General features: G+C 43.8%; 53 protein-coding genes and 2 pseudogenes (2 of these 55 only partly in view). 22 read left to right on the top strand and 33 right to left on the bottom strand.

Annotated features, from left to right (window positions below):
• The 7 genes from gspN to GYK50_RS03000 all read right to left on the bottom strand — a co-directional run.
• Positions 1 to 243: the 5' end (the start) of a type II secretion system protein N gene (gene gspN / locus GYK50_RS03030; RefSeq protein ID WP_212564248.1), read on the bottom strand. 594 nt of this gene lie to the left of the window's left edge; the window shows 243 of its 837 coding nt (coding positions 1-243); its start codon is at positions 241 to 243; its stop codon lies off the left edge, out of view.
• 242 nt (positions 244 to 485) lie between these two features.
• A complete protein-coding gene (locus GYK50_RS03025) occupies positions 486 to 809 on the bottom strand; it encodes an H-NS histone family protein (protein WP_186473828.1) in 324 nt (107 codons plus the stop codon).
• Between the two features lie 454 nt (positions 810 to 1263).
• The gene (locus GYK50_RS03020) at positions 1264 to 1701 is read right to left on the bottom strand and encodes a BLUF domain-containing protein (RefSeq protein ID WP_093070607.1); all 438 of its coding nucleotides are present in this window, start codon (positions 1699 to 1701) and stop codon (positions 1264 to 1266) included.
• A 57-nt stretch (positions 1702 to 1758) separates the two neighbouring features.
• A complete protein-coding gene (locus GYK50_RS03015) occupies positions 1759 to 2277 on the bottom strand; it encodes a BLUF domain-containing protein (RefSeq protein WP_212564247.1) in 519 nt (172 codons plus the stop codon).
• Between the two features lie 75 nt (positions 2278 to 2352).
• Positions 2353 to 3027 carry a hypothetical protein gene (locus GYK50_RS03010; RefSeq protein ID WP_212564246.1) on the bottom strand — a complete coding sequence of 225 codons (675 nt, stop codon included), beginning with the start codon at positions 3025 to 3027 and terminating at the stop codon, positions 2353 to 2355.
• Between the two features lie 813 nt (positions 3028 to 3840).
• Positions 3841 to 4455 (bottom strand): single-stranded DNA-binding protein, encoded by a 615-nt coding sequence (gene ssb, locus GYK50_RS03005; RefSeq protein ID WP_212564245.1) that lies wholly within the window; start codon positions 4453 to 4455, stop codon positions 3841 to 3843.
• Between the two features lie 86 nt (positions 4456 to 4541).
• Positions 4542 to 5906, bottom strand: coding sequence for an MFS transporter (locus tag GYK50_RS03000; protein WP_212564244.1), 1365 nt, complete (start codon positions 5904 to 5906; stop codon positions 4542 to 4544).
• 671 nt (positions 5907 to 6577) lie between these two features.
• Here GYK50_RS03000 and uvrA point away from each other — a divergent pair.
• Both uvrA and GYK50_RS02990 read left to right on the top strand, forming a co-directional pair.
• Positions 6578 to 9484 carry an excinuclease ABC subunit UvrA gene (uvrA, locus tag GYK50_RS02995; RefSeq protein ID WP_212564243.1) on the top strand — a complete coding sequence of 969 codons (2907 nt, stop codon included), beginning with the start codon at positions 6578 to 6580 and terminating at the stop codon, positions 9482 to 9484.
• Positions 9485 to 9585: 101 nt separating this feature from the next.
• Positions 9586 to 11454 (top strand): annotated as a pseudogene (locus tag GYK50_RS02990) (P-loop NTPase fold protein); the annotation flags it as partial.
• Between the two features lie 49 nt (positions 11455 to 11503).
• Here GYK50_RS02990 and GYK50_RS02985 read toward each other — a convergent pair.
• Positions 11504 to 11785: a DUF503 domain-containing protein gene (locus GYK50_RS02985; RefSeq protein WP_201589318.1), complete on the bottom strand. Its 282-nt coding sequence runs from the start codon at positions 11783 to 11785 to the stop codon at positions 11504 to 11506.
• A gap of 117 nt (positions 11786 to 11902) precedes the next feature.
• Between GYK50_RS02985 and GYK50_RS02980 the strand changes: the two genes are divergently transcribed.
• The 4 genes from GYK50_RS02980 (at position 11903) to GYK50_RS12805 (ending at position 15034) form a co-directional block, all read left to right on the top strand.
• Complete coding sequence (locus GYK50_RS02980) at positions 11903 to 12691, top strand: threonine/serine exporter family protein (protein WP_212564493.1); 789 nt, start codon at positions 11903 to 11905, stop codon at positions 12689 to 12691.
• Positions 12692 to 13144, top strand: coding sequence for a threonine/serine exporter family protein (locus GYK50_RS02975; RefSeq protein WP_201557381.1), 453 nt, complete (start codon positions 12692 to 12694; stop codon positions 13142 to 13144).
• A 177-nt stretch (positions 13145 to 13321) separates the two neighbouring features.
• Positions 13322 to 14677 (top strand): glutathione-disulfide reductase, encoded by a 1356-nt coding sequence (gorA, locus tag GYK50_RS02970; RefSeq protein WP_212564241.1) that lies wholly within the window; start codon positions 13322 to 13324, stop codon positions 14675 to 14677.
• 228 nt (positions 14678 to 14905) lie between these two features.
• Positions 14906 to 15034, top strand: coding sequence for a hypothetical protein (locus GYK50_RS12805; RefSeq protein WP_265088257.1), 129 nt, complete (start codon positions 14906 to 14908; stop codon positions 15032 to 15034).
• A 3-nt stretch (positions 15035 to 15037) separates the two neighbouring features.
• Here GYK50_RS12805 and GYK50_RS02960 read toward each other — a convergent pair whose 3' ends face one another.
• Positions 15038 to 15649, bottom strand: a complete 612-nt coding sequence (locus GYK50_RS02960) for a GNAT family N-acetyltransferase (RefSeq protein WP_212564239.1) — start codon at positions 15647 to 15649, stop codon at positions 15038 to 15040.
• Positions 15650 to 15734: 85 nt separating this feature from the next.
• A complete protein-coding gene (locus GYK50_RS02955) occupies positions 15735 to 17384 on the bottom strand; it encodes an FAD-dependent oxidoreductase (RefSeq protein ID WP_186473778.1) in 1650 nt (549 codons plus the stop codon).
• Between the two features lie 242 nt (positions 17385 to 17626).
• On the opposite strand from GYK50_RS02955, the gene truD reads away from it, so the two are divergent.
• The gene (gene truD / locus GYK50_RS02950; protein WP_186473776.1) at positions 17627 to 18910 is read left to right on the top strand and encodes a tRNA pseudouridine(13) synthase TruD; all 1284 of its coding nucleotides are present in this window, start codon (positions 17627 to 17629) and stop codon (positions 18908 to 18910) included.
• Positions 18911 to 18938: 28 nt separating this feature from the next.
• Here the strand turns inward: truD and GYK50_RS02945 are convergent, their stop codons facing one another.
• Together GYK50_RS02945 and GYK50_RS02940 are read right to left on the bottom strand one after the other, a co-directional pair.
• A complete protein-coding gene (locus GYK50_RS02945) occupies positions 18939 to 20399 on the bottom strand; it encodes a GGDEF domain-containing protein (RefSeq protein WP_186473774.1) in 1461 nt (486 codons plus the stop codon).
• Between the two features lie 292 nt (positions 20400 to 20691).
• Complete coding sequence (locus tag GYK50_RS02940; RefSeq protein WP_058024628.1) at positions 20692 to 21573, bottom strand: PHP domain-containing protein; 882 nt, start codon at positions 21571 to 21573, stop codon at positions 20692 to 20694.
• A 305-nt stretch (positions 21574 to 21878) separates the two neighbouring features.
• On the opposite strand from GYK50_RS02940, the gene ispZ reads away from it, so the two are divergent.
• From ispZ to GYK50_RS02910, 6 genes are all read left to right on the top strand, one after another.
• On the top strand, positions 21879 to 22430 hold the full coding sequence (ispZ, locus tag GYK50_RS02935) for a septation protein IspZ (RefSeq protein WP_071003109.1): 552 nt from the start codon (positions 21879 to 21881) through the stop codon (positions 22428 to 22430).
• Positions 22431 to 22564: 134 nt separating this feature from the next.
• Positions 22565 to 22882 (top strand): YciI family protein, encoded by a 318-nt coding sequence (locus tag GYK50_RS02930; RefSeq protein ID WP_071003108.1) that lies wholly within the window; start codon positions 22565 to 22567, stop codon positions 22880 to 22882.
• A 17-nt stretch (positions 22883 to 22899) separates the two neighbouring features.
• The gene (locus GYK50_RS02925; RefSeq protein ID WP_227674132.1) at positions 22900 to 23310 is read left to right on the top strand and encodes an SH3 domain-containing protein; all 411 of its coding nucleotides are present in this window, start codon (positions 22900 to 22902) and stop codon (positions 23308 to 23310) included.
• Positions 23311 to 23439: 129 nt separating this feature from the next.
• Positions 23440 to 25512 carry an FAD-dependent 5-carboxymethylaminomethyl-2-thiouridine(34) oxidoreductase MnmC1 gene (mnmC1, locus tag GYK50_RS02920; protein ID WP_212564238.1) on the top strand — a complete coding sequence of 691 codons (2073 nt, stop codon included), beginning with the start codon at positions 23440 to 23442 and terminating at the stop codon, positions 25510 to 25512.
• A gap of 106 nt (positions 25513 to 25618) precedes the next feature.
• Positions 25619 to 26053 carry a secondary thiamine-phosphate synthase enzyme YjbQ gene (locus tag GYK50_RS02915; protein WP_212564237.1) on the top strand — a complete coding sequence of 145 codons (435 nt, stop codon included), beginning with the start codon at positions 25619 to 25621 and terminating at the stop codon, positions 26051 to 26053.
• A gap of 58 nt (positions 26054 to 26111) precedes the next feature.
• Positions 26112 to 26744 (top strand): hypothetical protein, encoded by a 633-nt coding sequence (locus GYK50_RS02910; protein ID WP_284719643.1) that lies wholly within the window; start codon positions 26112 to 26114, stop codon positions 26742 to 26744.
• Positions 26745 to 26886: 142 nt separating this feature from the next.
• Here GYK50_RS02910 and GYK50_RS02905 read toward each other — a convergent pair whose 3' ends face one another.
• From GYK50_RS02905 to ffh, 7 genes are all read right to left on the bottom strand, one after another.
• Positions 26887 to 27561: a DUF4112 domain-containing protein gene (locus tag GYK50_RS02905; protein ID WP_212564236.1), complete on the bottom strand. Its 675-nt coding sequence runs from the start codon at positions 27559 to 27561 to the stop codon at positions 26887 to 26889.
• On the bottom strand, positions 27554 to 28471 hold the full coding sequence (ubiA, locus tag GYK50_RS02900; RefSeq protein WP_212564235.1) for a 4-hydroxybenzoate octaprenyltransferase: 918 nt from the start codon (positions 28469 to 28471) through the stop codon (positions 27554 to 27556). Before ubiA ends, GYK50_RS02905 begins: the two co-directional genes overlap by 8 nt.
• A 194-nt stretch (positions 28472 to 28665) precedes the next feature.
• Positions 28666 to 28815: a hypothetical protein gene (locus tag GYK50_RS12800; protein ID WP_339605558.1), complete on the bottom strand. Its 150-nt coding sequence runs from the start codon at positions 28813 to 28815 to the stop codon at positions 28666 to 28668.
• A gap of 117 nt (positions 28816 to 28932) precedes the next feature.
• Positions 28933 to 29832: a class I SAM-dependent methyltransferase gene (locus GYK50_RS02890; protein ID WP_212564234.1), complete on the bottom strand. Its 900-nt coding sequence runs from the start codon at positions 29830 to 29832 to the stop codon at positions 28933 to 28935.
• 67 nt (positions 29833 to 29899) lie between these two features.
• The gene (locus tag GYK50_RS02885) at positions 29900 to 30742 is read right to left on the bottom strand and encodes an undecaprenyl-diphosphate phosphatase (protein WP_212564233.1); all 843 of its coding nucleotides are present in this window, start codon (positions 30740 to 30742) and stop codon (positions 29900 to 29902) included.
• Positions 30743 to 30827: 85 nt separating this feature from the next.
• Positions 30828 to 31529, bottom strand: a complete 702-nt coding sequence (tsaB, locus tag GYK50_RS02880; protein ID WP_212564492.1) for a tRNA (adenosine(37)-N6)-threonylcarbamoyltransferase complex dimerization subunit type 1 TsaB — start codon at positions 31527 to 31529, stop codon at positions 30828 to 30830.
• A gap of 268 nt (positions 31530 to 31797) precedes the next feature.
• On the bottom strand, positions 31798 to 33345 hold the full coding sequence (gene ffh, locus GYK50_RS02875; protein ID WP_212564232.1) for a signal recognition particle protein: 1548 nt from the start codon (positions 33343 to 33345) through the stop codon (positions 31798 to 31800).
• Between the two features lie 412 nt (positions 33346 to 33757).
• Between ffh and GYK50_RS02870 the strand changes: the two genes are divergently transcribed.
• The gene (locus GYK50_RS02870; protein WP_197496673.1) at positions 33758 to 34549 is read left to right on the top strand and encodes a cytochrome C assembly family protein; all 792 of its coding nucleotides are present in this window, start codon (positions 33758 to 33760) and stop codon (positions 34547 to 34549) included.
• A gap of 76 nt (positions 34550 to 34625) precedes the next feature.
• Here GYK50_RS02870 and purU read toward each other — a convergent pair whose 3' ends face one another.
• On the bottom strand, positions 34626 to 35555 hold the full coding sequence (gene purU, locus GYK50_RS02865) for a formyltetrahydrofolate deformylase (protein WP_083328935.1): 930 nt from the start codon (positions 35553 to 35555) through the stop codon (positions 34626 to 34628).
• Positions 35556 to 35758: 203 nt separating this feature from the next.
• Entirely contained in the window at positions 35759 to 38008 is a 2250-nt protein-coding gene (locus tag GYK50_RS02860) for a hypothetical protein (RefSeq protein WP_212564231.1), read from the bottom strand.
• A 483-nt stretch (positions 38009 to 38491) separates the two neighbouring features.
• Here GYK50_RS02860 and rpmB point away from each other — a divergent pair, with 483 nt between their 5' ends.
• Entirely contained in the window at positions 38492 to 38728 is a 237-nt protein-coding gene (rpmB, locus tag GYK50_RS02855) for a 50S ribosomal protein L28 (protein WP_057761372.1), read from the top strand.
• Positions 38729 to 38855: 127 nt separating this feature from the next.
• Positions 38856 to 39011, top strand: coding sequence for a 50S ribosomal protein L33 (rpmG, locus tag GYK50_RS02850; protein ID WP_010201403.1), 156 nt, complete (start codon positions 38856 to 38858; stop codon positions 39009 to 39011).
• Positions 39012 to 39119: 108 nt separating this feature from the next.
• Here rpmG and GYK50_RS02845 read toward each other — a convergent pair whose 3' ends face one another.
• The 11 genes and pseudogenes from GYK50_RS02845 to ispH all read right to left on the bottom strand — a co-directional run bounded on the left by GYK50_RS02845 (position 39120) and on the right by ispH (position 49244).
• A complete protein-coding gene (locus tag GYK50_RS02845) occupies positions 39120 to 39431 on the bottom strand; it encodes a hypothetical protein (protein ID WP_212564230.1) in 312 nt (103 codons plus the stop codon).
• Between the two features lie 219 nt (positions 39432 to 39650).
• Positions 39651 to 39962 carry a hypothetical protein gene (locus GYK50_RS02840; protein WP_212564229.1) on the bottom strand — a complete coding sequence of 104 codons (312 nt, stop codon included), beginning with the start codon at positions 39960 to 39962 and terminating at the stop codon, positions 39651 to 39653.
• Positions 39963 to 40081: 119 nt separating this feature from the next.
• A complete protein-coding gene (locus GYK50_RS02835; RefSeq protein ID WP_212564491.1) occupies positions 40082 to 40411 on the bottom strand; it encodes a hypothetical protein in 330 nt (109 codons plus the stop codon).
• A 156-nt stretch (positions 40412 to 40567) separates the two neighbouring features.
• Complete coding sequence (gene rpe, locus GYK50_RS02830; protein ID WP_071003083.1) at positions 40568 to 41257, bottom strand: ribulose-phosphate 3-epimerase; 690 nt, start codon at positions 41255 to 41257, stop codon at positions 40568 to 40570.
• Between the two features lie 113 nt (positions 41258 to 41370).
• Positions 41371 to 41652, bottom strand: a pseudogene (locus GYK50_RS02825) (TIGR03643 family protein).
• A gap of 226 nt (positions 41653 to 41878) precedes the next feature.
• A complete protein-coding gene (gene fghA, locus GYK50_RS02820; RefSeq protein WP_212564228.1) occupies positions 41879 to 42769 on the bottom strand; it encodes an S-formylglutathione hydrolase in 891 nt (296 codons plus the stop codon).
• A gap of 98 nt (positions 42770 to 42867) precedes the next feature.
• Entirely contained in the window at positions 42868 to 44349 is a 1482-nt protein-coding gene (locus GYK50_RS02815; RefSeq protein ID WP_212564227.1) for a C13 family peptidase, read from the bottom strand.
• Between the two features lie 317 nt (positions 44350 to 44666).
• Entirely contained in the window at positions 44667 to 46628 is a 1962-nt protein-coding gene (gene htpG / locus GYK50_RS02810) for a molecular chaperone HtpG (RefSeq protein ID WP_212564226.1), read from the bottom strand.
• A 462-nt stretch (positions 46629 to 47090) separates the two neighbouring features.
• Entirely contained in the window at positions 47091 to 47906 is an 816-nt protein-coding gene (locus tag GYK50_RS02805) for a thioesterase family protein (RefSeq protein WP_212564225.1), read from the bottom strand.
• 63 nt (positions 47907 to 47969) lie between these two features.
• Complete coding sequence (locus tag GYK50_RS02800) at positions 47970 to 48218, bottom strand: hypothetical protein (RefSeq protein WP_212564224.1); 249 nt, start codon at positions 48216 to 48218, stop codon at positions 47970 to 47972.
• Between the two features lie 69 nt (positions 48219 to 48287).
• Complete coding sequence (ispH, locus tag GYK50_RS02795) at positions 48288 to 49244, bottom strand: 4-hydroxy-3-methylbut-2-enyl diphosphate reductase (protein WP_058024602.1); 957 nt, start codon at positions 49242 to 49244, stop codon at positions 48288 to 48290.
• Positions 49245 to 49597: 353 nt separating this feature from the next.
• Between ispH and gmk the strand changes: the two genes are divergently transcribed.
• The 6 genes from gmk to GYK50_RS02765 all read left to right on the top strand — a co-directional run bounded on the left by gmk (position 49598) and on the right by GYK50_RS02765 (position 57458).
• Positions 49598 to 50224 carry a guanylate kinase gene (gene gmk / locus GYK50_RS02790; protein WP_212564223.1) on the top strand — a complete coding sequence of 209 codons (627 nt, stop codon included), beginning with the start codon at positions 49598 to 49600 and terminating at the stop codon, positions 50222 to 50224.
• A gap of 174 nt (positions 50225 to 50398) precedes the next feature.
• Positions 50399 to 50659: a DNA-directed RNA polymerase subunit omega gene (rpoZ, locus tag GYK50_RS02785; RefSeq protein WP_071003070.1), complete on the top strand. Its 261-nt coding sequence runs from the start codon at positions 50399 to 50401 to the stop codon at positions 50657 to 50659.
• A gap of 354 nt (positions 50660 to 51013) precedes the next feature.
• Positions 51014 to 53212: a RelA/SpoT family protein gene (locus tag GYK50_RS02780; RefSeq protein WP_071003068.1), complete on the top strand. Its 2199-nt coding sequence runs from the start codon at positions 51014 to 51016 to the stop codon at positions 53210 to 53212.
• Between the two features lie 144 nt (positions 53213 to 53356).
• Positions 53357 to 53737: a RidA family protein gene (locus tag GYK50_RS02775; protein WP_058024599.1), complete on the top strand. Its 381-nt coding sequence runs from the start codon at positions 53357 to 53359 to the stop codon at positions 53735 to 53737.
• Positions 53738 to 53873: 136 nt separating this feature from the next.
• Positions 53874 to 56162 (top strand): primosomal protein N', encoded by a 2289-nt coding sequence (locus GYK50_RS02770; RefSeq protein WP_212564222.1) that lies wholly within the window; start codon positions 53874 to 53876, stop codon positions 56160 to 56162.
• A 189-nt stretch (positions 56163 to 56351) separates the two neighbouring features.
• Positions 56352 to 57458: a cation diffusion facilitator family transporter gene (locus GYK50_RS02765; RefSeq protein ID WP_212564221.1), complete on the top strand. Its 1107-nt coding sequence runs from the start codon at positions 56352 to 56354 to the stop codon at positions 57456 to 57458.
• A gap of 30 nt (positions 57459 to 57488) precedes the next feature.
• Here the strand turns inward: GYK50_RS02765 and GYK50_RS02760 are convergent, their stop codons facing one another.
• Positions 57489 to 57671 carry the 3' portion of a hypothetical protein gene (locus tag GYK50_RS02760; RefSeq protein WP_212564220.1) on the bottom strand. The gene runs 117 nt beyond the window's last position, so only the last 183 of its 300 coding nucleotides appear in the window; its start codon lies off the right edge, out of view; the stop codon is at positions 57489 to 57491.

The raw sequence follows: 57671 nt of genomic DNA, 5'->3' as shown, positions 1-57671 counted from the left end.
TGGCTGCCATGACCATTTGGCCATCCCTGTGAGCGGTGTCGATGATAGAGGAATTTGCCAAATGGCAGAGCCCTGCCATACATTGCCAGACACATGCTGCACATAAGGCGTATTGGGTGCATACTTTTGGACTAGCCATGCCGCTGGCATTTGCAATAGGGCAAATAAGGCAAACAATACAAATCCGATCAGCCACCAAAGCTTGCGGGGACGCTTATGAGACAACTCAGATACTTGGGCCACGGTTGCACAACTCTTATATAAGACAAAAACGTCATTATCATAACAAACAATGACCTATAGATGACAGAAAAAAAGCCAGTATCTTTTTACCAAAATATTGGCAATAGAGATACTGGCTTTTTTATTTTGCAAAGCTTCAGCGTTTATGACTAAATGATTGTAAATAAACCATTATCCATAAGACTGATAAGCTCCGTCCCGTACTGTGTTACGACTCAAAACTATCTAATTGGATAGCCTAATTAGATAGCAAAATCCTCAAGGTCACGACCTGCTGCTAGCGCTTCAACCAACCATGTTGGCTTACGTCCGCGACCAGTCCAAGTTTCTTCCTTGTTATCAGTATTGCGATACTTAATACTGCGTTTTTTCTCTAGTTTTTCACCAGCTTTTAAGATCTCTTCAATCGTAGCGTTGCTGTCTTCTGCAATTTGCTCAAACTGAATATAAGCATCATACAAACGCTGATGCTGTTTTTTGGCAATAAGCTGCTGTGCATTTTCGCTGATGGCACGTAGTTCATCTACGTTTAAGTTATCTAAATCAATTGCGTTATTTTTACTCATAGTAAGTCCAACTGTCGGATAAAAAATATCACCTCAATAGAGACATTGTACCTATTGAGATACCTGAATGATGACTCATTCATTATTCAAAAATTAATAGTTTTTAAGGGTTAATTTGATTTTTGATTAATCAAAGATTATTCATAATTATTTTAATAAACATGAATAATAAAAATATTGCTGGCAAACACAAGCATTCATTATACCTTATATAGCAAATGGCTATCGACAATAATTACTTATCAAAACTTAACTCAACAAATTTCTATTTTCTATAGTATTTCTTAAATGCGGTATTCCCTGAATATTAGTACTTTTTCATTTTTTAATAAAATAACATTCATTCATACACTATATTAATAAATCTGATTTATTAGCATCTAATAATTAGGCGCTGTAGCAAAAGTATATGAGCTTGCGAACGAATGCTTGTCTAAACCCTAACGACTTTTATTTAGCCTTTTTGTGCACTCAGCTCATTCATCAACCCATGAGCAGATTCAGCATTTAGCAGGTAAGGGTTAAAACCAATAGTCGTAGAGTACTTTAAATAGATTGCGGCGTTCTCTTCGGTCGGAGACGCATAGTTCATCGACCATTTCGCCCACTCCCTATGCTTTAGCTCACGTGTGTCAATAATCTGTAGGTCGTGATGACGCTCATCGGAAATGAGACTGTATAGCAATCGATTAATTTGCGCTCTTGGGCCTTCTATCGTCTGCAAAAAATAATCTTTATTGAACGTTAGCATCCCAGTGATACTATTAGCAGCGTTATTTATCTGTGCTTGCTGTAATATTTCATTGAAATCGGTCGCTGATACATTCGGGTTTGCACGGCTAGCATAGGTCATGCTCACTAAGATATGGGCATCTGCGTGTGTTGATGTCATGTTTGTTCTCTTATACAAATATTATGAAAGCGGATCGCATTTATAGGCATTACTCAATTAACCAAGGGCATACCACGGTTTTTTCTTTTGAGAGGCACGCTGCTCTTCTTGCTCTTGAAGCTCTGATAAGGTGTCAATCAACATCATAATCTGATTGGTGCTCATCAAATAAGGATTGAATTCGTTACCTGTCGAAAACTTCAGTGCCAGCCCCTTGTTCTCATCGCTTGGAATCAAATACTTCATTGACCATTTGTTCCAATGACGCTGCTCAACCTCACGGCATTCTATGACTTGTAGAGAATGATGACGCTCATCTTGCACAAGCTTTCTAAGCAAGCCATTGATAACCGGCCTAGCCCCTTCGATACTTTGTAAAAAGTAGTTATGGTTAAACACCAACGCACCAGTGATGCCATTGCGCTCATTGTTTTGCCGAGCCTGCTCAAGGATACGAGTGACCTCACCATTAGCATTATCAGTGTTGTAACGGCTGATATAAGTCAGACGCAAAATGATATGCTCACCCTGCCGCATTTTTAGACTATTTGACTCTGAGAGATCGACTGATTCCATAATTTTTTCCAATTAATTTGCTAGATTTATAAAAAAGGCGGTGCAGGTATTGCTAATCACTCATCAATGGCCGTACTAACGTGACTGTTGAATTTTTTTCATAAATTTGCTCATACCACGTGCTAGATTCGCGTTACTGCTCTTTTGTACTTCTTGTGCCAACAGTAATAATTGCGCGCTGTCCTCACACTGCTCTAGACTCAGTAAATAGCCCCAAGCTTCTGCAGGTGGTGCATTTTTTTCAATGTAGGTCGCCAAGTCAGATTTAAGGGTTCCATAGTTGGCACCAGCAACTTTTGCCTTAAACATACTACCGATAGACTTTTTGCCAGTCTCTGCAATTTTGCTTGGCGGTTTGCTATTAAAAGTACGATCGAACTCTATCTCAGTACTGATATCAAATGAGTTGTCTGTAGATTGAGGTTGCTTAGCGACTGGTACTTGAGGAACAGTAGGTGCTTCGTTTACAGTAGATACCTGAGGCGCTGTTTGGATTTGCGAACTAGCGTTAGCAGCACCAATCAGTTCAATACACTCAAGCTCTAAAAGCAACTCAAATAAAGGCCCAACACCGCCAAAATCAGCAAACATTTTGCTATTATCAAGCGTATCAAGGTAGTTTTGATACGTGCGTTTGCCATCAATCATAATCAGCAATGTTCTCGCTTCTCGCGGCAATATACCGAGACTTTGAGACTTTATTTCTGCTCTACCTAAATCGCTTTTGCGAAACACGTCACCGTAGTTCATGCTTTATACTCAGTATTGACAGCAAGATAGGCATCTTACCGATAAGACGCTGACCCAGATAATTTTTGTTCTTTTCAGCCATGAATGGCCAAACTCTGATAGATTTGAATTTATTGTTAACTGATGCTTTACATGCAACTTTGGCGCTTAAAATCAGCTACACTATTTAATTAAATAGAGTATATCAATGTCATTAATAGACTGTTAGCACTAATTGAATTGGATAGCACAAACGGTTTATATAAGGTATAGAAGGTAGTTTTTATAAGTTTCAATATAAAAATTGAAAATAAAAATAATGACAACAACGCTTTTAAAAAATAACGGTTATAGTCAATCCTAAATAAAACAGATACATTATATATCAAGGTGGAACTGGTCTAAATTTCCCTTGCGTGCTGTGCCTACGCAGACAGAGGCTGCGAAAAATTTATCCCAGTCCCACTGTATCGTTTTTATACTGAATTCACTATACATACAACAGTGAATAACCACACTTCCTTGATAAACCACTCAATAGTAATCGCATATATTTCCAGCCTTTAATAGCAGAATGAAAAATAAACATAAGTTTTTTTTATTAGCAAAATAACAATAAGTAAGTCTATTATTTGATACTTAATCTCTGATATCGCGTGAATATAAACATATAGGTAATTTTCTAATAATTTATTCATAAAACTAAAAAAACCCGCTATTAACGGGATTTTTAATTCAAAGATACTTGTTCAAATCTCTATCTTTTAAACAAAAAAAGAGCCTATAAATATAGGCTCTAATGACTTTTCTCTACACTATCAGGTTATTGTATTCCTAAAACGGGATATCATCGTCTACAGGGCCATCTGGCATTGCCGTAGGCTTAGATTGCGCGGGTTGATTAAACTGATTTTGCGGCGCAGGTGCATTTTGGTTATTAAAGCTGTTCTGACCGCCACTCGGTTGGTTATTGTAGCCGCCTTGCTGTGCTGGCTGGCTACCTGCTTGCTGACCGAAATTATTTTGGTTGCTTTGACCGCCTCGGTTGCCGTAACTGTTTGAGTTCTGTCCACCTTGATTGTTACTAAAGCCTCCATTATCGCTTTGGCCACCACTCATACCATCAAGCATCTGCATTTGCTCAGCTCGAATCTCAGTGATATAACGGTCTTGGCCGTTCTGGTCTTGGTACTTACGCGTACGCAAGCTACCTTCGATATAGACCTTGCTGCCTTTACGCAGATACTGCGCGGCAATTTCGCCTAAACGGTTAAACAGTGAGATACGATGCCACTCTGTCGCTTCTCTTTTTTCACCGCTTTGTTTATCCGTCCACTGCTCAGATGTCGCAACCGAGATATTAGTCACGCTACCGCCATTATTGAACTGGCGTGCCTCAGGATCTGCTCCAAGGTTACCGATGATGATAACTTTATTAACTCCGCGCATGATACCGTCCTTTTACTTATGAATAATTATTCGATAGAAAAAATGATTCCTATCAATGATATGATTTTACTTTAACCAATTTTTGTTTAAATATCTAGTGGGCTTTGTGCCAGATGCGACAGTGCTTGTCGCGAATCATCCGTCAGTTGGGTCTTGTCTAATTTTAAATAAGCGACCTGTTCTTTTGCCATAACGACCAGCTCATCCACGCCATCAACTGCTAGCATCTGCCGAGACCAATCTTGGATATTGATGTTTTTAGGAATGGTTACTGTCGTGCTCGACAGATAAGGTGGCTGGGCAATGGGGATAATCAGCAGCAATGCGATGCCCATGACAAGTGACAAGAGCCCCCATGCCAGCAAGTTAGACTGATTCAATAGCAGCCCGCCCATCGCGCCACCAACAAAAGCCCCTAAAAACTGGCTAGATGAATTAAGCCCCATCGCGGTTGCTTTATTGGCGACTGGTGCACGCTTAGATATCCAAGATGGAATCGTCGCCTCAAGTAAGTTAAAACCCATAAAGTACAGTAGCAATCCAAAAATAATACCAACACCAACCTGACTACCAAAAGCAAGAAATGCCAAGGCTGCAGTCATTAAGGCGATAGCAGCTAGAAAGACTTGGCGCATTTTACGCTTCTTTTCAGCGATAATAATAAAGGGAATGGCGACGGCAAAGCCGACAAACAATAGCGGCAAGTAGACCAAGCCTTGCTGACGTACCGATAAACCCATCACCTCTGTGAGCTGATGCGGCAAGAGGACAAATATCGCTGTCATGGTCAAATGCAGCGCAAAAATTCCAACGTGCAAACGGTTTAAGTCGCCGATTTTGAGCACAGTAGCGAGTTGCTCACCGATCGATTTGTTATCCAGATTGTGCTTGAGCACGCGCATTGGCGTGGGTACGACAAAAAGTAGCAGCATCGCTAAAATAGCAAATGCTGCCGTCAGCCAAAATAATCCTGAGATACCAAGCGAGCCTACTAATAACGGCCCAAAGGCAAAGGCGAGCATGATGGAGGTAGCAATAGTCAAGCCCATCGTCGCCATTGCTTTGGTACGCATCTCCTCACGCGTCACATCAGCCAATAGCGCCATGAGTACAGCAGAAACCGCGCCACTGCCTGCCAGCGCTCGACCAATGATCACCTGATAAATATCAATGGCATTGGCGGCAATAATACCGCCCGCCGCAAACAGTATCAGACCAAGCATGATAATCGGCTTACGCGGAAACTTATCGGCGGCAAGGCTCATCGGTATCTGAAAGATCGCTTGTCCTAGTCCATAAATACCAACTGCCAAGCCAATCAAAAACGGCGTCGCGTGTGCATAATTGTCACCATAAACAGAAAACACCGGCACAATCATAAACAAGCCAATCATACGCAAGGCAAAGATGCCACCGACTCCGAGGATTGCCCGTTTCTCTACGCTATTCATACTTGCCTCACTGATTGATCATTGCTGTTTTTTCACTGCTGGTACTTGTACTGCACCATGATTTATCACTACTGGTTTATCAAGACACTGGCCTATAAATCAAGCCCCCTAGTATAAGACATTCGCCGTTTGGTTGCCGAGACTTTTGTCTTACTGACGCCCCCGCCTATAGCGCATCAACCCAAGCCATTCATACTACGCAATTATTTTGTTACCAACTGCGTCAGATGCGCAATCATACCTTGAATAATGCGGTCGCCATAACAATAAAGTAAGGCGTTATAAACATTATTATTCATTAGCTCGAACGACAGTTCAAACGACAAACTCCTCTGTAAAATGACATTTTTGGTCAAAACCATAACAAACGATGCCTGTTACTTAACAGGGGTTTGATTTAGATTTGCTTAGTCGAACAGAAATCAATCGCATCAAAGACTGCAAAATAAGAAAACAGTAAATTGGCATGTATAGCCCTTACTTCACGAACGTATGAACACTTTATAAAAGCACTATTTATAACCATATTTTTTATAACAGAGCTATTTATAACGACATTATAAATTTAGAAATCATTCGCGTTTTTAACCCATAATTTTACTGATCCGTATTTACCTTTTCATTTGAGATATTTCCCAATACTCTTTTAGCAAATAGGAAACCCATAAACGATGGCACATGACCATATCGCAATACGCGGCGCACGTACTCATAATTTAAAAAACATTGATTTAGACATTCCACGAGATAAATTCGTGGTAATCACTGGCTTGTCTGGCTCAGGTAAGTCGTCACTGGCATTCGATACGCTTTATGCTGAAGGGCAACGTCGCTATGTCGAGAGTTTGTCAGCATATGCGCGTCAGTTCTTATCGCAGATGGAAAAGCCGGAAGTCGATAGCATCGAGGGTCTCTCTCCTGCGATTGCTATTGAGCAAAAATCGACCAACCATAACCCGCGCTCAACTGTTGGGACGATTACCGAGATTTATGATTATCTGCGTCTATTATACGCGCGTATCGGCACGCCTTATTGCCCAGAGCATGGCGAACCTATGGTGGCGCAGTCGGTGACCGAGATGGTCGATCAGGTTATGGCACTCCCCGATGAGACCAAGCTTATGATCCTTGCGCCAGTAGTGCGTGAGCGTAAAGGAGAGCATACAGTGCTGCTTGAGCAATTGATCGGTCAAGGGTTTGTCCGTGTACGCGTCGATGGCGACGTGTACGATACCGATGAGCTACCAACACTGGATAAAAAGAAAAAGCACACCATCGAAGTGGTGGTTGACCGCTTTAAGGTTCGTGATGATTTGGGTAACCGTGTCGCTGAGAGCTTGGAGACCGCGCTACGTTTGGGACAAGGTCTAGTGACGCTGCACTTTATGGATGGCAATCCTACTGAGGGCGGCTCTGATAATCAAGTGATGTCTGCCAAGCACAGCTGTCCGATTTGTGATCGCGCTGTACCTGAGCTTGAGCCGCGCATGTTTAGTTTTAACAACCCCTACGGTGCTTGCCCAACTTGTGATGGACTCGGTAAGCGTCAGTATTTCTCTGCTGAAAAACTTATTACTCACCATGAAAAATCGCTTAATCAAGGCGCGATCAATGGTTGGGATAAACGTCATGCCTACTATTTTGGTTTGCTGAGCACGGTCTGTAAGCATTTTAATATCGATATGGATATGCCGTGGCAAGACCTGAGCAAAGCGCATCAAGACATCATCATGCAGGGTTCTGGCAAAGAAAAGCTCACCTTTAACTTTACCGATGAGCGCGGACGTAAAACCAATAAAACCGTTCCTTTTGAAGGCGTACTACCCTATCTTGAGCGCCGTTATGCCAAAACGCAAAGCAACTTAGTGCGTGACGAGCTGGCAAAGTATCTGGCTGACACCACGTGTAACGTTTGCGATGGCGCGCGTCTGAACGAGATTTCGCGCAATGTGCGTGTCGATGAACAAACCATCGCTGACATCGTCAAGCTCTCCATTGGCGACGCGGCGGACTATTATAAGACTCTAAAGATTGACGGTCATAAAGGTGAAGTGGCAGAGAAGATCTTTAAAGAGATTAACGAGCGTTTAAATTTCCTCGTTAGTGTCGGGCTAGATTATTTGACCCTTGCTCGCTCTGCTGAGACGTTATCGGGCGGGGAAGCACAGCGTATCCGTCTTGCTAGCCAAATTGGTGCGGGTCTGATGGGCGTGATGTATGTCCTTGATGAGCCGTCCATTGGCTTGCATCAGCGTGATAACGACCGCTTGCTAAAGACTCTAACACGCCTGCGTGATTTAGGTAATACCGTACTGGTCGTTGAGCACGATGAAGATGCGATTCGTCAAGCGGATCACGTCATCGATATCGGTATTGGGGCTGGCGTACACGGTGGTCATATCATCGCCGAGGGTACGGTCGATGAAGTGATGGCAACGCCAGACTCGCTCACCGGACAATATATGTCGGGCGAAAAACGCATTGAGATACCAAAAGTGCGGCATAAAGCCAAAACTATGGAAGTTGAGACCAAAGGTAAAGCCAAACCAAAGCAGGTGCCAATGACGATCGAGCTAAAAGGCGCCTCAGGCAACAACCTAAAAGACGTCGATCTGAGCCTGCCCGTTGGGGTGATGACTTGTGTCACGGGTGTATCGGGTTCTGGTAAATCAACGCTGATTAACCGTACGCTTATGCCTATCGCCGCCACACAATTAAACAATGCCTCAACGCTAATCGCGGATAAGCATGACAGCATTAGCGGTCTTGAGCATTTGGATAAAATGGTCGATATCGATCAAAGCCCAATTGGTCGTACCCCGCGCTCCAATCCTGCGACTTATACTGGCGTCTTCACTCCCGTGCGTGAGATGTTCGCGCAAACCCCTGAAGCCCGCGCACGTGGTTATAAAGCTGGGCGCTTTAGCTTCAACGTCAAAGGCGGACGCTGTGAGATGTGCCAAGGCGACGGTCTCATCAAAGTTGAGATGCATTTCTTACCGGATATGTATGTGCCGTGTGACACCTGTGAAGGCAAGCGTTATAACCGCGAGACCTTAGAGATTCACTATAAAGGCAAAACCATCGCTGACGTGCTCGAGATGACGGTAGAGGACGCCACTGAGTTCTTCTCAGCGATTCCAGCGATCTATCGTCGCCTGCAAGCGTTGATGGATGTGGGACTAAGCTACATTCGCTTGGGTCAATCCGCGCCGACCCTATCTGGCGGTGAAGCGCAGCGGGTGAAACTGGCACGCGAGCTTGCCAAACGCGACACGGGACAGACGCTATATATCTTGGATGAGCCAACCACAGGTTTGCATTTCCATGATATTGATAAGCTGCTCAACATCTTGCATGCGCTACGCGATAAAGGTAACACCATCGTGGTCATTGAGCATAACTTGGATGTTATCAAAACCGCGGATTGGGTGATTGATCTTGGCCCTGAAGGCGGTAAAGGCGGCGGCATGATTATCGCTGAAGGTACGCCTGAGGAAGTGGCGGAAGTCGAGGGCTCGCACACGGGTGAGTTTTTGAAGCCGATGCTTACGCAGGTGGTTTCTGAGGCGGGTTAGTTTAGTTAATTGTTTGGTTTTAATTTAAAGGCTACTCTTTTGGGAGTGGCCTTTTTTTATTGGTTAAGGTTTAAGCTTGATGTTAATATAACCATTATTTTAAGAACATCTGTAAGGTATTAGTGATGGCAAATGTAGAAAATCTTGAAAAACGACTTATAGATTTGATTGATGAAGAAAGCTCATTTGCTATTGCTCTGACTGGTGAATGGGGTATTGGTAAGACGCGCTTTTGGAATGACTTCTACGAGGAAAACCATATAAATTTAGGTGTTAACAAATACTCTTATGTCTCTCTTTTCGGTATAGATTCAATAGAAGCGTTGAAATTTGAAATTGCCCTTAGCACCCACGAGACCACTCAAAAAAAAGACTACCTTTCTGGTCTTAAAGGTATCTTTAAAAAGAGCTTGGATGCTATAGACCTGCCAAAACTTGAAGGTGCAGGTGTCAGTTTGTCTCTTGGTAAGGGATTAATTAGCAGTGCCATTACCAGTCTTATCGGAGACACTTTGGTTTGCATTGACGATATCGAAAGGCTATCTAAAAACTTAGATATTAAAGATGTGATGGGTTTAGTGAATCATCTAAGCTTAGAGAAAAACTGTAAAGTAGTAGTGATATTACACGAAGGTAAAGCAGATAAAAAATTTAGAGAATATAAGGAAAAAGTGTTTGATGAAGTATTAGTTTTAGATGACTCATTATCAATTATTAAAGATAAGATTAGTGATGTCGATACATTTCCTATCTACGAGAAATTTTATCAAACTATGGGTGTTAGAAATCTTAGGTTTTATCAGCGCGTTCAGAAAATCTATCAGGAGATAATAAAACACTCATCAGATTTATCAGAGTTGAGCAAGGAAGAAATCCTAAGACAAATTCTTATTATCAAGCTTGTTAATGACATTCCTAAAGTTCTTGATGTCGATATGAAAGAGTTAGAAACATATTTTTCTGAAGATGGTCTCGATGACCGATTAGATATCTTTTTAAAAAGTGATGATGAAGCACTAAAACCACCTGTTAGAACTAAGAAAGATGATGTAGAAAAAAAGCTTTCAAAATTCTATCCTAACTTTCGTATGGAAGGGTGGGCTAAAATCATTATTGAACTGATTACCAATATTGATGTAGATCATGAAAAGTTTGAAAGCCTACTAGAGCAAGACTTAATTACTGAACAAAATTTGGAAAATGATAGAGAAAATAAGAACTTGATGGCTGAATATCGTAATTTAGACTCAGATCAAAGCTTCAATCAGAGACTATTTGACAATATTAAGGATAGGATAGACAGAGAAGCATTCCCTAATTTAAGCCTCTATTACAATATACTCGAAAAAAATGGTTCTCCTGAGTTAGCCAAAAAATTTGAAGAGTTAGTGAAACAATATATAGAGGACAAAGTCAAGAAAGGACCAAGCGAGTGGTTTATAGGAGATTATTACCTTAGAATCCCTGTACCTCCTGATATTTTTTATAAGTTCCTTTTGCAGACCATTAGTAATCAAAAAAAGGGATTGGCTCTAAATACTGATGCTAGTACTCTATCCGAAATTTTTATGCGATTTTGCAAACATGGAAATGATAGCGAGGATTTTTTTGAAGCTATACAAAATATTAGTAAAGAAAATTTCAGTTCTGTTGTTTGGCAACCGCTTGATGATGGAATAGATAGAATTAGATATATTCGAGAATTGCTAAAGCACCCTGCTTTTAAAGTTGAGGTTGCCAAATTTAACAACGGAGATAGAATTGATACAGCGATTTGGCATTATCGAGAGCTGGTAAATGCTCAAAAATTACCCCCTTTTTATTATCAACCATTTCTTATTGAAAGCAAATTGAACGAAGTTAAGCAATGGACTCTAGAGTTGCTCCAAGAAAGAAGTATAGAAAAACCTAACAGTAAGGCAGCTATCGAGCATTTTTTAGAGCTTACGAATAACTTAGAAAGTATTTGACAGTAATACTAAATAGCTAATTTGTGATGCAGTTTAGCTCCTATTCTAACTATACAAACTCCCTCTCAACATTCATCACCCGCGCATCTACTGTACGTTCTATCTTTTCCTCAATCTGGCTACACTGAGACTCAACCTCACGTTTAGACAGCCCGACTATAACGAATGTCCATTCGCTAGCATCATGGCGATCGCGCTCACCGCTTTCGCACACCGCAACGCTTGGCGTATTGCCAAAACGTGCGTGCAATCCGCCCATACGTTGGCGTTTTTCTTTTAATGAGCTACAACCAGGTAGCGCAAAAGTCAGCGTTAAGATAGCGATATGCATTTTATTCTCCTTGTGACAGTGGTTTACGCTTTATAATAGTAGCAAATAAGCAAGGCAAGTTATGCTATCTTTACCTCTATCCATATCGATATCGCAGCCAATATGCATATTCCTCCAATGACTTCTATCAGCTACGTACAGCAGCAACGCATCACTCGACTCTGCGTGCGCTGCGGCTTACTGCTTATGCAGTATGGCGCTGAGTCTGCCGTGGTGGTGGACTTATCGAAGCGTTTGGGGTTTGCATTGGGAATGAGTAGCGTCGAGTGTTCGCTAAATTTTAATGCGATCACTTTGACGACTATCTGTAATGAGCGTTGTATCACCACCACCCGAGACACCATCAACCAAAGCATCAATGTCAATTTATTGGTGCAAATCCAGCAAATCGTCAATAAAACCGAAGCCACGATCAATAATAATGATTTGATTGACCGCACAACCCTTGCGTTTGATAAGTTGGATAAAACCGTGTATCCGACATGGCTAGTCAGTATATTTGTCGGCGCTTCTTGTGCGGCGTTTGCTTATTTGAATGGCGGCAGCTGGTCGATTACGGCGGTGACCTTTATCGCGGGTATGGTGGCGATGTTTACTCGTATCTATTTGTCCAAGCATCACTTTAACCCTTTTATCACCGTTATTGCTACCGCTTTTATCGCCTCCTTGATCGGGGCGACGACTTATTATTTTGATATTGGCAATAATGCCGATATCGCCGTTGCCTCTAGCGTGCTGCTGCTGATTCCAAGCTTTCCGCTGATCAACTCCTTATCCGACATCTTAAAGGGCTATGTCAATATCGGTATTGGACGTGCGGTTTTTACTTATATGCTGACCTTATCCGCGTGCGTGGGCATCGTCATGGCGCTGGTGTTACTACGCATACAGCACTGGGGGTTTTAGATGTGGTTTATTGAGACCGTTGTGCTGTCTTGCATCATTACCCTTGGCTGGACGCTGATGTTCAGCGTACCCAAACGCTATATTTTGCCGTGTTTGCTGATGACCGCTCTGGGATTCGGACTAAAAACCGCGCTTGTCTATCAGCATGTTCATCTGGTGATAGCGAGCTTTTTTGGGGCGATGCTTGCCAGCTTTTTGGGGGTATATTTTTCTAAGAAATATACCTTACCGCCCAAAGCGTTAATCTCCCCAAGTGTCATCTGTATGATGCCAGGTATCGCCGCTTATAAAGCGATGGTCAGTATGGTGCAGATAGGCTATTTTGGTTTTTCGGACGAGTTATTTAGCCAAATGATGGTGTATTTATTCGAAGCCTTGTTTGTGACCTCAGGATTGGTACTGGGCTTGTCCATTCCTGGGCTGTTATTTTATAGACGGCGTGCCATAGTCTAGGCAGGTTTAAGTGGGTTTAAATGAGATTATTGTGTGTTAGGCTATTTTTGTTTAAATACTTTTATAAACTGATGCTAGCTGGCACACCCTTATGATAAAAAACTTGTAAGATGGATTATCCATACCCATTACAATAGAGTTCAAAACTGTACCGAAACTTAATGAAGAGACATAACAATGACAAAGCATTATGATTATATTTCCATTGGCGGCGGTAGCGGCGGTATTGCCTCCATTAACCGTGCAGCAAGCTATGGCAAAAAGTGCGCGATTATCGAAGCGGAGCAATTAGGCGGCACTTGCGTCAATTGGGGCTGCGTACCCAAAAAGGTGATGTGGTACGGCGCGCAAGTCGCCGAGGCGATTGAGAAGTACGCGCCAGACTACGGATTCGAGGTTGAGTTAAAGAATTTCGATTTTCAAAAACTCGTTCAAAGCCGTCAGCAGTACATCGAGAATATCCATCGCTCTTATGACAATAACTTAGCCAAAAATGGCGTGGAAGTGATTAAAGGCTTTGCTAAATTCATCGATACCAATACGGTTGAGGTCAATGGCGAGCAAATCACTGCCGATCATATCCTAATCGCGACGGGCGGTCATCCTATCAAGCCTAATATCAAAGGCGCAGAGCACGGCATCGATTCTGATGGTTTTTTTAAATTGACTCATTTGCCCAAACGCGTCGCTATCGCAGGCGCAGGTTATATCGCTGTCGAAATCGCAGGCGTGCTGAACAGCTTAGGCGCTGAGGTGCATCTATACGTGCGTCAGCATTCGCCGCTACGCTCGTTTGATCACACTATCGTTGAGACCTTGCTCATAGAGATGGAGCAAGACGGTATTCATCTGCATACCAACACCACCCTTACCGAAGTCAATAAAAACGAAGATGGCTGTTTAGAGCTATGTACTAAAGATGGCACGCTTGATACGGTCGATTGCTTGATTTGGGCGATTGGCCGCGCACCTTCAACCGACAACATCAACCTACAAGTAACGGGCGTAGAAACCACCGAGTTTGGCAAAATCAAAGTCGATAAATTCCAAAATACCAATGTCGATGGTATTTACGCGGTCGGTGACATTATCGAAAACAGCATTGATCTGACACCAGTTGCCATCGCCGCTGGTAGGCGTCTGTCTGAGCGCTTGTTTAACAACAAGACCAATGAGCATTTGATTTATGATTTGATACCAACGGTTATATTTACTCATCCCGCTATCGGTACTATTGGTTTATCAGAGATTGACGCGGTGAAGCTACATGGCAAAGACAACATTAAGTGCTACACCTCGACCTTTACCTCGATGTATAGCGCGGTGACGCAGCATCGCCAAAAATGCGTGATGAAGCTGGTGTGCTTAGGTGAGGAAGAAAAAATCATCGGCTTACATGGCATCGGTTACGGTGTCGATGAGATGCTGCAAGGGTTTGCCGTAGCAGTGAAGATGGGCGCGACCAAAGCAGACTTTGATAATACCGTTGCTATTCATCCAACCGGTGCAGAAGAGTTTGTGACGATGCGTTAGACAGACTGAATGAGAAGAAAGGCTATTTTTAACAAATGGCCTTTTTTATTGTCTATTTTTGCTTTAGTGTAAAACCACATACAGACAGCACAATCCTGATACTGCTATGATGCGTTTAATAATGACCGTTGCGAGATGACTGTGTGGCAGATTTACCTTTTTATATTACCCGTGGGCTTAGGCATCATGACCTTGGCAGGAAGTTTGCTATTTTTATTCGCTTTTCTCATGTCTGATGATAATGCCACGCGCGTGCCCGCCTTTAATTGGTTTAAGCGCTTAATCATTGTGGCATTTATCTTACTCAGTATTGGGCTATTTATGACCTTTGGGCATTTTTGGGGGCCATCAAGATAGGGGCTATGCACTGACCCTTTTTTCTAACTCCAATAGCTCTAAATCTTCGCGTTTTGGCTCACCATTATTACCATCATTTGGGAACGGTATTTTATTACCATTTAACTGATAGCCACGGCGCTGATAGTAAGCCAAAAGCTCAGGGCGATGGCTCAAAATTGACATGGTTAAGCGTGCAGGCTGTTTATCAGTGTCATTTTCAGTTGATAACAGATGTCGTGTGGCAAAAGTCTCGGCAGCCTGTAGTAGCACATTGCCAACGCCCTGCCCTTGCAGTTCAGGATGTACCGCAAACATACCGATATAGGCTTTTTTGTTTGAGTTGGCATCAGTTTTTATATCGACAGCGATACAACCAAGTATTTCACCTGTTTCCTCTGCATCACGCTCACCTGTCGTGGTTTTTGGATAGACAAACAGATAGTGTGTGGGATTATTAATCGTACTCGCCAGCTCCTCTGGCGTGATACGGATACCGCCGACTAAGTCAGCCTCATTGGTCCAGCCCGCTGTCTCTCGATAGCAGCAGTTTAATAACCGCTCAAGTGCGCCAATATCACTCGCGTCAGCCTGACGTAAAAATACGGCATCTTTGCTCAAATTACTTTTATTCATATTATAGTGTTCCTTTTTTATTTATAAAAAAACTGGCCTAGTTTCCTAAGCCAGCTTAAATACTAATACTTATCTGTCTATAGTACTAGCGCGATAATGCATGCGCCTGGTCAATCATATCAAACCCTGCATTAAGCTGTGCGCGCGTTGGTGCATGACCTCGGCGTAATAGTTCAGAGAAAGCAACCAGCTCTTTATCACGTCCAAGCGTACTTGCCGCACTCGCACGTGTATCCGCACCTTCGTCATCAAAATAATATTCGATATAGTCGAGCGTATCTGGCGTACCAAATAGGATATTGTGATCGGGCGTTGGCGCATGACCGCTATAGCGTAGGCTTTTGCCATATTGCATGGTCCAAAAGAAGGGAATGCGCGCCTCTAGCGAATCGACATTGTCATTATTTAGTATTGCGGCTGCCGTGACCATGCCATGCTGCAACGCCACGCGCCAATGTTCGATACGCATACGACCCATTTGGTTGGTAGGTTTGGCAATATCACCGAGCGCATAGATACCATCGCGCAGTTGTAGATGAGCGTCAACTTGTACACCATCTGGATCATTGATCTCATGCAATATCTCTGTACGTGGTGACACACCTGTGCCCAAGACCACAATATCAGCATCAATATGCTCGCCATTCGCCAACGTCACACCGCCTACATTTGAGAAAGCCTGATTATTGCTATCTCCATCCTTGTCCACTTGACGCTCAATCTTAGTGATTTCATTGACGGTTGCATCGAACACAAAGTTAATGCCCTTTTCTTCATGTAGCTTAATTAAGGCGTTACTCACCGTTTCTGAGACGATATTGCTCATTACACGGCTGCCTTGTCCAATCACGGTAATAGAAGCAGTCGTGCCTGCTTGCGCCAATGCCGAAGCGGTCTCCATACCGATAAAACCTGTACCGATAATCACTACGCGCTGGTCATGACTGGCCGCTTTGATCAATTTGGCATCTGCCATGCTACGCAAGGTATAGACGCCATCTGTCTCTGCTCCTTTGATAGGCGGAGTGATCGGCGACGCCCCTGTTGCCACCACTAAGAAGTCCGCTGTCTGCCGCGTGCTGTCGCCGTTTTCATTTTTTATGACAATGGTCGCCTCATTGGGCAATACTTCGCTGACCGTTTGATTCAGGTGCAGATCAATATCGTTGCTACTCGCCCAATCTGATCCGCCCAATAATAGCTTATCTTCATCCATTTTCCCTGCCAAAAATGCTTTCGATAATAATGGGCGGTTATAAGGAGCTTTGTCATCTTTGCTAATCATGGTGATTTTGCCGCCATAGCCACCTTGGCGCAATTGATGCGCGGTCATAAAACCTGCACCGCCGCCGCCGACGATGATGGTATGCGTATCAGCGAGCTGATCGTTATCTGCTCGCTCGTTGATATTGCTAGTCGTATCAACGATTAAGTTGTCGCCTTGCCTAGTCACGCTATAGCGCGTCAAGCCTTTCATCGCAACCGGCTCTATCAGCGAACCATCAGTACTATCAAAAGTGCCATGATGCCAAGGACAAACCACTCGATGACCGCAGCGTAACCCATTGCCCAAATCTGCACCCGCATGCGGGCATTTACCATCGAATGCATGGAACTCATCGTCATCACGAGTGATTAAAATGATGCTATCGTCTTCTTGCTTGTACGATTTCATACCGCCATTTGGAATATCCGATTTTGTTATCGTGACTGTGTTGATCATCGCCTTGGTCATAATGCTTCCTTAACAGTTATAATGAGTTCCTGATGATAGCGTGTTGAAAATAGCCCTAACCATTCAGAGCGATTCAACCTACCTTATTATTTTTGATGTTTTATGCATTGATAGTAGCAAGCGCGCAGCATATACGATGTTTTTTTGTATGCTTGCTGCGTTGCAAAACGTAATTGCGCCGTTTTTATCAGCGTCTTTGCTATCTCCATTTATTATAAATAAACACAATAAAAGACTATTTTATGACTCCTCAAGACACCTCTAACGATATTGAAAACAACTCTGCTCCTCAGTCCATCTTAGATAGTGACTCAGATAGCGATACAAATAATCAGGCTGCCGACAGTTTTGATCTCAGTGTTATTGATATTGGCGCTGTCACTGACACCGCAAACTTGCCGCAGCCAAAGCCTCAACCGATAAAGCAAGCTACTTATAAAGCAGATGCCACCGACTTTGTGGTCAACGAAATACTCCCGCTAGAGTTGACAGGTGATGGTGAGCATCTATGGCTGCATATTAAAAAACTAGGCATGAACACCGCGTATCTGGCAAAACTGTTGTCAGAGTGGGCAGACATACCGCTACGTGATGTCGGTTACTCAGGACTGAAGGATCGTCATGCGGTGACGACCCAGTGGTTTAGTCTGCGTATACCCAAAAAGCAGTTGCCGCCTACAGAGTTTGCGCCGATAGATATTGGCGAGCATGAATCTGTCGTTATTCTGGCGCAGCACTGGCATAATAAAAAACTCAATCGCGGTACCCACCGTGCCAATCAATTTATCATTACCTTGCGTGATATTAAGTTTACGAATGATGATGAAAACACTGAATCAACTGAGCAATCGTTATCTACTCAGCAGACGGCTAAGCAACGCGTCGAGGAGCATTTAGCACGCATCGATGAAACAGGTGTGCCTAACTACTTTGGCCCACAGCGTTTTGGTCGTCAGGGTAATAATGTTAGAGAAGCGTTGTCGCTATTTGCCCGTCCAGCGCGCGAGCCAAAGCCGCAACCCAAAAAGAGCAAACGCAAACGTGCGCCACGCGAACAAAATACGATGGAGCTGTCGGCAGCCCGTAGCTTGATATTCAATGAGATACTAGCCGCGCGAGTTCGTAATGGCAGCTGGAACACTGGCCTAGCAGGGGAAGTATTTAATCTGGATGGTTCGGGGTCGATATTTACCAGTGAGGAGATAGACGATACGTTACGCGCTCGTATGAGTAGCGGCGATATTCATCCAACTGCTGTGCTTTGGGGTACAGGTAATGACAAAGTCAGTGGCAGTGCAGCCGCGTTAGAAAACGAAGTTGTACAACACAGCCCATTACTCATGCAGCTAGCAATGGGATTGGAGCAGCGTGATATTAAAGCGCAAAGACGATCATTACGACTGCCTATTGAGCAATTAAGCTGGGAGTGGTCGGATGAGCAGATATTGGTATTGAGCTTTACGTTGACCACTGGTAGCTTTGCCACTAGCATGCTAGCAAGTTTGGTTCAGCAGATGGATTCATGATTGAGTTATTGATAGTGCAGAGGGGCAGCTAGCGGTTTTTGTAGAGTGAATGGATACTACCATTTTTTTCAGCAAACATATGGTTGGCACTGACGACTTGATTGCGTCCACGGTGCTTGGCTTCATAAAGAGCCTTATCTGCTGCGCTAATCAAACGTTGGCAGATGTCGCTAGGCAGTTTTTGCATGAATGCCATTTGGCTCTCAGCGCGCTGAGTGGCAATCGGCTTGATAAGAGGTGATGCACTTGATTGAGACTGGGCTTTTTTTGCCAAAATAGATTTATAGTTTTTGACAATGCAAGCTCTTTCTTGATGGGTCAAGGTATACAGCCCAAAACTCGCTGTCACGCTAAAATCAAACACATCACCGACCTTGATGATATGCTCAGCAATACTAAGCCGTAATTGCTCCGCAATCACCATTGCACTATCGTGCGACGTATCTGGTAGCACAACCAGAAACTCCTCACCACCGTAACGGCTAATGATGGTTTCATCTGATAACGACTGCAATAGCGTCTGCGATATTTCGATCAACACTTGATCCCCCACATCGTGGCCATAGTTATCGTTGATGCGTTTAAACCAATCCAAATCAAAGAGCATCACGCTCAAATCCTCATTGTCTCGTACCGTTGACAACGCATACTTCATTTTCTTCAGGCCGTAGCGACGGTTTTTTAGCTTCGTGAGCTCATCTTGATTGGCATACTGCAAGGTTTCTTGCCGACTATCATCTAAAACCAATAGCAAAGCACGAAATATATAAACGATAAAAATCGCTTTCGGGAATGCTAAATATAAATGGGTTGAGCGCCAAAAAAAAGCTGATGAACGCTGTATCTCAGTGATACTATCCCAACTTAATACATTGTTTTCAAACGCTGAAGCAGCAACGGCATTTTCAACCGCCATAATCTCGTTGTAAGTCAAATAATTATGAGTTTCTAGTAACGGGTGGATAACGGTCAACTGACGTAGATTGGGTAAAGTGATACCAAAATAGGGCGAGGTAATGGCCAATAACATAAGTATGATTTGTAGCCAAAACATGCGCCAAGCATAGCGGCGTTTGATGAGCATCATGCCAAGCATCGCACCGCCAACTAGCGATACTCCAGCAAACAAGCTGCTATAACCTATCACCACGATGACGGTAGCAATATAGAACGTATAAGTCAGTACTAGTGCGATTTGCCATCTGTCTAAAATATCCCGCCTACTTCCAGAGTGCGGCAAATATTTGACCATACATAAGAAAAATAAACCCATTACGCTGATTCCCAGCCATAGTGGGTACAGATAGTGCATATTGACATAGGCATGGAGCGCATCTTGTCGCCACCAAACGAACAGACACCACAGCCAATGCAAGGATACTTCCATGACAATAAATAACGCCATCAATGACGTTCTGTCAGCCGCTTGCCACTCAAAAATCATTTGAGAGAGCTTTTTGTATCCAAGATGAGAGACCGACACAGCCATAGATGGGCTACCGCAGAAAATATAAATGCACTGACTTTACAGGCATTGTGATCGAGTTAATCGAGTTAAAGGGCGTCATACCTTTTATAAACTTTTCTAGATATCCCTTTAAGTGTTACAAGTTCTGTCTGTATTATCAATCTGTTTTGTACATTTATTTATCAATCAGCAGTTTTTGAATATACAGTTTTGAGCGTCATGATATTCACATAAAAGACTCAGTCATCTTGGCGACGAAACACAAAAGTGACTAACCGCTAAAATGTCCATAAAACATGATAAAACCATCAGACTAAGCAGGCGTGTTAAACAACTCCCAAACCCCTTGTTGGTCTTCATTCAAAATAGGCACATCACCCAAACGACGCCACGGCATATTGCTACCATGAAAGTCACTGCCAATCGAGGTGACAAGATTGTGCTCGGCAATACTACGATCAACCATTCTGCGCGTGCTGATTGGTTCACTTGTGGCTGGTAGCTCACAAGCGTCACCGCCAAGCTGAGCAAACTCCCCAATCAGCTTGCGCACTCGTGTGGCCGATAGCTGATAACGCGTGGGATGCGCGAGCACCGCTCGACCACCACAAGCATGAATCAGCTCGATACCATGCTGCATCGTCAACGCCTCGATCGCCACATAAGCAGGCTTATTATCTGCCAAATATTTATCAAAGGCTTTTTGAACGGTTTTGACCTCGCCCCGCTCAAATAATACCTGCCCAATATGTGCGCGTCCAACCGCTTGTGGGTTGCCACCTGCCTTATCGAGTACGGCTTGCCACAACTCATCGAAATCTATATCCAGCAGCTCACTGAGCTTTTCGGTGATGCGCTGACCACGTGTGGCCCGACTGTCTTGTAGTTGCTGCAGAGTGGCATGCATCTTTTCGCGATCAGTAAAGTCCAGTCCCAGCACATGAATGATCTTATTGGTAGATTTGTTTTTGCCATAGCCACCGCTCAACGTATGCTCACAGCTGATTTCCACCCCATTGATCAGCTGTATATCATAAGCATTAGCGGCTTCTCTTGCCTCATCAATGCCTGCTAGCGTGTCGTGATCAGTCAATGCCAGTACATTGATGCCCGCTGCGTGCGCGCGCTTTACTACTTCAGTTGGTGCGTAAGTACCATCCGAACAGGTACTGTGACAATGTAAGTCATATTTCATAAGATAAACCTTAATATTTTAAAAAATAAGCGTATAAACAATTTAGTAGTAGATAGTCACTATTCATATTGGTTGCTATTGATTGCTATTATTAATGATAATGTCTGAGCCAACTCTCTGGATTTAGCGACTATTGCTGCTGTATTTGATGGTTATATTTGGTTAGCGCTATGGTCATTGCTCGCAATAAGACCGTATTACTCTGTAGGTGACGTATATCGCAGGATTATCGTGTTGATTGCTTTTTTTTGCGGCAGTAGACGTGTAAACTACCTCATACGTTTTTGTTGGACACAACCTTTGCTATGAAAGCATTATTAGACTTTATCCCTTTGATTGCCTTTTTTATCGCGGCGCGTTATAACGGTATTTTGGCAGCGGCAGGGGCTTTGCTCGTCGCTACTATCATTGTTTATGCCATTCACTTTATTCGCCAAAAAGGCAAGTTTGATAAGCAACAATGGGTCGTCTTACTATTAACCATTTTGTTTTGCGGTGGCACATTGCTGCTGCGTGATGATATCTATCTGCGCTGGAAATCGCCCATTATCAATGGTATTTTTGCGTTGACCTTGTTTGTCAGTGCCGCTATCAATAAGCCATTAATGCAGCTAGCAATGAAAGAAGTATTTACTTTAACACTTAGTGGTTGGAAAAAACTGACCGTTGCTTGGGCACTTTTCTTCGCCCTCATGGCTGTACTCCATTATATTACAGCATTCACCATGTCAGATGAAGCGTGGATTAACTTCAAGACTTATGGCTGGATTCCGATTATGCTGGTATTCGTCGTGGCTCAGTTTGCTGTACTCAAAAAGCATCTCAACCCTGCGCTGACGGACAAAACCACTAAATAACAGTTATGCGCTGATTGCAGCTACTGTCTTATAATTGATAAAACTGCTTTTAGAGCTCAAAGTAATCAGCCGTTAGCGTTATACGATGTATTTCAAATCAATCATTACGTTTTATTATCAACTAAGGAAGTTCCATGTCTTTATTTGTCATTATTGGTCATGATGTGGCTAATAGCAGCGCACAGCGTCTGATTACTCGCGCTGAACATATTGAGCGATTACAGGCGCTAAGTCGTGAAGATCGTCTGGTGATTGCAGGCCCAACGCCGATCGAACATGGCAAGAGCGATATGTCAGGCAGCTTAATCATTGCTGAGTTTGACTCTATCGAGGCGGCACAAGCGTGGGCAAACGATGAGCCTTATTTACGTGATGGCGTTTATAGCCACGTGGATATCAAGCCATTTATCCAAGCATTGCCTGCGCCCACTGATAAAGTAGCTGCATCGTGAGTCAGAAAGTCCTTTATTTGAATACTCGATTCTATAAAAGTAGCTTGGCTAGCCTGCTACTGATGGCAGCAGTATCAGTGCAAGCCGCGCCAACGGCACCCAACGCAGAGGCAGCGAATCCTACAGTAGCCTCTATAAATCAACCTGCTGTAGGCGATGCAGCAACAAGTTCAGCACTAGATATCAATGATACTCTGGCAGCACAGTTGCAACCGTCTACTAAAGCACTGTCCGAGGCCAATCAAGAACTACTCAGCCGTAATGCACAATTGCAACGCCAAGTAAATGACTTGCAGACTCAAGCAAACGTCTTAGTCTATGAGAGCAAAGGTCAGCTGTTTTTGTATGGTGCATTTACCGTTTTGATCAGTTTATTGGTGGGTATTTTTATCTCGTGGCTGGTGTTCGTTCGCCGTGATCGCTGGTAAGCGATGCGCTCTTTATAGATTTAGCCTTTTACCTGCTCTATTCTGCGACGTCTCATTGTATTTTTATGAACTTGATTCTGTCATCAACAACATTTTTATTATAGTAAATCATCCTACTAAGAAGTTTCCATGTCTATCGCTCATCACACAAACGCTGAACCATTAAACACTATCACACCTGCCAAGGTTGAGTGGCAAATGGATGATACTGGAAATATGGTGCCAGTATCTGGTGAGTTCGGCGATGTGTATTTTTCGCATGCGGATGGTCTGGCAGAAACACGTCATGTATTTTTAGCGCACAATCAGCTGCCTGATCGCTTGGCAGGCCTTGTACCACAGCAATGTTTTACGATTGCCGAATTGGGTTTTGGTACTGGGCTTAACTTGTTAGCGACTTGGCAGTTATGGCGACAGCTGCGCGATACCTACCCACAACTGGCAGATGCCCGCCTACATTTCATTACCACTGAAAAATTCCCAATACCGCTTGCAGATCTGACGCACATACTTGCCCTATGGGGTCAACGTGCTCCTGAGCTTGTAGCGTTGATTGAGCCACTTTTGGCTGCGTATCCGCCTCTTATCGCAGGCTGTCATCGTTTGGATTTTTCTTATGATAATCTGACGGTCGATATATGGCTTGGTGATGCAGCTCAGAGCCTTAGCAAACTGGCAATAGAGCGCTCTCAGCAGTCTGCGCCTCAGCCTCATATCGATGCGTGGTTTTTGGATGGCTTTGCGCCTTCTTGCAACAGTACCTTGTGGGCTGACAGTATTTTTGCACAGATGCAGCGCTTATCGCGTCCGCATACCACCGCCGCCACTTATAGCTGTGCAGGTATCGTCAAGCGCGGGCTCAAGGAACATGGCTTTGCCATCAAAAAGGTAAAAGGTTTTGGTCGAAAGCGAGAAATGCTCACCGCCATTATGACCGATACAGACCATATTGACGTTACTAGTGATAATAAAAGTTGTGATAACGAAAGCCACGATGCGGAGCAGATAACAACAGATAGCACCTTTAATCACACTGCCATCATTGGTGCAGGCGTTTCAGGGTTGCTAACGGCTTGGTCGCTTGCCAATCGCGGCATTGCGGTCACTTTATTAGACAAAACGGCGCCTCTGGCTGGCGCTTCAGGCAACCCTCGAGCATTGCTTGCCCCAAAAATGACGCCAATTCACCACGTTGATGAGCATTTGCATACCATCGGTTATCTTTATAGCAGCAGGCTATATCGAGACCTTAATCAGAAAGCCACACAGCTCAATACAGCGCCAGTACTAGAGCCGACTGGAGCGCTTGATTTACTGGTGAAAGCCAATATTGGCACCGAGCAAATCGCAGATTATCCTGATGAGATGGCAACCACCCTACCCCATGAGCAAGCACAGAATATTAGTGGAATAAAAGAGCAAGACTTATCAGAGAACTTATACTTACCACAGTCTGGTTTGGTCAATCCGCAAGCATTGAAAACTATTATATTGACACATCCGCTCATTCGCTTTCAGCAATTAGAAGTGAGTGAAATTAACGAAACTGAACAGCAAGTGTGTATTGAAGGCAGTGATCAAAATCAGGAGACTGTCTCTATTCTTGCTGATCATGTCGTTATTTGCGCCGCCTTTGAGAGTCATCAATTAGATGAGCGTATTTTTGATTGCCGTAAAATTCGTGGTCAACTGTCTTGGTTTCGTCCTAGCCTAGAGCAACTGATAAATTTGCCAAAAATCCCGCTTAAATATAGTGGTTACTGTGCGCCCTTTAACGCACAAGCAGGAGATGATAACCTAAACACTGTCACCGCTGGCAAGCCATATCTATTATTAGGCGCAAGTTTTATCCGCAATGATATAGGTACTGACATTCGAGATGAAGAACATCAGATTAACCGAGACAAGCTCGTTGCTGCCATTCCTGAGATGGCATCTATCGTGCCAGCCGATACTAGCCTGTGGCAAGGGCGCGCTGGCATTCGCACTCAGACACCTGATTATCATCCAATCGTTGGGCAACTAACCAACAGTCAGCGAATTTGGACGATGAGTGCAATGGGTGCAAAAGGTTATGCGTTGGCACCCATCTGCGCTGAAGCGTTAGCGGGTATGATGCTAGGGTCATTTGCGCCACTATCTAATGCAATGCTCGCACGTCTATCGCCCAATCGTACCCGTTTGCAAACACCGCTCACTTGATATCATTTAGGATGATATTCATGTACATCAAAACAACGCTTTCGACGATTCATATTATCTTGTGATATCTTTATTTAATGTTCATTCCGACAATGAGATAAGCATCATGAGCTATCATCAAACCACCATCACCCTACCTACTTATGCCCGTGGTATTCATGTCATCACGCCTATCATCGAGGAAGCCATTGCTCAGCTCATACCGTCCAGCGCCAAAGCGGGGCTGGTTCATTTGTTTTTGCAACACACGTCAGCCAGTCTCGCCATTAATGAAAATGCTGACCCAGATGTAAGATTGGACACAGAGGATTGGCTCAATAAAATCGCCCCATCCGATCAGCCAGAGTACCGCCATACTTTAGAAGGCTCCGATGATCTACCAGCGCATCTCAAAAGCATGATGCTTGGGGTAAGTTTGACCATTCCTCTGATAGATGGTGTCTTGGGTCTAGGTATGTGGCAAGGGGTTTACTTATGTGAGCATAGAGACGTGACTGGATATAGCGGACAACGCAAGCTGGTTATTACGGTCAATACGTAATAATATAGAGTCAACCTGCCACATTGATATAGCGCGCTATTAACGGATAAACCTGATTATGACCACTTTTGTCTTAAAATTACCAAGCTCAACAAACGCTAAGGTTCACTGTCTCAAAGCTTCTGCTCTTTTTTTGAGTGTGTTTCTGCTGACTGCCTGTCAAGAAACGCCAGAACCTGAAGCACCTACCGAAACACCAACACAGACAACGCCTGTCACCACAAATATCAATGTCAATGAAGCGGCGGATGACAGTATAGAGAATGCTCAGAACCCATCACAGACTGAAGCTAATTCAGAGCGCGATGTGAGCTTGACTGAACTAGAGCAAGACCTTGGAGGCACTGTCGCTGCACCAAGTAATACTGCTACATCGCCCAATCCAGAACAGGCCATCAAAGGCGCACAAATCACTGATGTCCGTTACAAAAGTGAAGCAGGCGACACCTTATCGGTCGTTTTTGAAACGTCAGCTGCAGGGTTGCTCAATGCCATCGTCACTCGACCCAACCAGCCAAAAATGACACTCAGCGCACCAGAAGGTCAAGGCAACAACCCCACTTATCGCTCAGCTGACGGTAACGTCCAACTGGTGAGTCATGCAGGTGGCGGCACCATTGATCTTATCCAAAACAATACCGTCACTAGCTTTGATGCAGTCAGTGCTGAAGCAGAAGTCGTCACTGAATAAGTGCTAATTGCATCCTTTTTGAAAGTCTTATCTTAAATAATTAAAAAGCGGCAAACGTTACTATCGTTGCCGCCTTTTTTCACTAATACTGAATGCTCTCCGCTTACTTGCATTCACTCAAATTTCTAATATATAACTTTATTTATCCAAACCCAGTCGATTGACCAAAAAGTCCGACCAACCAGCTTATCGCCGTCCATATCCCCCAACCAACAAATACAATCACGATGAGTCCCAATATGTCAGGGATATGCAAGTACAGCCACGCTACTATAGAATTGCGCCAAAATGCACCAAAGCGGCCTTGCTGCTTGTCTTCTAATGACTGATGTAAAAAAGGCCGATCCATATGCATGGTTTCAGTGATGCCGTACTCCTGATGCAAATGCTCGTGTACGATACCCAATGTCTTGCGGCTAGGGCGAATAAAAATATCTAGCAATGTCCCAATGCCGGGCACAATACCGACCACCATATCAATCAGCGCCAGTCTGACCGCAGGTGTCATTTTATCGGCAGGAACACCCAGCTGACGACCCAGTATAAAAGCATAGCTGGTCAGTATCAGTCCTGCGACATCCCCTGCGAGAGGAATGGTAGAGAGCGCCGCATCCGCACCTATGCCTTGCTTGGTAAAAGGCACGCGGACAAGAGAATCCATTGTATTAGCAAACTTTGCCAGTTTACGCTCGGTGGCAATGACTTGCTCGCGTGTCAGTCCCTGCTCAGCAAGTTTTGCCTGATAATCGACGACTGAGCCATTTGTATTAGAGGATTTCTTTGCTTTAAATCTCGACAACTTCTTAAATTTATCCATTTAGAGTCGTCCATATACAAGCAATTGCAACGAGGGCAAAAACATAGCGTCCTACCCAGATATTGGCTAAGAATGCCTGAAAGCAAGCCTGCGCATTGCGACTGGCACAAGCGCTGTTTTGTTTGGCAAACATCATCGCCACCAATGCCAATCCGAATACGGGTGTCACGCCTAGCGTTGTTGGGGCAAAGTAATGCCACATAGCCGCGCCCATCATCAGCAAAAATAGCATTTGCAGGATTGAGATAATAATCACATCATAGCGGCCAAATAATATCGCCGTTGATTTGACCCCAATCTTGAGATCATCCTCGCGGTCAGCCATTGCGTACTGCGTGTCATAGGCCACCGTCCAGCACATATAAGCAAAGAATAATAGCCAGCACCAAATATCGGGAGCGCCCTGCACCGCCACATAAGACATCGGTATGGCCCAGCCAAACGCCGCTGCCAAAAATACTTGTGGCAGATGGGTATAGCGTTTCATAAAGGGATAAATAAAGGCCAATACAACAGCACCCAGCGACCAATAAAAAACGGCAACGGGTAAGAAAAACAGCAAACTGGCACTGAGTAATACCAGTACCAAAAATGCAGCAATGGCTTCTTTGCCAGATAGACGTCCATCTGCTAATGGACGACCTTTGGTGCGAGTCACATGACCATCTACTTTACGATCCGCAAAATCATTAATCGCACAACCAGCGGCGCGCATAAATATCGCACCGAGGGCAAATATTACAAATATCTTGAGCGTTGGCAGACCTGCTGCAACTCCTTGCTGCTGAGCTTGGCCCATGGCAGCTAACAGTACGCCCCATAATGTCGGCCATAGTAGCAGCTCAATACCCACTGGTTTATCAAAACGCGTGAGCTGGATATAGGCTTGTAGTTTGTCTTTGAATGTCATGGCTTCTTATTATCGTCAATAAAGAGTGTTATATGCTTTTTTGCTAGGGCGTGTCGCTATTTTAAAAATGGTGATAAACGTTTGAATTAGGGACACGCCCTAATCGTTAGATTTGTTTCCATAAGTTATTCGCCTCAATTAGAGACAATTCAGGATACTGTTTACGTAACGCTTTAATCGCAGGGATTTTATCTTTATGTGCTGCTTGTTCGCAAAAATGCCAATTGCTCTTGTGGACTGCTCAATTCCTTTAAACATGCTTCAAGCCGAAGAATCCGAGTGCGCAGCATGATATTGACCAACAATAAGCCTGCACCCATGACCCAAATGATTAGCGTTGACATTTCCTGCTCCTGAATACATGTATTCTAAATACTCAAGCTAATGAATGACGTATGTTTATGCTGATACACTTATTTATCACAAACAGTGGCTATGAAATAATCCTCGAAAAACCGATGTCAGGCAAAATACCCATCAAAACGCACGGCTTCATTATGCCAGCTTTCACTAACCGGCTCATCGGCAAGTAATGGCGCAAATTGCGGCCGCTTGACGATCACGCGACCTTGTCCTTGCGCGCTTCGACTCACAATTGCCTTAGCACTATTTAGCAGTTGGCGCTCTTCCTCTAGCGTTGGTGGACGCGCCAATTGATGCAGCGCTTGCATGTGCTTGCCGACTTTGGCACCTTTACCTGTCTTACTGTCTTGGTAGCTATCCTCTGGAAACATGGGATCTAAATACACCACATCGACTGCATTGCCATCATTCGATATATCGTCAGCTTTTAGGCTCGCAAAATAACTCAGTGCATCAGTATTGATAATATGTAGGCGACTCATGAGCTTTTGCCAATTAGGCTGCGCGCTCATACGCTGCTGCTCTGCAAGTAACAGCAACGCCATTAGCGGCTGCTGCTCAAGCATAATGACTTGTGCGCCAGTACTGGCCAATATCAAACTATCATGGCCAAAGCCGGCCGTGGCATCGATAACATGGCTATCTGCGGTAATCTTTGCTGCTTGCAGTAATAGCTCCGACTTACGACCAGCAGTCACCACGCGGCGTTGCAATTTATCCCACTCTGGTGACACGCTCAGTCCATCACTAAGCCACGATAGCTTATCTTTTTCATCAAGCAGCAAAATAAGTTGAGAGGATGTTTGGCTCAGTTGCTGGCGACGTTTTTGTGTTAATTTCTCCGTGGAGAGCTCAGTCTTTAGGACGATTGGTAATTTGTGCTCAGCTATCAATGCCTGTAAGCGCTCAATCTGAGCTTGTTGGTTGTCATTCACATAGAACAATTGGCACTGTACAAGGTCACCTGACTTATTATCTGTGTGATGCAGCACTGTCATAACCATCATCCTTTTTACTTATAACTGCTTACTTTTTACCTATAGCATTACAAGCCATCGTACAAATCTAGCCCGCCATTTGGTAACCAAAGCCCCAAGCCGCAACCAACACGATAACACCCGTGATAATGCGTAACCAAGCAAAAATAGTAAAGTCACGGCGACTCACCCATGCTACAAGCAGGCGAATACAGAGTAGCGCCACGACAAACGACACGATGGTTCCAACACCTAATATCAACCAGTCTTCACGATTGCTCAGTACATCGCCGTGTTTGAGCAGATCTAATAATGCCGCGCCTACAATGACAGGAATACCCAAAAAGAAAGAAAACTCAGCGGAGGCTTTACGCGAGACTCCAAGCCATAGCGACCCAATGATCGTCGATCCTGAGCGTGACGTCCCTGGTATCAGAGCCAAACATTGAAACAGACCAATCATTAGGGCCGTTTTTATACTGACATCTTCTGCTTCTTTTGCAATGATGGTTTTAGGGCGCTTTTCCACATAGAATATGAGCAGACCACCGATGATGAGCATAATGGCAACGACAATAGGATTAAACAAATAAGTTTTGATTTCATCAGCAAAGGTAAAGCCAACAATCATCACAGGAATGGTCGCGACAATGAGACTGAGTCCCAGTTGCCTAGGATTGGTCATGCCTTCTGCTTTACCTGTTATGAGACCCATCAATGCTTGCCACAGTCTGCCCCAATAGTCATATATCACTGCCAAGATAGCACCAAGCTGTACCACGACCACAAACAAATCGACTTTTTCTTTGGTCCAAAATCCCATCACATCGGCTGATAAAATCAAATACCCCGTGCTGGAGATAGGCAAAAACTCTGTGATACCTTCCACGATACCCATGATGACAGCTTGAACGAATAACAGTATATCCACAATGACTTTCCTAAAAACAGGCCGATTGGCTGTCCTATGTTGACGTTGGTTTTATATTGATTAATGCTTAAAAAATACTCAAAAGCTACGCTTTGCCTTGCTCTTTAAGTGTTTTCCAAGCTTGGTTACGTAGATATTTTGGTAGCGCTTGCGCCGCCTCCGTACCACCATCGTTTGCAAACTGAGCAACACCAAGCTGCCCGATGATAACAGCGTCTGGCCAGACGTCTTCATGGCACACTTGCTGATCATGCAATGCTAGTAGTACTGATCCATTCCCCGCGATAGGGAGATTCAGTGCTGTTTGGCTATCATAATCTAATAGCTGCTCAGTGCTATCACTGCCATGAGCCCATACTGGCTGCATGATGCTATAACCTAACTCGTCGTCAACTACCAACTCATACTGTCCGAAATAGACTTGCTGCATACGAGCATCAAGGGCGCTGTATAGGTGTGTCAGCCCGTACTGCTGATACGCAGATTGTGCAATCGCTTGTAGGCTAGAGACACCAACACAAGGCAAGTCATGCGCGACAGACAACGCTTGCACCACTGCCGTGTTGATACGAATACCGCTAAACGCACCCGGTCCGCGATTAAATATTAAAGCCTGTATATCAGCAAGACGTAGCTGCGCCTCAGATAGTGCAGCATCAATCATCGGTAAGATCTGCTGAGTTTGCTGACGCTTGCCTGTTTCGGTATGGTTCGACAGTACCTGTCCGCTCGAATCTAAAATCGCGATCGAACACTGATCGAACACGGTATCCATTGCTAAAAACATCACAACCTCGGCTTTTACTTTTGGCGTTCTAAATGGGTTTGTCAGATTTTAATAATTTTTAATAGTTATTTATTATTTATGTACTATCAAAATTTAGACAGAATGAAACAGCGCCTATCATAGCATTTAGGCTAAATGAATTTTATCAATTTCTACGCTTTTCCACACTTTATTCATCTGTACTTATTCATAGCTAACCATAAAAAACCCTAAAGCTTAGGTAGCTTTAGGGCATATATAAAATACTTTCAGTATGCATCACGATGGCTTAGAAGCGTGTTTTAAACTTCTTGGGTGCTTGGTTTTGCATTTTTTGCATTTCTTGCATCTGCTTTTGCATCTCTTCGGTGCTCGGCATATTGTTCGGATCCAGTCCCATTTGCTTGGCCATTTGTTCTGGATTCACGTTTTTAGTGCCTTGCTGACCGCCGCCAAACAATGGGCCGCCACCGCCTGCGCTACCACCACCCATGAGGCCTTGCATAGACTTCATCATTTTACTGATGCCTTCAGGCTTTGAGATCATTTTCATCATTTTTGCCATTTGCTTGTGCTGCTTGAGCAAACGGTTAACATCTTGAATCTCACGGCCTGAGCCTGCAGCGATACGGCGCTTACGACTTGGATTAATCTTATCAGGGTTTTTGCGCTCAAACGGCGTCATTGAATTAATCAACGCCTCCATCTCACGTACTTTTTCTTCTGGCTTGGCTTCTTCGACGGCTTTTTGCATGTCTGAGCCGCTCATACCTGGCATCTTATCTAAGAAGCCCGCCATACCGCCCATACTTTTCATCTGCTGGAACTGGGTTAATAGATCCTCAAGGTCAAAATCACCGCCTTTTTGCATCTTTTTCGCCATTTTTTCGGCTTTATCACGGTCGATTTTTTGCTCAACCTCTTCGACCAAACTCAGTACGTCGCCCATACCAAGGATACGCTGGGCAATACGCTCAGGGTGGAATAGCTCTAACTCGCCTAGTTTCTCACCGCGGCCCAAGAACTTAATTGGCTTGCCGGTGATAGCGCGTACAGACAGCGCCGCACCGCCTCGTGCATCGCCGTCAGTCTTAGTTAAGATAACACCCGTCAATGGCAACGCATCATTAAAGGCTTTTGCGGTATTGGCGGCATCTTGACCCGTCATTGCATCGACGACGAATAGTGTCTCAGATGGGTTAACCGCCGCCGTTAGCGCCTTAATCTCATCCATCATGGTATCGTCGATATGTAGACGACCTGCCGTATCAATAATAAGGATATCTTGATATTGGATTTTGGCCTCTTCAATCGCACGCTTTGCGATATCGATTGGATTTTCATCCGTGCTTGAGTTCACAAACTTGGCATTTACCTGACCGGCGACTTGCTCAAGCTGTTTGATCGCCGCTGGACGGTAGACGTCGGCCGATACCAGCATGACTTTTTTCTTTTGACGCTCTTGTAGATATTTGGCCAATTTACCAGCTGTGGTCGTTTTACCCGCACCTTGCAAACCTGCTAGCAAATAGACCACAGGCGGTTTGCCTGTCATCTCTAACTGCTGATTGGCACTGCCCATCATTTCGGTCAGCTCGTCGTGTACGATTTTGACAAATGCTTGACCTGGCGCTAGCTCTTTTAGCACTTCAGCACCAAGCGCTTGCTCTTTGACGCGTTTGACGAAATCACGAGTGACAGGCAGTGCTACGTCAGCTTCTAACAATGCCATACGTACTTCACGCAGGGTGTCTTTGATATTGTCTTCAGTCAGTTGTCCAGATCCTACGATATTACGTAGGCTGGACGATAAGCGTTCTGTTAAGGTATCAAACATAAATAACTCTCAATTAAAATGGTTTTCAATTAAATAATACGCAATTAAAATAACTTTCAATAAAATGTTGGCGAATCAAACGATTCAAATGGTTCATCAATACTATTAGGATGGACTATCAAATACTGAGGATGCTCTGATAAAAAATCATATTATCAATACTATAGCATCAACACGGCTCAAAACTTATAGTGGTTTTGCAAAACTTGGCTCTGATATTTATAAGTGACTTACGATATATTTTGCGGATTGATGCTTTGTCAATCATATTTATAAGCAATGAGTAAGATGATGCTCAACTGGCACCCATTTTATGATAAATTGGACGATTATTCTAATCATTCTGATAATACCACTTTAGCGACACATTGAGCGGCAGTTTATGCTCAGTATAAGATGAGGCTTTTTATCTGTGCACCTTGCATTCTTACTTGCTAGCATGGCTTATGTCTTAGTCAGCCTCCATATTGGTTGGGCGCTGATTCAGGACAAACCTATTCATAAAGGCGTCAGTTTGGGGCTTTTATTGGTAGGGATGGCCGCACATGCGACCTTACTTTATCCATATGTAGTGACGCTTTATGGTCTGAATTTCAATTTGTTCAATATCATTAGCCTGACCAGTTTATTCTTCTTATTCTTTTACCTGCTGTTTTGTCTGTACCGCCCTATTCTGAGCCTTGGTATTTTGGCTGCGCCTACTGCACTAATAGGTATAACCGTCGGCTATATTTGCCGCGCACCCTATCAACCGCTTACTGACGTCAGTGTCGGTCTTGAAGCTCATATCCTATTATCGTTAGCGGCCTATTGTGTGCTGTTGATGGCGGCAGTACAAGCGCTATTTTTGCGTCTACAAATTCGCGAGCTCAAGCATCATACCATTCACCGATTTTGGGTCAATAAATTACCCTCATTACAAAGTATGGAGAGTCTATTATTCGATATGCTCTTGGTAGGCTTTGTGCTGCTTAGTATCGCACTGGGCATCGGGTTTATCTATGTCGAAGATTTGATGGCACAGCATATCGTGCACAAAACAGTATTTAGTCTGCTCTCGTGGTTATTATTTGGTACGTTGCTGCTTGGCAATTGGCGCGCAGGATGGCGAGGCAAACGTGCGGCGAATATCACTATTTATGCCTTTATTCTGTTAGCGATTGGCTTTGTGGGTAGTAAGTTTGTTTTGGAAATGCTGATATAAAATATCACATTATAAAAAAGGCGATCAGTAACTGTTGCTACTGACCGCCTTTCTTACTCAATTTTCTACTGATTTTTTAGTTAAAAACTACGGTCTTGTTGCCTGCTACAATCACACGGTTTTGCACATGCCAATTGACAGCACGTGCCAATACATTACGCTCGATATCACGGCCAATAGCGCGCAACTCTGTTACCCCTTGGCGATGGGTCACACGGTGTACGTCTTGCTCAATAATAGGCCCTTGATCCAGCTCAGCAGTCACATAGTGCGCTGTTGCGCCAATCAGCTTGACGCCTTTATCATAAGCCTGACGATAAGGATCTGCACCCACAAACGCAGGCAAGAACGAATGATGGATATTAATCACTTGCATCGGCCAACGCTTCACGAAATCAGCTGACAATATCTGCATATAACGCGCCAACACTAGTAAGTCATTACCTGCCATCAGCTTATGGATTTGCTCCTCCGCTTCTACCTTATTCTCTTTGGTCACGGGCACATGGTGAAAGGTAATGCCAAAGTTTTCGACCGCTTGTTGTAAATCAGGATGGTTACTCACCACGCAAGTAATCTCGCAATCCAGCAAGCCACGCTGGTGTCGCCATAATAAGTCCAATAATGCGTGATCAAACTTTGACACCAAAATACCCACTTTGGTCTTGGTAGCATTGTTATGCAGACGCCAGTCCATGTTATGGCGTTTAGCCACAGTATGTGCAAAGCTGGCTTCAAAGTTCTCAATGATATCGCTCAAGCCTGCCAACGCAAATTCCAAACGCATAAAATATTGACCACCTTCATGAGCTGTTGAATACTGATCTAAGGTGATGATATTCGCGCCATAGCGATGAATAAATTCAGAGACTGCCTGTACGATACCCGCCTGATCTTTGCATTTGATGAGCAATGTCGCTGTATCAGTAAAGCTAGGAATCTGTTTGCTCTGAGAAGCGATGTTTGTTGTACGTGATGATGAAGCCGTTTTGGTGTTGTCTGACATAATACGCCCAATATAAGAAGTGATGACTGTTCGCTGAAAAATTGCTGGCAGCGGAGTAAACCGGTTATTTTAATCTTTTTTGCGATGCTTTGCTGAGCGAGTTGGTTGTTTTTGGTTATTTAGGATAATTTAGTTATTTGAGAATATAACGTAAAAACCCCCAACATAGGGTTGGGGGTTCTATACTTTTAGCTTAATTGACTTTATATAAATCTAATCAGTTTTGTAGAACTGTTTGCAGCTGGAGATGGCGTTACCACTGTTAGTTTAAGTTGATCGTTAGGGCGGCAACCACTGTAGCTAAATGTGTAGCTGACCGCACCATCTGTTACCTTGCCAAAAGTACCATTTCCTACTGGTACACCAGCTCCTAAGTTAACAACATCAGGTACAGTCAAACTACCAGAAACGAGTTCAGCTTCGCATGTTGAACTTGTATCTGCTACTGTCAATGAAGAGTCTGCTGGTAAATTACCACTAGAGGCCGAACCTGTACCGTTTGTACCGATAGATACATTAAACGAAGATGAACCTGCTGTAACAATAGCAACCGTATTTGGCTCAGCATTTGATACTTGAATTCTGCCATCCGCCAAAACGGCTGTAGGAGAGTAACTGGTCTTATCTTCAGCTGCGATGCTAATATTCGTTCCAGATGGCATGCTAACCGTTTGAGCGCCGTTACCGTACATTTTGAAGTCTACTTCAACAGGAGAGTCCAAATCAGTTAATGGGTTTGCTGGCAAAGTTCTTCCCAAACTTGGATATAGAGGACTGTTTGATGCCAAACCTAATACAACCTGATAACGTAAGATAGCATCTAATTTGTCATCACATGTTCCGTCAATATTAGGATAACTGAATGATGAGCTACCGCATTGTAGATTAGAAGCATTTCGGCGATAGATAAATTCACCTAGATTATCATCATACTGGTTATTTTCATTATCATCTCGGAAGAAGTCACCGATATTACGGGTTAGTATATCTCCAGCACTAAACTGGTTATCCCCATCTCTATCTATATAGCTTTTGTCTCCTTCTACATACGCCATAACAGAGATACGATCATCTACAGGACGTGGATTTTGCGTACTAAATTCCACGCTACATTGACCATTAGCAGTTGCACAACTTGGAATAATTCGACCACCTTCGCTAATAAAACTTACGACTGTACCATCAGGTACAGGGTTACCTACTCTATCCACTAGTCTTGCTGTCACAGTAGCAATATCACCATCAACGCCAGCAGCTAATACGTTTTTACTTAGTGAAATACTAAAGCCATTTTGTGTGGCACGTCCGGTCGCTACAGAAACATTTTTAGATAAAGCAAAGACACTACTGTTCGATACTAAAGCGGCCTTTATCTCTACTGGGCCAGGTAAGGCTCCAGGATATAAATTGACTACGACCCTACCTTGAGAATCACTCGTAACTGTCTCAGGGGCTCGATTGCCCAGACTCACGAAACTAAAGTCAGTAGGAGCGAACACCTTACTTATCTGAACTCTTTGGTTAGCGGCAGGTCTACCATTTGAATACACAGTAAATTCTATACTTCCTGAGCGTGACGAACCGCTATTATTGGCACCTAGCTGTACATCATCTGTAGTGGTATATACTATTGAGCTGGCTTCCACACCTTCAATATTAACGGTTACCGTTTGGCTGTTAGAAGGATTACTTACAGGTGCAACTGTAATGGTTTGCTCACCTTCACATAAGTTGCCATTATCATCTATTGCTTGATAAGTTGCAGACACATCACCTTGGTTGCTTGAAACCATACTATTATTGTCAAAAGTGCCACAGCTCGTATCGAACGTAACTGAAATATTGTTTTGATTGGTATTACTAATGACATCTCTTGTCTTCAACGTAATATTTGTACTACCACCTGATTCTAGACTGCTAGAAGATAGAGCAACATTTGTTAATACAACCTCTAAGGTTTGCAAAGAGAAATTATAACCTGGGGTAGTTGCGGTTAGATCCTCATAACTGGCAGTTGCTCTGAGTTGGTAACTACCTGTCGTACTATTATCTAACGGTTTGACAGATATGTTCGCTTCACCGTCCTCATTAGTTAGTATGGCCGCATTACTAGTGCCGAAGATTACATTTTCACCTTCAAAGGTTACCAACGCATTGCTAACTGGTGCACCATCGTTATCGGTTACCACGACTTTTGCATTGGCTCCTGTAGATGTTATAGTACGGGTAATATTGCCATTAGTATCTGTCAGCGCGATAGGTGTGACATTTAGCTCACCCACTTCTTGGCCTCCATTATCAGACCCATTACCCGTACCGGGCTGTTGCGTACCCAAATCAGGCGCCGGTGCAACCGTATCCGTGCCCCCACCACCACAACCCGCTAAGGCCAATGATAAGGTTAGCGCTGTCAGTTGAAACAATTTAGAAGTAGGTAGCAAATGATGTGACATGTTTTGACTCCGCATGAGCAGTAATTTATTCGAGCAAAAAGGCAGAAAACCATTACACAGAATTAAATAAGATTGGTAATGATACTTAGATTTACAGTGATACCGATGTATTAACAGATTGTATTAAATATATAACAGCAACTTTACTGACTTTTGTTATAACTTACAACCAAAAATTAATCTTTACTATTAAACAATCAACAACATAGCACGCTCATTTCAGGGTATAATATCTCTCTTTAAACCAACAACTATCATAAAAATATTTGAGTATTTGTCTGTTTTATGGTATAAATGTCGGCTTTAAAATTTTCTGAATTGGTCAGCCTGTTATTTGCCTTTAGATAACAGCAAAACCAGCTCAACCTTCATATAGTTTTGTTTGGTGCAAAGCTGCCGCTTGCTGTGTCCATGCCGCATAAACGTGCAACTTGCCCAGACTGGTATGAGAAAAACTCATACCTCATAGATTAGGAGTTCGCCATGTCTCGAGTTTGCCAAGTGACTGGAAAGCGCCCTATGGTGGGTAATAATGTTTCGCATGCAAACAACAAAACCCGTCGTCGCTTTCTGCCAAACCTTCACAACCATCGTTTTTGGGTAGAGTCTGAAAACCGCTTTGTACGTCTACGTGTGTCTACCAAAGGTATGCGCATCATTGACAAACTTGGTATCGATAAAGTGTTAGCGGATCTACGCGCACAAGGTCAAAAAGTTTAAGTTAAAAATAGCAGCTGAGTGATGACTCTCATTATTTAGCTGCCGTTTTGCTACATTAGCTGTGGCAACTTGCTCTTTGAGACACGTACCTATCGTTTGAAGACCCCTCATTTACAGGAAAGCTATCATGAGAGATAAAATTAAATTAGTATCAACAGCTGGTACTGGGTATTACTACACCACTACTAAAAACAAGCGCACTATGCCTGGCAAAATGGAAATCAAAAAGTTTGATCCAAAAGTACGCCAGCATGTGATCTTTAAAGAAGCCAAAATCAAATAATCTTCATTTTATAAATGGTATTATTTGAACAAAAAAAGGGTTTATTAATGGATAAACCCTTTTTTTATGCTTGTATATTTAGCTATCTTCAGATCACTAATAACTAGATCAACTGTAGTGCGTTGGTTCTTTATCATATACATGCGCATGCCACTTACTCATTTGCTTTTGCATAATGACCTGAATCGCAGCATGAATCATGTGTTGACCAATCACTTGAATGTCACTACCAAGTAGCTCTTTTAGCTTGTCAGAAAAGTCGATAGTCATCAGCGGCGCTTCATCTTGCTCGGCATCACGCAACAACAATCTACCATCATCTGCTTCCACTAACTCTAAGGTGGTTTCTTTGGCAAACCCTGCAAACTGATCGCTACTTTCGTTGTCTACTTCTATATCATTATCGATATCATATGGCATTAATATGTTCCTTATTATCCCGTTTAGTACTGGTAGAGAAACTAGTGATTGCAAAGCCGTTATTTATTGAATACAAACGCATTCGGCAAATCTATCATCTTACAGTAACGCGGGTAAATCTGTCTTACTCATACAATGGACGCTTTAACACTAGAATTCAAGGGCTATCACATAAGTCTTCACTATAAAAAAACTTGGATGCCTTGCAATAAGGACACATTAGCGCCAATAGCGCAGTTTCGCTAACGTAAATAAGAAAGCAACGAACATCCCAAGGTAATAGACCAGCTTTAGCTCAAGGGTGGGATCGCGGTATTTAAAAGGCAGAGCAACAGTCGCCGTTGCAGTCGGAAATATCAATAACATCAGCAGCCAGTTCTCAATCACATTGAGCCAACCCTGTAAATCCGTCCCGTTACGCAGTGAAGCGAGCCCCATCAAAAGACAAGCTATGATTAAGCTAGTAAATAGGCCATCTGGTAAATCTTTTGGATAGATAATTTTGGCAATACTGGCCGGTACAATTCGCATATAAAATTCCAGCCATGCTTACAAAGCAAGGCTTAACGATTGAAAAAGTATAGAAAATAGCTTATGAGAATATTACAACGCTATATTTATGAATAGATACTATCTTTTTGCTAAAGCATTTAACTATAAGTGCCCATCAGCCATAACATCGATACACAAGAGGTCAAATAGCCCAAGCTAATGGCATTCCAGCTCTCGATATGCAGTCCTTTAACCTTGTTGAGTATACGAGAACCTACCCAAAAAAACAGCGGAATACCTAGCATGAAGGTAGGTACAACCACGGCTGCATGGCGCAACACTGTTCCGACATCATCACCCACCATCAAACGAAAGCCATAACCTGCCAAGCTCAGTACCAGCGCAAATATAGCCATGCCAATGGTAATGCCTTTGGGCACCAAGCTACGTTGTGTCTCACTTTTCGGTGTCTGATCAATATATTTCATCGTCTCAGAAGGTTTCAATGAGTTGGTAGAATGTTTGTTGTCCATGATTCACCTTTACATGACTGGCCACTACGCACAATTGCAAATGATATGGCCTACTTCAATACTGTTTTTTGGTCGCCAACACCGTTTATCGATCATGTCACAATATGCAGATTAGCTATTATTGGCTAAAGCCAACTCTGCGCGCATCTCATCAATAGCCGCTTTATAGTCTTTTTGGTTGAATATCGCAGACCCAGCGACAAACATGTCAGCCCCTGCTTCAGCAATCGCACGAATGTTGCTGGCTTTGACACCGCCATCTACTTCTAATCTGATATCTCGACCACTGGTGATGATACGCTGACGTACCTGACGTATTTTATCTAATGTGTTATCGATAAACGACTGACCACCAAAACCAGGGTTAACACTCATCAATAAAATTTGATCCACTTTATCCATCACACAATCTAGATGGTGTAATGATGTGGCAGGATTGAGTACCAAACCGCACTCTGCCCCACCATCTTTGATAAGCTGAAGAGAGCGATCAACGTGATGACTGGCTTCTGGATGAAAGGTGATGATACTTGCCCCCGCTTCCAAAAACTGCTCAATCATACTATCGACAGGTGATACCATCAAATGGACATCAATTGGCGCTTCCACACCATAGTCACGCAATGCCTTACAAATCATGCTACCAAACGTCAAATTGGGTACGTAATGGTTGTCCATTACATCAAAATGAATCACATCAGCACCCGACTCTATTACCTTCTCAACTTCTTCGCCCAACCGCGCAAAGTCAGCTGAGAGTATCGATGGGGCAATAAGATAAGGTCTAGCAGGACTGTTCATAATTGGGCTACCTAATTCATGTTTATATAAGATATGGATAGATTAAAAGTAAATTCTAATCGGCTCACATATGCTGCAAGCCTTTGACATATTGATACTAAATATTTAGTTGTTTAGCGCTGCTTGTATTGAGTTTTGCAATAAGCACGGCCAACCTCAAAAGAGCGCTTTGCCTCATGCTTGGTAGCACGATTACTCACGCGCTTGCGCTATAAACGAAAAGATGATGGCTTTAACGTTTGGCGCATAAATTTGATAACCGCAGTCTCATCGAGACCATAGCTATGCTCTATCGCACCGAATGGCGTTCTGTCTTCCCATGCCATCTCTATCACGCGAGATATTTGCGTCTCATCAAGTACTCTCTCACCTGCATCGTTGACGGTTTTTGCGATATACTCTTTTGCTTTCGCTTCGGATACGTGGTCACTATCGACATCATGTTGCTTTTTTGCCAAAGCAGCATCCATATCCGCTTGCATAGTCGTTTTTGTAGCGCTTGTATCTGCTGACTTATTCTTCGAATTAGAAGCTGTCAAGTCTTGATAACCTGCCATAAAAACTACCTTTTAAACATGAATGCAATAGCAAAAAATGTATTACGGTCATCTGAATGACCTCTTAGCTCATCTGAGCCATATGCCAATGATGCTCGATATGATCATTAATCACCGTTTGGATAAAATAATAGCTGTGGTCATGCCCCGCTTGATAGCGTAATGTTAAGGGCTGTTCGGCTTTCGCACAAGCGTCTTGTAGTTTAGAAGTCTGTAGCTGACCTTCTGCTAAGAAATTATCAGCCGCGCCTTGATCAACCAAAATACTGGCATACTGCTGTCCCACTTTTTCGATCATCTGCGCCGCATCGGCTTGTGCCCATAGAGACTTATCATCACCGAAGTACTCTGTATAGGCGGCTTGCCCCCATGCAGACTCACTGGCAGCACACACTGGCGATAATGCCGATACGCTGACAAACTTACTCGGATACTTGAATCCTAGTAATAACGCGCCATGGCCACCCATCGAGTGCCCTGTAATACCAATGCTATCGATAGGAAACTCTGAGCGTAATAAGTCATATAGCTCATCAACGATGTAACTTTGCATATTGAAGTTGTCTGACCACGGTGCTTGAGTGGCATCTACGTAATAACTTGCACCTTGACCAACAAAATAGCGCTCATCATTTGGTACATCGCTGTCTTCACTACTTCTAGGCGAAGTATCAGGTGCGATAAGTATCATACCAAGCTCGCTACATTTTTGTTGAAAATGACCTTTATGCGTCACATTGTCCGCGTTACACGTCAGACCCGATAGATATAATATCGCAGGACAACGTCGTCCAGCCAAGGCCTCATCAGGTAGATAAATACTAAACGTCATAGAGGTTTTGGTAGACGTCGATTCGTGACTATAATAATGCTGCTCACCATTAAAACAGCGATTTACACTTTTTTGGGTAAGCTGTTTATGGTTAGACAAACTATGACTATAAGAATTCTGCATGAGTGATATCCTTTTTATTCAAAAAACCAACGATGGCGTTTAATAAGTGCTCGTTATTTGATACTAGCATTTGCCAGTTACTAGATCATTTCTCATATTTATTCGGCAGCTGCATCTACTTCGCCTACCGATAGATTAGCAGTAGTTTCAGGTAAAGCATTGACGGTCGTAGAAGCAGTATTATTCGTAAGACTTGCAACTGAAGGTCGCGCTTTATCAAACAGCACTTGCTCAAATGCAGGTAAGGCGGTTTCCATCAAACTGCCGATTACCATCTGCGGCTCTGATGGCTCAAACCCCATTGCGCTCTCACGCTCATTGACACGTATACGAGCATCCTTAAAAGCCAACTCAAAACTGGTATTCCCTCTCAAGCTTTCAGCAAAAAATGCTTGACCAAAATACGTCATCTCAGCCGTATTGGTACAACCAAAAGATGCTTTGTCAGCGGCTGATGCCGTTATCACCACTGTGGTCGGAGACGCTAGTTCATCGATGAATGATCCCGAATAACAAGCAGACACCACAATCACACGCCAGCGAATACCCGAGGCGTCCAGTGCTTCACGAAGCCATGCAGCATCTAGATTGTCCATCGCGATTGGCGGATTCGCTAACTGAACGATATCCTCGTTACCATGTGAAGACAACGTCAAAAACAACACATCTTCATCAGCATTCATCTGCTGACCGATCTTCTTTAAGCCGCGTAGGATGCTGGTTTTGGTCGCAATTGGCTCGTCCATCCAACTATACGTATTGTTAATCAAAGACAACGAGTGCCCGCTGGTCCCAAAACGCACATCAAACAGCTCACGTACTTTATTGATCTCAGAACGAAAGACGTTTTGACTAGAGAACCCTGCCACACCCATAAAGTACCAGTCGGTTTTGCCATCGATACTTGGGTCTATACTATTTAATGCTTGCTGTAATAAACGGGGCTGCTCATATAGTGCCGCCTCTTCCAACACAGGCTCTACTGGAATTTGCTTAAAGATAGGCTGATCAGCGACATTGCGCTGCCAGATCGTCAACAATGCCACAGCACCAACTAGGATAATAATTCGCTCCCACCATGGTATGCGCAGGCGACGAGAAAAAATCCATAGCAAAGCAAGCGTCTGCCATAAAAACAATACCAAAAATAGTATGGGTAAAAACGAGTAACTCCACTCAGGTAACCAGCCATAGCTACCAAAAAACTGTACCAAGCTCTGCAATAATGCAGATAAGGTATCAGCAACCAACCAAAGAACGACGGGCACAAAAACCAGTGTCTGATTGCTGGCTCGCCGTGCCAAAATAATACCGCTTAATAAAATAATCATCGGCCAGATCAAATAACTGACCAGCCCCTGCTCATTGAATATACTACCACTTTCAGCCGCCAACCACGAAAATAGGACGTTACTACCAAGTGCCAATAAGGCAAATACAGCAAACTGTATAAAGGTGGGCTTTACCCAAGAAAACGCCCGAGTTGAACCCACCAACATCCACAAAGTTGCGATAATATTGGCAGCGAAATTAAGCGAAAAACGCTGGAGCGATACGGTTTTTAACGACGTAAGTGACAAAGACTTAGACCTCTAGCCAGTCGAGAAAAATAAAATGACCCAATGATAACTATCATGATGTCGTCGCCGCTTGATGTAATCGACTTACGATTTTTTCACGGCTGTAGACATCTATTTATATTGAATTCACGATGGAATGTTTATCGAAGATGACTAGCATTAACCAATAGTTTAGCTCGCTAATCTATCGCGATTGTAACGGATTGTCGGTCAAGAGGATAAGGATGATTTGTAAAATTCATTCAAATATAACCATAAACCTCAATAAAAAAGGAGGCCTTGCAGACAAGACCTCCTTTTACATCAATTACCAGACATTATCTCATCAATAGCTCATTAACGCGTTTTAGATAAGCGGCTGGATCGTCTAACTGACCGCCATCTGCTAACAATGCTTGATCAAAAATCACTTGCGCCAAGTCGTCAAATTGCTCACTGCTCTCAAGCTTTTTAATCAGCGGATGATCTGGATTGACCTCTAGTGTTGGCTTACTCGCTGGTACATCTTGACCCATTTGCTGCAGCATCTGAATCATTTGTGGCGATAACTCACCTTCACCAACAACCAAGCACGCAGGGCTATCAACCAAACGCGTCGAGACTTTGACATCTTTAGCACGCTCACCAAGTGCAGTTTTGAGCTTATCAACGACAGGCTTTAGAGTTTCTTCAGCTTTTTCGGCTTCGGCTTTTTCGGCTTCATCCTGCAAGTCACCCAAATCTACCGCGCCTTTTGCGATGTTTTGTAGCGGTGTCTCATCGAATGAGGTCAAGAAATTCATTGCCCATTCATCGACACGGCTGGTCATCAAAATAACTTCGATACCTTTTTTCTTGAATAGCTCGAGCTGCGGGCTGTTTTTTGCCGCGGCTAAGTTATCAGCCGTTAGATAATAGATCGCTTTTTGCCCTTCTTTCATACGAGCTTTGTAATCTTCAAAACTGGTCTCAAGACCGTCTTGCGTGCTGGTTGCATAACGTAATAGCTTAGCAATACGTTCTTTATTGCCGGCATCTTCGCCCAGACCTTCTTTGATGACATCGCCAAACTCTGCATAGAACTGCGCAAATTTTTCTTGCTTATCGCTGTCTTCGCTATTGGCAAGGCTTGCCAGCAAAGTCAAGATACGGCGCGCGTTACCATCACGGATAGATTTTACATCACGTGACTCTTGTAGTAGCTCGCGGCTCACGTTCAGTGGTAAGTCAGCAGAATCGATCACCCCTTTCACAAAGCGTAAGTACATCGGTAATAGCTGCTCAGCATCATCCATAATAAAGACGCGCTTTACATAAAGCTTTAGACCGTGCTGCTGCTCGCGAGTGTATAGATCCATCGGGGCTTTTTTAGGGATATATAAAAGCTGGGTATACTGTACGCGGCCCTCGACACGGTTGTGCGTCCACGTAAGCGGCGCGTCCATGTCATAAGTGATGTTTTTATAAAAATCGACATACTCATCATCGTCGATTTCAGAGCTTGAGCGTGTCCATAGCGCACTGGCTTTATTGATGGTTTCCCACTCATCAGTGAGCACCATTTCGCCACCAGTAGGCGTGTCATCATTTTCGTCATCGACGACATCTTCTTGCCAGATCTCTTTACGCATTTGAATCGGCAGACTGATATGGTCAGAGTATTTATTGACCAAGCGCTTGATCTTGCTTCGGTCTAGGTAGTTATCTTCGCCCTCGCTATATTCTTCTTTTAGGTGCAAAGTGATCGCGGTACCGCGCGTGTCTTTGGTAATAGGCTCAACCGTAAAGCTACCAGTGCCATCTGATACCCAGCGCACGCCTTTATCAGCAGGCTCACCCGCTTTACGTGATTCAACGCTGATGGTGTCAGCCACGATAAAACCTGAGTAAAAACCAACACCGAATTGACCAATTAATTGTCCGTCTTGTTTTTGTGATTCAGACAATTTATCCAAAAAGGCTTTGGTGCCTGATTTGGCGATGGTACCTAAGTTTTCGATGGCATCGGTTTCATTCATCCCAATACCGTTATCAGTAAAGGTAATAGTTTTGGCGTCTTCATCGACGGCGATACGGATTTTTAATTCGCCATCGTCTTCATAAAGGCTATCATCATTGGTGGCTTCAAAGCGCAGCTTATCGCAAGCATCCGACGCGTTAGAGACGAGCTCACGGACAAAAATATCAGCGTTAGAATATAGTGAATGCGTGACCAAATGCAGCAACTGCGCCACTTCTGCTTCAAACGTATGTTTTTTTAATTCTGGATTCAGACCTTCAGCTTGAGTTGCTTCACTCATAAAAACTCCTTTAAATTCTATGAAAGACCTATTATCAGATAACGATATACTCACTAAGGCCGCTCTCATAATGTTAGAGACCCTGCCGTATGTGATACCGTTAAACTGTCTATACTAATAGGGTCATTGAGAAAAAATTCAAGCTCAAAAGCCCTATTCAATAAAAAACACCGCGCTTGTTTATCAAGGCGGCGTTCTGGTATCAGTCATTTTTTAGCGCAAGAACAAAAGCTAACCACTATTCTGAATAAGCCTCTATTAATAACTCCCAAATAGTCGTCAGTTTTTTGGAAAATTGAGTATATGCTTTCATAGTAACCTCTATGTCGATTGATATCATCTGGTTGGTAATATCGTCTTATTAGCTACTATTAAAACCATTTCTCCAATATTTGTATAATTAATTGATTACAACATATCGTTTCGTTTTCCAAAATTACTAGACAGTTGATTCTTTCTCTTTTAACGTGGCATCGGGCGAATGGTGAGAATCTGTTCGCTACGACCGAACGGCCCGTATATATCGTGCAATACTGCACTGGTCAACCCAATACCATCATCGCCATATTGTTGTACGGCTTCAATACCGAGCCAGCGACCTTTAGGGACACGGTGCATATGGATTTGCAGGTCTGTATTAGGGAACATCCACTCTAACTTAGACAACCCAAGACCCAATCTTGGTACAACACCATTGGCCGTATCGACCATGCCCAGCAGATGCACCATATCATCAGTGGGTACGCCCTCTACCATCTCGACATCGTTGGTTATCCAAACCATGCCGCGACCTTCTCGGCGATCTGGAGCGGCCACCAAACGCACACTTTCAATAAACCCGCCCGGCCAGCCTTTCATGTCTTCCCAAACGGGCAACTCTTCAGGTTTGTATTTTGCTGGTTGATCTTCAAGTCCGGCAATCTCACTGGTATCTTGCGTCATCAGACGCCACGCTCGAGCAATAATGGCATCACGGCCACGGCTACTCATAACCGCTTCAATCAATTCAATGGTCTTGCCCGGTCGAATACAGCGAGTGGTGACGGTAAAATCGTCCAGCGGTATCAATCCTAAAATGTCAAGGCTGATACGAGCGATACGCATATTGGCTTGCGGCGCATAATTGTTTAATTCAGCCATAAGCAGTCCTGTCGCTGGGGCCATATGCTGTTCGTGCTCATTCCAAGCGCCTTGTGCATGCTTGGTTGGCTGGTAATGCGCCAGACTAACTCCGTCTTCTGGCTGTTCGCGTTTAATAAATTTGTAATAAGCAGTCATAACTATTCTCTATTTCCTATATTTGGCATTTTCACCTGTATTTTTTATTTATGCTTGTATTTTCTATTTATGGGTAAGCTCTTGTTTTCTTAGTATGAGAATACCGCGAGCTTTTTGTATGAAGAACAGTAAGCAAATCATTATGACTGCGAGTACAGCGTAAAGAACGCTTTTTTCTACCATAAACTTCATGATATTCATAAACAGTACAAAGACCACTGCCACCATGACAAGCATATTGAGTCTCAGTTGCTTATTCACTTCAGCGAGCGTGGCTTCTGCCAATACAAATCTGGCTTTTGGTTCTTTCATGCGAGCTTATCCATATAAATGATGATTCATACAAATACGAGGGCGTGTCCTAATTACTTACCAACTTGATTACTTACCAACTTGGGTGACAGGAATCCGCAAGGCTTTCGGCAGACTAAACGTTACGTTTTCTTCAATACCAGATAGCTCACTAGGCAGATCGCCCCCCCAGTCCTGCAACTGTTGTAACACTTCTTGGATCAGCACTTCAGGCGCAGATGCGCCAGCGGTCACGCCGATACTCTGCACACCATCCAACCAACGCTTATCCATCTCACTAGCGTTATCAATTAAATATGCACGGCAATTCATACGCTCTGCTAGCTCGCGCAGACGATTAGAGTTTGAAGAGTTTGGCGAGCCGACGACTAAAACGACTTCGCAACGACTGGCCAAATCTTTTACCGCATCTTGGCGGTTTTGGGTGGCATAACAGATGTCGTCTTTACGGGGACCTTGAATACTAGGGAACTTTTCACGCAGTGCATCGATAACACGAGCCGTATCATCCATCGATAGGGTTGTTTGAGTCACAAAAGCCAAGCGTTCGGCATTTTCCACAGTGAGAGCAGCAACATCAGCTTCGTCTTCCACTAAATGGATTTGCCCACCGTTTTTTGCATTGAATCGACCCATCGTGCCTTCTACTTCTGGATGTCCGGCATGTCCTATCAACACGGCATCCATACCGTCTTGTGCAAATTTTGCCACTTCAATGTGTACTTTAGTGACCAAAGGGCAAGTGGCATCAAATACGGTAATATCACGGCGACCAGCTTCATCTTCGACTGCTTTAGAGACGCCGTGAGCAGAGAAAATCACCACAGACCCATCCGGTACTTCGTGAAGCTCTTCGACGAATACCGCGCCCCGATTTGCCAAATCCGACACCACAAATTTATTATGTACAACTTCATGACGGACATAGATGGGTGGCTCAAAACGTATTAGTGCTTCATTAACAATCGCAATCGCACGGTCCACACCAGCACAAAACCCACGGGGATTGGCAAGATAAATTTGCATAAAAAGGCCTATCGTCGGATAATTTATATCTAAAGCTTATGTATAAAAGCTTTGATTCAAAAGTTGGGGCAAAACCAATGCTCTACTTTAGCATAATTTGATTTTATTGCCCTCAAAAATAGCAGCGCACTCATTGCAATATGTCAGGTGCAAACATCAACATGCTAGCTACATATTGCAAAACCCACTTTATCTCACATAAAAGCAGTTTATAATGACGCAACTACGATGATTTCTATCGCCATACATGATGGCGTTTTTTCTTTTTTCCAGTCTCTACCATTGACTGAATCGTCTTTTAATCTGTTACTAAGACGCATTTTACTAGCACATATTCCATTAGGATAAATTGTATGACAGGTTCATTATTTATTGTTACTGCCGCCTCAGGTACGGGCAAGACCTCACTGGTTAAGCAATTACTTGCTACGACCAACGACTTAACGGTCAGTATCTCACATACGACTCGCACCCCGCGCCCAGGCGAGATTGATGGTCAGCACTATCATTTCACAGATACTGATAGTTTTACCAATGGTATCAATGCGGGTCTATTTTTAGAGCATGCAGAAGTATTTGGTAACTATTATGGCACGTCAGAGAAAAGCGTACGCACCCAACTAGCAGCGGGGATTGACGTTATCTTGGAGATTGACTGGCAAGGGGCGACGCAAATCAGAGAAATCTTTGCCGATGCCATTATGATTTTTATTCTACCACCCAGCATTGCTACATTACGCCAACGTCTCTCAACCCGTGCGCAGGATTCTGCAGAAGTGATAGAGCGCCGTCTAGCTGGCGCGGTCACCGAAATGGCACAATACGTAAATGCTGACTATGTCGTGATCAATGATAATTTTGATGTAGCCTTAGCTGAGCTAAAAGCGATTATCGTGGCGGATAGACAAACCCTTAGCCGTCAGCAGCAGCGTTATCATCGCACGATTAGCAACTTGCTAAATAAGCAAGTAGAAGAGTAAACTAGGCTACAATGCTCGTCAGGTGCTTATCTAACAAGTAGATATAAAAAGCAACTACGCGACTTGGCAAAAAATGCTATAATATTTAGCTATCCCCTTTTATGTATTTGATATTATTTTTATTGAGTGGCGGGCAAGGTCCGTGGCTAATAAAAACAACCGAGGTAGCTATTTATGGCACGAGTAACGATTGAAGATTGTTTGGATAATGTTGATAATCGCTTTGAGCTAATTTTGGCCGCAAGCAAACGCGCCCGTCAATTGGCCAAAGGTATTGCCGAGCCGTTGGTTGATGTCGATAATGACAAGCCTACAGTATTGGCGTTACGTGAAATTGCCGCTGGAAAAATCACCCGCGACATTCTAAATCAACCAGAGCATAACTTTGCAACGAGCTCATTAGATTTAGCATTGTCAGGCGATCATAGCTTCTAAAAAGCTATTTTTGATAAGGTTTGTTTTGCCAAGTCTTTGAAGCTGATAATGGCTTTATAAGATAAACATAACTTTATTGATAACAAAAACCACAGCATAGGCTGTGGTTTTTTGGTTGTAACTGTATTGTATTTGCTGTTTTGATAGCCATTTATCTATCAAAATAGCCCACTGAGTCAAATTTTTTCATCGCCTACTCGCTTATCAGTTGACATTGAATGCGATTTGCGATTAATTAGAGAATGGCCTATCCCTACTTAAGTTTCGTATGGTTGGTCAATATTCAGTCACCATTCACTGCTTACTTCAACCCATAATCAAGTCAGTCAGTCATGGAAAATAGGATCGTCATTTATGAGTCAAACCCTACCCAAACTCAGTCATCATCTCGTCGATGACGCTCAATATAACTTGCTGCGTTCAGTCGGTTATCTCACTGCTGCTGAGCGCCGTGACATTGTTGATGCCTGTGAGTTCGGTGATATTGCGCACATTAAAGACAAGCGTAAATCAGGGGAACCTTATATCACTCACCCTATCGCAGTGGCTGAGATACTGGCGGGCTTTCGCTTAGATCGAGATACCATTATTGCAGCGATTTTGCATGACACGGTCGAAGACACCGACGTGAGTGACGAGCAGCTCGAGCAGCGTTACGGCAAGATAGTGGCTAGGCTGGTCGATGGTGTGACAAAACTAAAATCCTCCTCTCACAATAAGCAGCAAAACAAAGCAGCGACCTTTCACAAAATTTTAACAGCCACACTCGCAGATCCACGGGTACTTATCATTAAGCTTGCGGACCGCCTGCATAATATGTCCACGCTTGATGCCGTGCGCCCTGAAAAACAACGTACGACAGCACAAGAAACGTTAGATTTTTATGTGCCATTTGCACGCTTGATGGGTCTTAATGATATCGCCGACTATATTGAGGTGCTGTGTTATCGTAACCTTGATTCTGATATGTACAACAAGATATCTGACAAGCTGCTACAACATGGACTTGGGCGTAATTTCCAAAGAGAAGCCATTCATCGTTATCTGAGTATCGTGCTTAATAATTTGGGGCTCAACGGGCTGGTCAAAGTGTTAGACAACCGCGTGGTCATTTACCGTCAGTTTTTCCGCAATCGCGGAGAAATTAACACGCTGCTACGTCACTATGCATTTGAGATTGTCCTCGATAATATCGAAGCTTGTGACAAGTTGGCGTATTATCTTATTAAAAAGTATCAAATTGATGATACGCACATTGCTGATAATATTCGCAGGCCGTTACCAGGTGGCAATCAATCACTCACGCTCATTTATGAGCGCGACAACGATGTCGTAAAAGTGACTATTTTGACCAAGCAAATGCAAAGTGCTGCAAGGCTCGGCGTTATCGGTGCAGAGCACGCCTCTGAAGTCAGTCAATCAGTTATCCAAGCGTCACTGCGTAACATGAAAGACTTGGTCGATGAAGACAACTTAAATGAGAATAGTCCTAACTTTTCGGCAGCGGTCTCGACTATTAATGAGCTGATGGATTATTTGCATTCGAGTAAGATTATTTGTTATAGCCCGCAAGGCCGTGCCTATGAGCTACCACAAGGGGCAACGGCATTAGACTTTGCTTACGCAGTCGGGCCTATGGTTGGTAACGTCGCTGTCGGTGCCAATATCGATGATAAAGCAGCAAAACTCGGTACCGTGGTAAAAAACGGACAGTCCGTTGAAATTGAGATAAACAGTCACTCAGAGCCAAAAGCAGAATGGTTAGGATTTGTAGTGACCAACAAAGCGCGTGAAGAGATATTACGTTGGTTCAAAGACTTATCTACCGCTGACAAGCAGCATCATGGTCGTCAAGCGTTAGATCGTGCCCTTAAAACCTATCAAAAAACGCTCGATGACCTAACAGAGGATGATTGGAAAGATCTGACTGAATGGCGCGGTGTGACTGAAAAAAACGCCCTATTCGAACAAATAAGCTCCGGTACACTACTGCCACAGCTTGTAGTCACTCGTTTGTTTAACGATGAAGTCAGTGACGTACAAGCCAAAGCGCACAACGAAGACATGACACAGCCACAGCAGCTGATCGCCAATGCCTCTGGGGTTGAGCTCGATTTTGCTAACTGCTGTCATCCAATCTATGGTGACCCTATCGTTGGGCACTTATCTCGGCACGGCTTGGTCGTTCATCGACACAAATGCTTTTCGCTTGACGACATTCGTAAAGACAATCCCTATCAGGTGATTCAACTGCGTTGGCGTAGTGATAACGCTGTAAAACAAGGTGAAACAGACGAGCATGATATAAAAAATAGCGGCAAAATACGTTTTCCTGCTTACTTAAAGCTGTCTATTGCGCTTAGCGATGAGCAAATCAGTAAAGTGATTTATCATCTGCGCCAGCTGCATATGGGGGTTGAGACCGTTGACGTGCGTAATAGTGATACTATCATCCATATTATCGTACGCAGTCGCAATCACTTAGCTCAAGGCATTCGTGAGCTGCGTTCATTACTCGGCTTCCCTAACATCATACGGCTATATCAATTATAATAACCCTGCCTGTCTAGCAAACTCTTTGTCTAGTCAGATTTGAACGCATCGCGCTGAGGTTTTGACAACCTCTAAAACAATAATAGGCACTGTTGCTTGTCAGTGAGCAGCAGACCAACGCATAAAATACGAAAAGGACATAATATGACTCGTCAAACGATCCAAACAGATAAAGCTCCCGCAGCTGTAGGCACTTACTCACAAGCCGTAAAAGTTGGCAACACCGTTTATATTTCAGGTCAGCTTGGTTTTGACCCTGAAACCATGGAATTAAGAGAAGGTTTTAAAGCACAGGCTGAGCAAGTGTTCGAAAACATTAAAGCGATCTGTGAAGCGGCTGGTGGTAGTATCAACGACGTGGTTAAATTTAATGTATCTTTGACTGATTTAAGTGACTTTGCGGTTTTAAACGAAGTATTTGTGGCGAACCTAAGCGAGCCATATCCTGCTCGTGCTGCCGTACAAGTCGCAGCCCTACCTAAAGGTGGCGTGGTCGAAATTGAATCTATCTTATATATTGACTAAACTGATAGTAATTTTTTTAGATACTCCTATAACAGTCAATCTATCATAAGCTTAGCATCATGCTAAGCTTATTGGTCTCTGCCTCTTTTTCTTCATTTCACATCAATATTAATCTGATAAGACTGCGAAGCCGTTTATGTTGGTACAAGTTGCGCTGCCCGTACCCCTTTATCGGGTGTTTGACTATAGCTTACCGGCGGATATGCTTGCTTCGCCAGACCGTCTGATGCCGTCAATTGGAAGTCGTGTTGAGGTTTCCTTTGGTCGCCAAACCTTAATTGGTATCGTGATTGCTCATGTTTCTGAAGATGAAAGCAGTGTACCCGTCAATAAAATCAAACCGATTAATAAATGTTTGGACGCTGACCCTATTTTGGATCCCAGCATGCTCAAGCTGGCTTATTGGCTGGCGCGTTACTATCATTATCCACTCGGTGATGTCTTAGCCGTCATCCTGCCAAGCCTTGTCCGCCAAGGTAAGCCAATAGATCTGCTAATTACTCATTGGCGAATATTGCCGCATATCACTGATGATGATTTTCGTGCCAATGCAAAAAAGCAAAAGCAGCAGTTTGACATGCTAAAGCTACATGGTGAGCGCGGTGCTAGTGAAGATGTTTTGCTATTAGAAGGTATGCAGCGAGCATTTTTAAAAACGCTCGAAGACAAAGGTCTAATCGAGCGCTATATCCAAACTAAGCAATCCCCTTCTCCCGTGAAATTGGCAAAAATGCCACTTGATCTCAATGATGAGCAGAAACTTGCCGTTGATGCCATCGTTGCTGCGCATAAATCTGAAATCTATACTGGCTTTTTATTAAATGGTATTACTGGTAGCGGCAAAACTGAAGTCTACTTACAAGCGATGCAGGCGGTACTAGAAGCAGGCCAGCAAGTGCTGATCTTGGTGCCAGAAATTGGTCTCACACCGCAGACACGTGCACGCTTTGCTAGTCGATTTGCCGCTCATATTGTTTTGCTACATTCCGGCTTGACTGATACCCATCGTTTGCAAGGCTGGCAAGACTGCCGCACCGGTCATGCACAAATTATCATCGGTACGCGCTCAGCAGTGCTCTATCCATTTGCAGCATTGGGATTGATAGTCGTTGATGAGGCGCATGATGGCTCGTACAAACAGCAGGATACTCTACGTTATCATGCGGCTGATGTCGCACTCTATCGCGGCCTACAGCACAACATACCAGTCATATTAGGTACGGCAACGCCTTCTCTTGAGCATCTGAAATTGGTCGAAGACGGCAAGCTGATAGAGTATCAACTACTGACTCGTCCCGGCAATGCCAAGCCTGCAACCATGCAACTAATTGATGCGCGCCTGCAAAGCACTCACCAGCAAACGCAACATGATGGTGCTCGCTATGACACGGGGCTGACAGACTCAATGATTGGGGCAATTAAGCAAACGTTAGATGCCGGTGATCAAGTCCTGGTATTTTTGAATCGTCGTGGCTATGCGCCTGTTTTATTGTGTGAGGCTTGCGGTTGGCAGGCAGATTGTCCCCGCTGTGATGCTCATTTGACCGTTCACTATAACAGTCTGGCGCAGCGCAGCGGCTATTCAGGTAGCTCTTATTTAAAATGCCACCATTGCGATTGGCAGGCTTATATTCCTACAGTATGCCCTGATTGTGGCAGTCAAAACCTAGATGCCAAAGGCATGGGTACGACAAGGCTCAGCGAAAATCTGCATGCAATCTTTGCCAATCCCCAAACCAGCAAAGTGACTTATCCAATTATCCAAATCGATCATGATACCACCAGGCGCAAAGACAGCTGGGAAAATATCTATCAGCAAATCAATCAAGGCGATCCTGCGATATTAGTTGGTACACAAATGGTGGCTAAAGGTCATCACTTTCCTAATGTCACGCTGGTCTGCTTACCCAATGCCGATCGCGGATTTTTATCAGCAGACTTTCGCTCACCTGAGCATACAGCGCAGCTCATGATTCAGGTAGCGGGCCGTGCGGGTCGAGGTGACAAAGCGGGTCGCGTGTTGATCCAGACCCTACAGCCTGACAATGAATTACTGTTAAAGCTGGTCAAAGATGGTTATTTATCGTTTGCCCGCGAGCTATTGCAAGAGCGTAAAATGATGGGCTTACCGCCTCACAGTCATGCCGCACTGATACGCTGTGAGGGCAAGACGCTGGCAGCTACCACACAAGCGCTCAAGGATGCGATTGCTCACTTACCCAGTGCGCACCATCTTGCGGTTCTTGGTCCTATTGATGCCCCAATGAGTAAAAAGAACAGCCGCTATCATGCGCAGCTACTACTCTTAGCCAAAGATCGTGCGCACTTACATCATGTATTGAACCAATGGTGGCAGCCCGTACTTGCCTTACCAAGTGCTAAATACCTCAAGCTTACCTTAGATATCGACCCCGTTGGTTGGTAAGCTCATTCCCTTGCAGGTGTTTTTCACATGACATATTGCTCTATTTACTTCGTCGTTACAGCTTCTCAGGCGTGGCTATGTTAGATTTATAACCACTATCAGGTGGTATGTATCCAAAAACCTCCTGCTACCTGAACCACAATGGATATTGTTTACTAAACCTCGCTATTAGCTGACTTGAGTGTTGTTATGAATCAAAATAATCTTAGCACTGACGAGCACGATCATAATCACCATAGCCATGAGTACAGTCATGACCATGACGACCAGTTAGAATCGTCATCATCGCAAGACACCAAAGGTTATCAGCGCACCTTGCTGTTTAGCTTTATTATTATCACCGGTTATATGTTTATAGAGGCTATTGGCGGCTGGCTTACTGGTAGCTTGGCGCTATTGTCCGACGCAGGTCACATGCTGAGCGATGCGGTTGCTTTAGGCGCGACCTTGATGGCATTCAAAATTGGTGAAAAAGCAGCCACGCATCAAAAAACATTTGGCTATAAGCGTTTTGAGATACTGGTCGCGACCCTGAATGGCGCTACGCTCGTTTTTATCGCCTTGATGATTTTTTATGAAGCGATCAAACGCTTTAACTCTCCACCAGAAATCGCAACCCAAGGTATGCTGATCGTTGCCACTGTCGGTATGCTGGTCAATATTTTAGTTGCATGGCTCATGCACCGCGGCAGTCATGCGGTAGAGGGTGACGGACACGAGCACAGTCATCATAGCGATACTAAAAAAGAGCGTAAAAAACCTGCCAACTTAAATATGCAAAGCGCGTACTTGCATGTGCTTAGCGATTTGATGGGCTCTGTTGCTGCTATTATCGCTGCGCTGTTGATGATGGGGTTTGGCTGGGTATGGGCAGATGCCGTGGCATCCGTGATTGTCGCCATTCTTATATTAGTCAGTGGATACCGTGTCGTACGTGATTCTGTGCATATATTAATGGAAGGCACCCCTGCCAACATATCGCTAGTCAACGTTGAGCAAAAATTACTCGCACACCCTCAAGTACAAAAAGTCCATGACCTACACGTTTGGAGCATTACTAGCGGCCTACACGCCCTATCCTGTCATGTCGTAGTCGATGGAGACATGAGTATTCATGAGTCGAGTAGCCTCATTGCCAATCTTGAACAAAGCCTATCAGCGCTCGGCATTCATCATGCGACTATTCAAGTTGAAAGCTTGTCACATCCACAAAACAGCTCACATAGTGAGGCTCTTGTTTGCGATATTTCGGGACAAGCACCTGCTGGCAACAGTCATATTGGTCATAATCATTAAGAACAAATACCAGTATAGAAACCTGACCAATTATTGGTTATGTTTTATTAAATGATATAAATAAAGCAATATGTGCCAAATAATCCAAGCAGCCACCAACACCCAAAGGCTAATACCAACCACGAGTAACATCATTCTGACCCATATATCGAGACAGCCATTGCAGATATTTGGCAAATAAGCAGGCCCCATATTTGACATCATCAGCAACCA

It is taken from the genome of Psychrobacter pacificensis, assembly GCF_018336615.1.
Lineage (GTDB): Bacteria > Pseudomonadota > Gammaproteobacteria > Pseudomonadales > Moraxellaceae > Psychrobacter > Psychrobacter pacificensis.
Note: the sequence above shows the minus strand (reverse complement) of the source record. Positions and strands in the feature narration are given on the sequence as shown.

Excerpts from the sequence above, each read along its gene's own strand:
- GYK50_RS03025 (WP_186473828.1), bottom strand. The coding sequence starts at position 809 with ATGAGTAAAAATAACGCAATTGATTTAGATAACTTAAACGTAGATGAA.
- GYK50_RS03020 (WP_093070607.1), bottom strand. The coding sequence starts at position 1,701 with ATGACATCAACACACGCAGATGCCCATATCTTAGTGAGCATGACCTAT.
- GYK50_RS03015 (WP_212564247.1), bottom strand. The coding sequence starts at position 2,277 with ATGGAATCAGTCGATCTCTCAGAGTCAAATAGTCTAAAAATGCGGCAG.
- GYK50_RS03010 (WP_212564246.1), bottom strand. The coding sequence starts at position 3,027 with ATGAACTACGGTGACGTGTTTCGCAAAAGCGATTTAGGTAGAGCAGAA.
- ssb (WP_212564245.1), bottom strand. The coding sequence starts at position 4,455 with ATGCGCGGAGTTAATAAAGTTATCATCATCGGTAACCTTGGAGCAGAT.
- GYK50_RS03000 (WP_212564244.1), bottom strand. The coding sequence starts at position 5,906 with ATGAATAGCGTAGAGAAACGGGCAATCCTCGGAGTCGGTGGCATCTTT.
- uvrA (WP_212564243.1), top strand. The coding sequence starts at position 6,578 with ATGGCACATGACCATATCGCAATACGCGGCGCACGTACTCATAATTTA.
- GYK50_RS02985 (WP_201589318.1), bottom strand. The coding sequence starts at position 11,785 with ATGCATATCGCTATCTTAACGCTGACTTTTGCGCTACCTGGTTGTAGC.
- GYK50_RS02980 (WP_212564493.1), top strand. The coding sequence starts at position 11,903 with ATGACTTCTATCAGCTACGTACAGCAGCAACGCATCACTCGACTCTGC.
- GYK50_RS02975 (WP_201557381.1), top strand. The coding sequence starts at position 12,692 with ATGTGGTTTATTGAGACCGTTGTGCTGTCTTGCATCATTACCCTTGGC.
- gorA (WP_212564241.1), top strand. The coding sequence starts at position 13,322 with ATGACAAAGCATTATGATTATATTTCCATTGGCGGCGGTAGCGGCGGT.
- GYK50_RS12805 (WP_265088257.1), top strand. The coding sequence starts at position 14,906 with ATGTCTGATGATAATGCCACGCGCGTGCCCGCCTTTAATTGGTTTAAG.
- GYK50_RS02960 (WP_212564239.1), bottom strand. The coding sequence starts at position 15,649 with ATGAATAAAAGTAATTTGAGCAAAGATGCCGTATTTTTACGTCAGGCT.
- GYK50_RS02955 (WP_186473778.1), bottom strand. The coding sequence starts at position 17,384 with ATGACCAAGGCGATGATCAACACAGTCACGATAACAAAATCGGATATT.
- truD (WP_186473776.1), top strand. The coding sequence starts at position 17,627 with ATGACTCCTCAAGACACCTCTAACGATATTGAAAACAACTCTGCTCCT.
- GYK50_RS02945 (WP_186473774.1), bottom strand. The coding sequence starts at position 20,399 with ATGGCTGTGTCGGTCTCTCATCTTGGATACAAAAAGCTCTCTCAAATG.
- GYK50_RS02940 (WP_058024628.1), bottom strand. The coding sequence starts at position 21,573 with ATGAAATATGACTTACATTGTCACAGTACCTGTTCGGATGGTACTTAC.
- ispZ (WP_071003109.1), top strand. The coding sequence starts at position 21,879 with ATGAAAGCATTATTAGACTTTATCCCTTTGATTGCCTTTTTTATCGCG.
- GYK50_RS02930 (WP_071003108.1), top strand. The coding sequence starts at position 22,565 with ATGTCTTTATTTGTCATTATTGGTCATGATGTGGCTAATAGCAGCGCA.
- mnmC1 (WP_212564238.1), top strand. The coding sequence starts at position 23,440 with ATGTCTATCGCTCATCACACAAACGCTGAACCATTAAACACTATCACA.
- GYK50_RS02915 (WP_212564237.1), top strand. The coding sequence starts at position 25,619 with ATGAGCTATCATCAAACCACCATCACCCTACCTACTTATGCCCGTGGT.
- GYK50_RS02910 (WP_284719643.1), top strand. The coding sequence starts at position 26,112 with ATGACCACTTTTGTCTTAAAATTACCAAGCTCAACAAACGCTAAGGTT.
- GYK50_RS02905 (WP_212564236.1), bottom strand. The coding sequence starts at position 27,561 with ATGGATAAATTTAAGAAGTTGTCGAGATTTAAAGCAAAGAAATCCTCT.
- ubiA (WP_212564235.1), bottom strand. The coding sequence starts at position 28,471 with ATGACATTCAAAGACAAACTACAAGCCTATATCCAGCTCACGCGTTTT.
- GYK50_RS12800 (WP_339605558.1), bottom strand. The coding sequence starts at position 28,815 with ATGTCAACGCTAATCATTTGGGTCATGGGTGCAGGCTTATTGTTGGTC.
- GYK50_RS02890 (WP_212564234.1), bottom strand. The coding sequence starts at position 29,832 with ATGACAGTGCTGCATCACACAGATAATAAGTCAGGTGACCTTGTACAG.
- tsaB (WP_212564492.1), bottom strand. The coding sequence starts at position 31,529 with ATGTTTTTAGCAATGGATACCGTGTTCGATCAGTGTTCGATCGCGATT.
- ffh (WP_212564232.1), bottom strand. The coding sequence starts at position 33,345 with ATGTTTGATACCTTAACAGAACGCTTATCGTCCAGCCTACGTAATATC.
- purU (WP_083328935.1), bottom strand. The coding sequence starts at position 35,555 with ATGTCAGACAACACCAAAACGGCTTCATCATCACGTACAACAAACATC.
- GYK50_RS02860 (WP_212564231.1), bottom strand. The coding sequence starts at position 38,008 with ATGTCACATCATTTGCTACCTACTTCTAAATTGTTTCAACTGACAGCG.
- rpmB (WP_057761372.1), top strand. The coding sequence starts at position 38,492 with ATGTCTCGAGTTTGCCAAGTGACTGGAAAGCGCCCTATGGTGGGTAAT.
- rpmG (WP_010201403.1), top strand. The coding sequence starts at position 38,856 with ATGAGAGATAAAATTAAATTAGTATCAACAGCTGGTACTGGGTATTAC.
- GYK50_RS02845 (WP_212564230.1), bottom strand. The coding sequence starts at position 39,431 with ATGCCATATGATATCGATAATGATATAGAAGTAGACAACGAAAGTAGC.
- GYK50_RS02840 (WP_212564229.1), bottom strand. The coding sequence starts at position 39,962 with ATGCGAATTGTACCGGCCAGTATTGCCAAAATTATCTATCCAAAAGAT.
- GYK50_RS02835 (WP_212564491.1), bottom strand. The coding sequence starts at position 40,411 with ATGAAATATATTGATCAGACACCGAAAAGTGAGACACAACGTAGCTTG.
- rpe (WP_071003083.1), bottom strand. The coding sequence starts at position 41,257 with ATGAACAGTCCTGCTAGACCTTATCTTATTGCCCCATCGATACTCTCA.
- fghA (WP_212564228.1), bottom strand. The coding sequence starts at position 42,769 with ATGCAGAATTCTTATAGTCATAGTTTGTCTAACCATAAACAGCTTACC.
- htpG (WP_212564226.1), bottom strand. The coding sequence starts at position 46,628 with ATGAGTGAAGCAACTCAAGCTGAAGGTCTGAATCCAGAATTAAAAAAA.
- GYK50_RS02805 (WP_212564225.1), bottom strand. The coding sequence starts at position 47,906 with ATGACTGCTTATTACAAATTTATTAAACGCGAACAGCCAGAAGACGGA.
- GYK50_RS02800 (WP_212564224.1), bottom strand. The coding sequence starts at position 48,218 with ATGAAAGAACCAAAAGCCAGATTTGTATTGGCAGAAGCCACGCTCGCT.
- ispH (WP_058024602.1), bottom strand. The coding sequence starts at position 49,244 with ATGCAAATTTATCTTGCCAATCCCCGTGGGTTTTGTGCTGGTGTGGAC.
- gmk (WP_212564223.1), top strand. The coding sequence starts at position 49,598 with ATGACAGGTTCATTATTTATTGTTACTGCCGCCTCAGGTACGGGCAAG.
- rpoZ (WP_071003070.1), top strand. The coding sequence starts at position 50,399 with ATGGCACGAGTAACGATTGAAGATTGTTTGGATAATGTTGATAATCGC.
- GYK50_RS02780 (WP_071003068.1), top strand. The coding sequence starts at position 51,014 with ATGAGTCAAACCCTACCCAAACTCAGTCATCATCTCGTCGATGACGCT.
- GYK50_RS02775 (WP_058024599.1), top strand. The coding sequence starts at position 53,357 with ATGACTCGTCAAACGATCCAAACAGATAAAGCTCCCGCAGCTGTAGGC.
- GYK50_RS02770 (WP_212564222.1), top strand. The coding sequence starts at position 53,874 with ATGTTGGTACAAGTTGCGCTGCCCGTACCCCTTTATCGGGTGTTTGAC.
- GYK50_RS02765 (WP_212564221.1), top strand. The coding sequence starts at position 56,352 with ATGAATCAAAATAATCTTAGCACTGACGAGCACGATCATAATCACCAT.